This is a genomic window from Pseudomonas sp. Irchel 3H9, from assembly GCF_900187495.1.
GTDB lineage: Bacteria > Pseudomonadota > Gammaproteobacteria > Pseudomonadales > Pseudomonadaceae > Aquipseudomonas > Aquipseudomonas sivasensis.
Map to the genome: position 1 here is coordinate 571368 of NZ_FYDK01000001.1, position 56643 is coordinate 628010.

The following is a 56643-nucleotide window of genomic DNA, read 5'->3' on the forward strand; positions in this document are numbered from 1 at the left end:
ATCTGGAGCAGATCCGCCAAGCCATCGGCCAACAGGCATTGGATGGAGGCACCGTAGAAACCGTCGAAGGCGACGGGGTGTTGGTGGACAGCCCCATGGACCGGGTATTCGCCTACCTGGATGACCCGGCCAATGCCGATGTGTTCGTTGAAGCCGCGCGCTATCAGCGTGCGGGCAAATAACGTTTAAAGAAGGAAGCACCCGGTGGACGATTACCAGCAGACGATACGCACCTTGTCCGATCGCATTGTGCTGGCACAGACACCGATTCGCGTCCTCGACGCCGTCAAATGGGACGACACTATTCGCCAGGGATTCCTCAAGGCCAAGGGCAAGGCAATGCCTGCCGTAGACCGCGACTATTACCTGAACCGGCCGCTGTCGTTTGACTCCAGTGCGGTGAAGCTGGAATTCCAGAATATCGAGCGTGACATCACCCGTCGCCTCGGCCAGTTCAGCCCGGTGGGGCAGATCATGCGTCGCATGTGCCGCGAGTACCGCATGGTGGTGCGGATGCTCGAAGCGCGCGGCACCGAGGACTTCGGCCTGATTTCCCAAGAGCTGTACGGCGCCGCCTCCGATGCGTTCCACGCCGGCGACCCAACCCTGGCCGACCTGGGCCTGATGCTCTCCGACTACCTGAATAACATCGACGGCCGTGGCGACCTCAAGGACGAAGCCAAGACCCTCACCGCCAAGGACGCCGTCGCCCTGCTGCAAACCCGTCTGAATAAGGTGTTCGGCGAGGCGGAAGAAACCATTCGCGTGTTCGAGTCCGACGGCATCGTTGCGGACGCAGCGGCGGGGGCCGACTACATCAAGATCCGCGCCGATGCGATGTTCAACAATCGCGACGTGCGCGCCCTGGAAGTCCATGAAGGCCTGGTGCACGTCGGCACTACCCTCAACGGCCAGAACCAGCCGATCTGCACTTTCCTGTCCAAAGGCCCGCCGTCTTCCACGGTGACCCAGGAAGGCTTGGCGATTCTGATGGAGATCATCACCTTCGCCTCCTACCCGAGTCGCCTGCGCAAACTCACCAACCGCACGCGCGCTATCCACATGGTGGAGGAGGGCGCCGATTTCCTGCAGGTGTTCGAATTCTTCCGCGAGCAAGGCTTTGAAATCGCTGAAAGCTATGGCAACGCCAGTCGCGTATTCCGTGGCTCGGTGCCCAATGGACTGCCGTTTACCAAGGATTTGTCCTACCTCAAGGGCTTCATCATGGTCTACAACTACATCCAGTTGGCCGTGCGCAAAGGCAAGCTGGAACAGGTGCCGTTGCTGTTCTGCGGCAAGACCACTCTGGAAGACATGCGTACCCTGCGCCAACTGGTGGACGAAGGCCTGGTGGTGCCGCCCAAGTACCTGCCTGAACAGTTCCGCGACATGAACGCATTGGCGGCGTGGATGTGCTTCTCCAACTTCCTCAACCACTTGAGCCTGGATCGGATCGAGGCGGATTACTCCAATATCCTCTGAAGAAACCGGGTCTAAATGTGGGAGGGCGCAAAGCACCTCCCACATTGAATCTTCAACAGACGGTCAATTTCATCTTAATCACGAGGCTTCAACGGATGAGAATCCTCGGCATTCTATGCCTGCTACTCACATTGAACGGTTGCAGCTCCCTGCTGTTCTACCCCGAACCCGGCCTGCCGTTCACGCCCGAAAAAGCGCACTTGCAATACCGCGACGTCACCCTCACCACCGCCGACGGCGTGAAGCTGCACGCGTGGTGGCTGCCGGCCAAGGCTGGCGTGCCCGTCAAAGGCACGGTGCTGCACTTGCACGGCAACGGCGGCAATCTGGCCTGGCACCTGGGTGGCAGTTGGTGGTTGCCGGAGCAGGGCTATCAGGTGCTGCTGGTGGACTATCGCGGATACGGGTTGTCCGAAGGCAAACCGTCCTTGCCGGCGATCTATCAGGATGTGGATGCAGCGTTCAGTTGGATCGACAAAGCCCCCGAAACCCAGGGCCAGCCGCTGATTGTTCTCGGCCAGAGCCTGGGCGGTGCGCTGGCCGTGCATTACCTGGCAGAGCATCCGGAGCGTCAGGCCAGGCTTAAGGCGTTGGTACTGGATGGTGTGCCAGCCAGTTATCGTGACGTAGGACAATTCGCCCTCAGCACCTCCTGGCTAACATGGCCGTTTCAAGTGCCCTTGTCCTGGCTGGTCCCCGACGCCGACAGTGCGATCAACGCCATGCCTCGGCTGACCGGCGTGCCGAAACTGCTGTTCCACAGCCTGGATGACCCGATCGTGCCGCTTTCCAATGGCATCCGTCTGTACCAGGCGGCGCCACCGCCCAGGGTGTTGCAATTGACCCGAGGCGGTCATGTGCAGACCTTTGCCGACAAGACCTGGCAAACCGTGATGCTGCGCTACCTGGATGACCCGCAGCACTTCAACGGCCTACGCCGCCTGGGCGAAATTCCGAACTACCCCATTCCTAAAGTTGACTGATCAGAGAGCCCGCAATGAGCGAAGAACGCAACATGATCCCGCTGATTCTCACCGGCATCGGCACCATCATCGGCACCGTCGGCTGCCTGTGGTACTACGGCTACCTGCACTTCGCCAAGCCGGAAGATGCGTTGTTGCTCAGTGACTTCACCATGCTCAAAACCGTGCCTGGCGAGGACTACAAAATTTCACTAACCCCGGCGGCCCAGGTGGCGCAGTGCGTCGATGGCGTGCTGGTGATGTTCGACACCGAGCAGAAAGGCCTCAGTGGCGTGCTGGTAAACAACAAGAAACAGGCAGTACGTTGTATGGGGCAGGAAACGCCACAACTGCAGCAGTAAGCCCTCTTAAAGCCTCCCGATTTACGACTCGCCCCCGTAGGTCGTGCAGCTGCAGCCCCCGTACGGAACTGAAATATCTGGAACCGTATCGCGCCAGCAACCACTGAATGCGGTATGACTTACACAGATCGGGGCCGAAAACGTGGCGATCACTATTGCTGCAATACGCAACATGCTGGACATGGCGAGGGGGCATGAGTCGTTGCAACGGCTGGATGCTCAGGACCATGAACTCCAGCAAATGATGGACAAGCTGTCACACAATACTTATGGCGCGAAGATAGAGCTGCCCGCTGAGGATACGCATCGAACGGTCCAGTTCGATGAGCCCAAAAAAAACCCACCGTAAGGTGGGTTTTCTTATCCAGCGTTAATCAATCAGTTAGCGACGGAAGAGCGTGGCTTCACTGGTTGGTTATCGTTAGAGATGGTCACTTCAACACGACGGTTCATGGCACGGCCCGACACGCTGCCATTATCGGCAACCGGGTATTCCTTGCCGTAGCCGGTGGTCACGATGCGGCGTGGGTCAACGCCCATCTTGATCAGCGCAACCTGAACCGAAGCGGCACGGCGCTCCGAGAGGCTCTGGTTGTAGGCGTCAGCGCCGGTGCTGTCGGTGTAACCCTCAATGATCACTTGGCGATCCGGGTTTTCCTGGAGGAACTGCGCCAGCTTGTTGATGTTTACCAGGCCGCTGGATTTCAGATCGGCCTTGTTGGTAGCAAACAGCACGTCACCAAAGGTCACCAGGGTGCCGCGATCGGTTTGCTTAGCGTTCAGGCTGTCTTGCAGTTGCTTGATCTGAGCGTCACGAGCGTCGAGCAGGGCGCGGGCGCGTTCGTCACCAGCATTTTTCAGCTTGGCCTCGGACTCGCGCAGCGCGATGGTGTCTTTAGCCACTTCAACGCGCTGATTGGTCAGGTAGGCCAGTTGGTCGACTTTCTTCTGGTCTTCCTTGTCGCGATAGGCTTTGTCAGCCTTGTCCAGCCAGTCCTGAGCGTCCTTGGTTTCCAGAGCCGCTACTTTGGTGGCGTTCGGGTTGGCCTGCAGGGCCGAGAAGTTGGTCCGTGCATTTTCCAGGTTCGCGTTTGGCGGGGTGGAGCAAGCCGCCAGTGCAACGCTCATCGCCAGCAGGGCAGGGATCATCAATTGTTTACGCATAGTCATGTCGTCCTTTCAATTCGATATCGGGTGCAATGCAATCAGGGGCAGCGGCTTATTTCTGCTGGATAGCAGCCGGGCGCATGCCTTCCTGACGCAGCTCCTGAACAGCTTTCTGGGAGTCCTTCACAGCCTGGTCGGCTTTGGCGGCCTGGGCTTTGCGCTCTGCAACGCGAGCGTCCCACTCGGCTTGCTCGGACAGGCGACGGGCTTCGTCGTAGTTCTTGTCATGCATGGCGATTTCGGCTTGCTTGAGCTTGTCCTGGGCCGACTTCATTTCTACGGCCGCGTACTCGGTGCCGCCGGCGCTGACAGCGCTGTTCACCGCGGACTGGGTTACTGCGTATTGCTCAGTCGGAGGGTTGCCGGCGCAGCCCGCCAGAACGAAGCTGGTGCCGATTGCCAGCGCGGCCAATTTAAGCCCGCGCAGGTGGTTAAACGAGGATTTGGCAGTGCTGGTCTTCATCGTCTTCAACTCCATTGGATAACTCCTGAAAAACTTCAAAATCCATCGCAGGTGGTCAGCGGTTGTGGGCCTGGCGGTTAAGCGCGGGGCACCTATTCAAACGGCTGTTCCAAGTGATGGCTTACTGGCTGTGACCGGAGGCTTTTTTGAATAGTTCAGAGAAGATGGCGATTTGCCTAAAAAAATAACTGACTGAACGGTCAGTGTAAAAAAATGGAACTTTTGCTGCGCGCAGAAGTACGCCGGGCCTCTTGGAGGCCCGGAATACAAGGGGTAGATAGACGGGGGTTAGTGCTTGGATTCGTCGACGCTGGTCGACAAGTCATGCAGATAGCGCCGCGACAACGTGAGAAAACGTGGCGTAGGGCCGACGTCTTCATAAAGCGGATCGCCCTCTTCATCGGTGGCGATGACGTGTTGCCCTTTGATGTAGGGGAAGCTGGCTTCCAGCTCTTCAAGGGCCGCGCCGATCAGCTCACCGAGCAGTTCTTCGGTACTGCGCTTGGGGTACATCTCGGCGATGGCCGCCAACCGTGCGGCGGCCTCTACATCAAGATGGATGGCGTACTCGGTCTTGGTCAAACGACCCTTAGCGTTCTCTTCCCAATGCTGGGCCAGTTCTCGAATTTTCATGGCAACCTCAATAAAGCCCGCGATGGCAGGCGGTGATGAGTGACCAGTCGCTCGCGTGGATAAAATGCGGCGGCTCACAGTTGAGACTAGCTGCAAGCCGCAAGGTTTAAAGTCTTGTCATAAAACGATGCTGACGGCACTCTGGCAGGCCTGCGCGTCCCGGATTTCTGGCTGGAGATTGGCTGATGAGTGATATCGATGCACGCTTGCGTGAGGATGTTCACCTGCTGGGTGAACTGCTGGGCAACACCATTCGAGAGCAGTATGGCGATGATTTTCTCGACAAGATCGAGCAGATCCGCAAAGGCGCCAAGGCTGACCGCCGGGGTGCCGGTGATGAGCTGAGCACCAGCCTCAACCAGTTGCAGGAGGACGAACTGCTGCCCGTGGCCCGGGCGTTCAACCAGTTCCTGAACCTCGCCAATATCGCCGAGCAGTACCAGTTGATTCACCGGCGTGACGAGTCGCAGCCGGCACCGTTCGAATCCCGTGTGTTGCCTGAATTGCTGGCGCGTTTGCAAAGCGAAGGCCATAGCAATGAATCCCTGGCCCGCCAGTTGGGGCGCCTGGAGATCGAGTTGGTCCTCACCGCCCACCCCACCGAAGTGGCGCGCCGCACCCTGATCCAGAAATACGATGCCATCGCCGCGCAACTGGCGCTGCAAGATCACCGCGACCTCACCACGGCTGAGCGTGAACAGATCCGCCAACGCCTGCAACGGTTGATCGCCGAAGCCTGGCACACCGAAGAAATCCGCCGCACCCGACCCACTCCGGTGGACGAAGCCAAATGGGGCTTTGCGGTGATTGAGCATTCGCTGTGGCACGCCATCCCCAATTATTTGCGCAAGGCTGACCAGGCCCTGCATGCCGCCACTGGCCTGCGTCTGCCTTTGGAAGCCGCGCCGATTCGTTTTGCGTCGTGGATGGGCGGCGATCGCGACGGCAACCCGAATGTGACCGCGCCGGTCACCCGTGAAGTGCTGCTGCTCGCACGGTGGATGGCCGCTGACTTATACCTGCGCGATATCGACCACTTGGCGTCCGAACTGTCGATGCAAAAGGCCAGCCCGGCGTTGCAGGCCAAGGTTGGCGACAGCGTCGAGCCCTACCGCGCCGTGCTCAAGCAACTGCGCGAACGTCTGCGAGCCACACGCCAATGGGCGCACACCGCATTGAGCAGCAGCACGCCGGCACCGGCCGAGGTGTTGCAGAACAACCGCGACCTGCTGGAACCGCTGGAGCTGTGCTACCAGTCGCTGCATGAGTGCGGTATGGGTGTGATCGCCGACGGTCCGTTGCTTGATTGCTTGCGCCGTGCTGTGACCTTTGGCCTGTTCCTGGTGCGGCTGGATGTGCGCCAGGATTCCAGTCGCCATTCGGCGGCCATGACCGAAATCACCGATTACCTGAGCCTCGGTCGTTACGACGAGTGGGACGAAGACGCACGCATCAGCTTTCTGATGAAGGAATTGGCCAACCGGCGACCGCTGCTGCCGGGCTATTTCAAACCGTCGGCGGACACAGCCGAAGTACTCAACACCTGTAAGGAAGTGGCTGCCGCGCCGGCTGCCTCGTTGGGTTCTTATGTCATCTCCATGGCCGGCGCCGCGTCGGATGTGCTCGCCGTGCAATTGCTGCTTAAAGAGTCGGGCGTACAACGGCCGATGCGCGTGGTGCCGCTGTTCGAAACCCTGGCCGACCTGGATAACGCCGGTCCCGTGATCGAACAGCTGTTGCTGCTGCCGGGCTACCGTGCGCGTTTGCAGGGCCCGCAGGAAGTGATGATCGGCTACTCCGACTCAGCCAAGGACGCCGGCACCACCGCTGCTGCGTGGGCGCAATACCGCGCGCAGGAACGGTTGGTGGATATCTGCCGCGAGCAACAGGTGGAACTGCTGTTGTTCCATGGTCGCGGTGGCACCGTCGGCCGTGGCGGCGGCCCGGCACACGCCGCGATCCTGTCGCAGCCTCCGGGCTCGGTGGCAGGGCGTTTCCGCACCACTGAGCAGGGCGAGATGATCCGCTTCAAGTTCGGCCTGCCGGATATCGCCGAGCAGAACCTCAATCTTTACCTGGCCGCCGTTTTGGAAGCGACGCTGCTGCCACCGCCCCCACCCGAGCCAGCCTGGCGCCACTTGATGGACGAATTGGCCGCCGATGGTGTGAGCGCCTACCGTGCGGTGGTGCGGGAAAATCCGCAGTTCGTTGAATATTTTCGCCAGTCCACCCCCGAGCAGGAGCTCGGCCGTTTGCCGTTGGGCAGTCGTCCAGCCAAGCGCCGTGCTGGTGGTATAGAAAGTCTGCGCGCCATCCCGTGGATCTTCGGCTGGACACAGACTCGGCTGATGCTGCCTGCCTGGCTGGGCTGGGAAGCGGCGTTGAGCAAGGCGTTAGAACGCGGCGAAGGTGAACTGCTGGGGCAGATGCGTGAGCAGTGGCCGTTCTTCCGTACCCGTATCGATATGCTGGAAATGGTCCTGGCCAAGGCGGATGCCGATATCGCGCGTCTCTATGACGAGCGCCTGGTGCAGCCGGATCTGTTGCCATTGGGTGTGCACTTACGCGACCTATTGTCGCAGGCTTGTGACGTGGTGCTTGGCCTGACTGGCCAGTCGCAACTGCTGGCCCACAGCCCTGACACCCTGGAGTTCATTCGCCTGCGCAACACCTACCTTGATCCCTTGCACCTGTTGCAGGCTGAGTTGCTGGCACGTTCGCGCCAGCAGGAAGCGGCGCAGGACAGCCCTCTGGAACAGGCGCTGCTGGTGTCCGTGGCCGGTATTGCCGCCGGGTTGCGCAACACCGGCTGAGGTTTTTTGCGTGTTCTCAAGGGCTTGCAGATAAACAGCGACGACCGTCCGGAAAAGGGCGGTCGGCGTTTAGAGCGTCGGGTTGCACTCAGGCACACCCTACCTATGGCGCATGCCGGGCGCGGTTCCTGCGACTTTTGGCGGCTTGTGTGGTTAAGGCCTGCTGTGTATCTTGATCAGCCTTTGGCCGTTTGGGCGGCCGGAATCCTATTTTTACGAGCCATACTTCTACGAGATTTGCCCCCACGCGGTGAATCCGAGCGTCATCTCTATATAAAAAATTGAGGAGCACATCGATGCGCGTCATTCTGCTGGGAGCTCCCGGGGCCGGTAAAGGTACTCAGGCAAAGTTCATCACTGAAAAATTCGGCATTCCACAAATCTCCACCGGCGACATGCTGCGTGCGGCCGTCAAGGCTGGCACCGAGCTGGGCCTGATCGCCAAGAGCGTGATGGACAGCGGCGGCCTGGTCTCCGATGACCTGATCATCAACCTGGTCAAGGAACGCATCAGCCAGGAAGACTGCAAGAACGGTTTCCTGTTCGACGGCTTCCCACGCACCATTCCCCAGGCTGAAGCCCTGGTGAAGGCCGGCGTTGAGCTGGATGCTGTGGTCGAAATCGCCGTTGAAGACGAAGAAATCGTCCAGCGTATTGCCGGTCGTCGCGTTCACGAGGGCTCGGGCCGCGTGTACCACGTCGTCTACAACCCGCCGAAGGTTGAAGGCAAGGACGATGTCACCGGTGAAGACCTGGTGCAGCGTAAAGACGACACTGAAGAAACCGTGCGTCATCGCCTGTCGGTCTACCACTCGCAGACCAAGCCATTGGTAGATTTCTACCAGAAGCTGTCCGCTGCCCAGGGCAAGCCGAAGTACAGCCACATCCCTGGCGTTGGCTCGGTAGAAGCCATCACTGCCAAGGTGCTGCAAGCACTGAGCTGATCCTTCGATCGGCTCGCTCAACAACGGCCCGCTTGCGGGCCGTTGTTGTTTATACTGGCGCACTTTTTTTCGACTTGGACACCCACACCGATGAGCACCCTGCTGGCCCTGGACACCGCGACTGAAGCTTGCTCCGTTGCCTTGCTGCACGATGGCATCGTTACGAGCCACTACGAGGTGATCCCGCGCCTGCACGCGCAGAAGCTGTTGCCGATGATCAAGCAACTGCTGGAAGAGGCGGGCACCACCCTGGCTGCTGTCGATGCCATCGCTTTTGGCCGTGGTCCGGGGGCGTTTACCGGTGTGCGGATCGCCATTGGCGTAGTCCAGGGCCTGGCATTTGCCCTGGAGCGCCCGGTATTACCGGTCTCCAACCTTGCGGTGCTGGCCCAACGCGCATTGCGTGAGCATGGCGCTTCGCAAGTCGCAGCTGCCATTGATGCGCGGATGGATGAGGTCTATTGGGGTTGCTACCGCGAAACCGCTGGCGAGATGCGTCTGGTGGGCGTGGAAGCTGTGCAGTCACCGGAATCGTCAGTATTGCCGGACGATGCTAGCGGCGACTGGTTTGGTGCTGGCACTGGCTGGGGCTACGGCGAGCGTATCGGCGTTCAACGGGTTGGCCAGGACGCCGCCATGTTGCCTCACGCGGAAGATCTGCTGACCCTGGCGCGCTTCGCGTTTGAGCGTGGCGAGGCGATTCCTGCGGATCAGGCTGCTCCGGTTTATCTGCGCGATAAAGTGGCTCAAACCAAAGCCGAACGCGGGATTATTTGACGCCAAAAATGATGGCAATGTGAGGCAAAAGTCGCCAATCGTCAGAATTTGCCACGGGTTTTAAACCTTTTTCAAATTATGTGTTCTAGTTATCACCAGAGCATTTGCGCGCTACGGATTGCGCCACTAAAATGCCATCACCGATACCGAGTTCGCATCGATGCGTATAGACGGCTTTTCCTCACAGTCCTACCCAATCAAACGTAAGCCACGTAAGGCGAACGTCACGGTAGACGAGTCCGTCGAAGACTCACCGGACTTCATCGAAGTCCAGCCCGATGCACAGTCCAACGCCCAAGCACGAATCAGCGGTCTTCCCGCCCGTCAACAAGACATGGTTTTCCCGCGCTCGATGAGCAAAAGCGTTGCCACTGCCCTGGCCAGCTACCTGACCACCGCCGGCTTTGTCGAATGGGATATGGAAGTGTTGGGCCTCGACATCCACATCTGATGCGCCTGCCTTACTACCTCGGTTGCCCGTCCTGGAGCGAAAACGCCTGGCGCGAGTACCTGTATCCCGCCGATGCACGCTCCAGCGACTACCTTGCCCTCTATTCCCAAGTCTTTAATGCGGTTGAAGGCAATACCACGTTCTACGCCCGCCCTTCGGCCGCGACCGTGCAGCGCTGGGCCGACATCATGCCCGACGATTTTCGTTTCACAGCCAAGTTTCCAGGTGATATCAGCCATGGCGGCGACTTGCGTGAGCAATTGCCAGCGGCAGAAAGCTTTGTCAGTTTGATGAGCCCGCTCGGTGAGCGAGTTTCGCCGTTGTGGCTGCAACTGTCGGCGAGTTTCTCGCCGCAGCGCCTGGCGGAACTGGCCGGTTTTATTGATGGACTGGAGCGCCCGCTGGCAGTGGAAGTGCGCCACCCGGAGTTCTTCGCCAAGGGCGATGCCGAGCGCATGCTCAACCGTCTGCTGCGCGACCGTGGCGTCGAACGTATCTGCCTCGACCCGCGCGCATTGTTCAGTTGCACGTCCACATCGGCAGCGGTGCTGCATGCCCAATCAAAAAAGCCCAAGGTGCCCACACGCCCGGCCGCGCTGACCCAGTTTCCCCAAGTGCGATTTATTGGCCATCCCGAGCTTGAGGCTAACGACCCGTTCCTGATCCCATGGGTGGAGAAAATTGCCGGCTGGATCGAAGAGGGCCGCACGCCCTATGTGTTCCTGCACACCTCGGATAACCGGCTCGCCGCGCAACTGGCACTGCGCTTCCACGCCCAGCTGATGGCGCGTCTGCCTGGCTTGCCCGCGTTGCCGACATTGGATCGGCAACCCGAAGTCGAACAACTGGGGTTACTCTAAGGCTCCTTTTTTCGCCAGGATTCAGTCATGGATGCCCAAACCCGACGCGCCGAAACCTTCAAGGCCTTGCATGAGCGCGACCGCGCCTTCGTGATGCCCAATCCTTGGGACGCAGGCTCCGCAGTAATGCTCGCCAGCCTCGGCTTTGAAGCTCTCGCCACGACCAGTGCGGGTTACGCGTTCAGCCTGGGGCGCCCGGATGCGGAAGGGGCGTTGTCCCTGGAAGACACCTTGCTTAATGCCGCCATGATCGCCAAGGCCACCGCACTGCCGGTGGCAGCCGATCTGGAAAACGGCTTCAGTGATACCCCCGAAGGCTGTGCCCAAACCATCCTGCGCGCTGCTGCCAGCGGCATTGTCGGCGGCTCCATCGAAGATGCCACAGGTATCAGCGCCGACCCGATCTACCCCTTTGACCTCTCAGTGGAACGTGTGGAAGCCGCCGTCGCCGCCGCTCGCAGTCTGCCATTCCCTTTCACCCTGACGGCCCGTGCGGAAAACCTCCTGCATGGTCGCCTGGATTTACCTGACACCATTCGCCGTCTGCAGGCCTACGCCGAAGCGGGTGCCGACGTGCTGTATGCGCCGGCCTTGCGCAGCGCCGATGAGGTGTTGGCGGTGGTCAAGGCCATGGCACCAAAGCCTGTGAATGTGTTGATGTCTGGTGGGCTGAAACTCAGCGTGGCGCAATTGAGCGCGATGGGCGTCAAGCGCATCAGCGTCGGATCGGCCATGGCGCTGGCGGCTTATGGTGAGTTCTACCGGGCGGCCCAGGAAGTCTATGAACTGGGCACCTTCAGCTTTACTGAACGCTCGATGCCCTTCAGCACGGCCAATCAGTTCTTCAAGGGCTAAGCGGTGCGTTTTTTCAAAATATTGGGCGTGTTGCTGCTGCTCGGCGGTGCTGTTGCCGTGGGCGTATGGCGAGGCTGGGTGCCGCTGCCCGCTGAGTGGAACCCGTGGGCGCCGCTGGACGTGCGTGCCAGTCCGAACCTGTTGACCCGCTACAAACTGGGCCGCCTGCAGGAGGATCCGGCGTTGTGCGACGAGGTGCTGAAAACGTCCGGTCTGCGTGTCAGTCATCAGGCGGACACGCCCGCAGACGCCGCCTGCCCTTTGCGCAATACCTTGCGCGTGCAGGGCGCAGAAGTGGCATTAAGCAGCAGCTTTCTCGCCAGTTGCCCGTTGGCGGTGGCGTTCGCACTGTTTGAGCGCCACAGCCTGCAACCGGCGGCGCAGGCGGTGTTCGGCCAGGCGGTCACGCGGGTCGATCACCTGGGCAGCTTTGCCTGCCGCAATATCTATGGTCGGGCCGAGGGGCGGCTCAGCCAGCATGCTTCGGCCAATGCCCTGGATATCGCCGGGTTTCGGCTGGCGGATGGGCGCAGTATCAGCGTGCTCAAGGATTGGCCGGGGGAGGGCGCCAGCGCACGGTTTTTACGTCAGGTGCGCGATGGTGCCTGTGATGATTTCAACGTGGTGTTGAGCCCGGATTACAACGCCGCGCACCGCAACCATTTCCATCTGGACATGGGGCGTTGGTGGGTGTGTCGCTGAGGCTCAGGCGGCCAGGCGCAGGTTGTTGGCGATCAGTGGGCGTGCCCAGTGGTAGTCGAAGTCCAAGGCCTTTTGTTGGGCCACCAGCTCTTCGATCGGGTACGGCGTGGCGGGCGGCGGCAGCAAGTCCAGTTCGAACTCCGCGATCGGCAGGTGCAGAGGACGAGGTTGCGGCGCCGGGCTAGGCTCAGGCAGCGGTTGGCCTGCGGTGAGGACGATAGGGCGTACCCAACTGCTTTCGAAGTTCTGTTGGCGCTGCTGGGCGACGATTTCTTCGTCCGGGAACGGAGTTGCAGCCGGAGGCAGCAATTCGGTTTCGAATTCGGCGATCGGCAGGAAAAGTGGCTCAGGCGGAGCGATTTCAGTGTCCTTCACGTCGCACTCACGCTGCGTGAGGATCTGCGACAGCAGGTCGGCGCCTTCGTGGGGTTCTACCGCAGGGTCCACCGGCGCCTGGGCGGCTAGCGCGCCCGGCGTATCCCCGAGCTGCTCGGCCAGCGCTCGGGCGAAGAAGTCTTGCCACACATGACTCACCCCGGCCAGCGCTTGAGTATTGCGCAGGCCGTAGTGGTTATGGGTCGGCAGTACACCGATGGTTAGGGGGAGAATGTCTGACATTTTTCTCGGTCGACGCTCAGCTCTGGCAAAATACCTGACTGTTATTTTTATCGGCCGCTGTTTGCCGATCCTTAATATTTTTGAGCGTAGTGATTCATGAGCGAACAACCAGCGGCCAGCCGCATCCAGGTCGAGGCTTTGGGCGAAGGTTTTAAGGACCGCGCCGAGCAGTGGGCATCTCTGCTTGGCTTGCCTTTACAGCTCGCGGACGCGGACTTTTCCCTGCAAGTTGGCGAGCATGGCCTACAGCTGCAACAGCTAGGTCCTGACGCGCCGGGCCCGGTGCGGGTGGACTTTGTTGAGGGAGGTGCAGCTCATCGTCGACTCTATGGTGGCGGCAGCGGGCAGATGATCGCTAAAGCCGTAGGCATCGCCCAAGGCGTGCGCCCTCGGGTGCTGGATGCCACGGCAGGCCTGGGCAAGGACGCGTTTGTGCTGGCCAGCCTGGGCTGTGAGATGAGCCTGATCGAGCGCCAGCCGTTGATCGGCGCTTTGCTCGAAGACGGCCTGGCGCGTGGCGCAGATGACTTTGAAGTGGCGCCAATCGTGGCGCGCATGAAGCTGCTCAAGGGCAACTCCATCGACGTGATGCTGAACTGGGAAGGCGAGCCGCCCCAAGTGATCTACCTCGACCCAATGTTCCCTCACCGTGAGAAAACCGCCTTGGTGAAGAAGGAAATGCGCCTTTTTCGGCCGCTGGTGGGTGATGATCCGGATGCGCCAGCCTTGTTGGCCGCCGCCCTGGCCCTGGCCAGCCATCGCGTGGTGGTCAAGCGCCCCCGCAAGGCGCCATGCATCGAGGGACCAAAGCCGAGCCATGCGCTGGACGGCAAGTCCAGCCGGTATGACATCTATCCCAAAAAAGCGCTCAAAGCCTGATGTTCAAGGCCTGTACGCCCGCATAAACAACCCTACTACCTCCTGCACATGGGCTTCGGCGGCGTGTTCACTCAGATGCCCGCCGCAGCCATACAGCAGGCAGAAATTTGCCGTGCCCTTGAGCAGGCAGAAGAAGTGCTCGGCCGCCGTGAAAGGTTTGTCGATGCTCAGGGCACCGCTCTGGTCGATCTTGCTGAGCAGGCGCTCCATGCCCTGGAGCATACGCATGGGCCCGGCTTCGAAAAAGATCTGTGAGAGTTTCACGTCCTGATTGCCGGTGGTCATCATCAAACGATGCAGGTTCACCGACTCCTCGCTGTTGATCAGCCGATGAAAACCGCGCGCGATATTCAGCAACACCGTCTCGACTGGCATGCCCTCAGGCAGTTCGAAGTACATCACCGGTAGCTGCTCTTCGCATGTCGCCACCACGGCGGCGGTGAATAAGGTCTCTTTATCGGTGAAGTGGCTGTAGACGGTCAGTTTCGACACGCCTGCCTCAAGTGCTACGGCATCCATGCTGGTGCTGGCATAACCATTCCCCAAAAACAGAGTTTTCGCTGCCTGAAGAATTGCCTGGCGTTTTGCCATGTCCTTGGGACGCCCGGGGCTATTGGTGTTAACGCGATTGTCGGACATTTTCACCTTTAATACTGGACTGGTGAGTTTGGTATTAATAACATACTGGCCAGTATAATTATTCCTAGCTTCATTTGCGAAAGGTCCTTCAGCATGCGCAGCACTTTCCTGCCCTTTGCGTTGCCTGTCAGCCTGGTCTTAATGTTGGCCGCCTGCGGCCATGAAGAACCGGCCCAGATTACCGTCCGCCCTGCCATGGTGGTGCAACCGCAACCGTCGGCACAGTCGATGGACAGCTACCCCGGAGAAGTGCGGGCTCGCTATGAGCCGGACCTGGCCTTTCGCATCGGTGGCAAAGTCAGCAAACGCCTGGTTGAAGAGGGTGAGCGCGTCAAGGCCAACCAACCGTTGGCGGAACTCGACCCCCAGGACGTGCGCCTGCAACTGGAGGCTACCCGCGCCCAAGTCGCCGCTGCCCAAGCTAACCTGAGCCTGGTCCGCGCCGAGCGCGATCGCTATAAGACCCTGATGGACCGTCAGATGGTCAGCCGTTCTCAGTACGACAATTCCGAAAACCTCTACCGATCCGGCGAAGCGCGCCTCAAGCAGATCAAGGCCGAATTCGACGTGGCCAGCAACCAAGCCGGTTACGCCGTGCTCCGTGCCCCGCAGGATGGAGTCGTCGCCAAGCGCGCCGTGGAGGTCGGCCAGGTGGTGTCGGCTGGCCAAACCGTGTTCACCCTGGCCACCGATGGCGAGCGCGAAGTGCTCATTAGCCTGCCCGAACAAGGCTTTGGTCGCTTCAAGATCGGTCAGCCGGTAGCCGTGGAGTTGTGGAGCCAGCCGGACCAGCGTTTTACCGGACGCATCCGTGAACTGTCTCCCGCAGCCGATCCAAAATCGCGCACCTTTGCCGCCCGAGTGGCGTTTACCGGCGGTAAAGTCCCGGCGGAATTGGGCCAAAGCGCTCGCGTATTCATACAGACCGAGGGTGTCGTTCCGCTGTCGGTGCCGCTGTCTGCCCTCAGCGCGGAGAATGGCGCGTCTTACGTCTGGCGTGTGGAAACGGACAATACCCTCAAGCGCGTACCGGTGCGCATTGGCGCCTTCGGCGAAAAAACCGTTCCGGTGCTGGAAGGCTTGAAACCCACCGATTGGGTGGTCGCCGCGGGCGTGCATGTGCTCCACGAGGGCCAGCAAGTGCGCCCGGTGGATCGCTCCAACCGTGTCGTGAATCTGGCGGCCAAGGAGTAGTCCCCGATGGGTTTCAATCTTTCCGAATGGGCGTTGCGTAATCGCCAGATCGTACTGTTCCTGATGATCCTGCTGGCCGTGGTTGGCACCTTGTCCTACACCAAGCTGGGACAAAGTGAAGACCCGCCATTCACCTTCAAAGCCATGGTGATCAAGACCAACTGGCCCGGTGCTACGGCCCAGGAAGTCTCGCGTCAAGTCACCGAGCGCATCGAGAAAAAACTGATGGAAACCGGCGAGTACGAGCGCATTGTCTCGTTCTCGCGCCCTGGCGAGTCCACGGTTACCTTCATTGCCCGCGACTCCATGCACTCGGCGCAGATTCCTGAGCTGTGGTACCAGGTGCGCAAGAAGATCAGCGACATCCGCCAGACCTTGCCGCCGGATATCCAGGGCCCGTTTTTCAATGACGAATTCGGCACCACCTTCGGCAATATCTATGCGCTGACCGGCAACGGTTTCGACTATGCCGTGCTCAAGGATTACGCCGACCGCATCCAGATTCAGCTGCAACGGGTAGCGGATGTGGGCAAGGTGGAGCTGCTCGGCCTACAGGATGAGAAAATCTGGATCGAGCTTTCCAACCTCAAGCTCGCCACCCTCGGCCTGCCATTGGCAGCGGTGCAGCAGGCGTTGCAGGAACAGAACGCGGTGTCCACGGCCGGCTTCTTTGAAACCCCGAGCGAGCGCGTGCAACTGCGTGTGTCGGGCAACTTCAAGACAGTGGAGGAGATCCGCGACTTTCCGATTCGAGTGGGCGACCGGACCTTTCGTATCGGCGATGTAGCTGACATTCACCGTGGCTTCAACGATCCGCCGGCACCGCGCATGCGTTACATGGGCGCCGATGCAATCGGTCTGGCCGTGGCCATGCGCGACGGCGGCGATATCCTGATATTGGGCAAGGCGCTAGAAGGCGAATTCGCACGTTTGCAGAAGAACCTTCCGGCAGGCATGGAGTTGCGCAAGGTGTCGGACCAACCGGCAGCGGTGAAAACCAGTGTCGGAGAATTCGTGCAGGTATTGGCCGAGGCATTGGCGATCGTATTGCTGGTGAGCTTCTTCTCTCTCGGCGTACGCACCGGCATGGTGGTGGCCCTGGCGATTCCGTTGGTGCTGGCGATGACCTTCGCCACCATGTATTACCTCGGCATTGGCCTGCACAAGATTTCCCTCGGCGCACTGGTACTCGCCCTCGGTTTGCTGGTGGATGACGCGATCATCGCCGTGGAAATGATGGCAATCAAAATGGAGCAGGGCTACGACCGGCTCAAGGCCGCCAGTTTCGCCTGGACCAGCACCGCCTTCCCGATGCTCACCGGCACGCTGATTACGGCGGCAGGTTTCCTGCCGATTGCCACTGCGCAATCGAGCACCGGCGAATACACCCGTTCGATTTTCCAGGTGGTGACCATCGCGTTGCTGGCCTCGTGGGTCGCCGCGGTGGTGTTCGTGCCATACCTGGGGGAAAAGCTCCTGCCGGACCTGGCGAAAATTCACGCAGCCAAACATGGCGCTGAGGGCCCGGATCCCTACGGAACGCCGTTCTACCAGCGCGTAAGGCGTTTGGTGGAGTGGTGCGTCACTCGACGTAAAACCGTGATCGTACTGACACTGCTGCTGTTTATCGGCTCAGTGGCGCTATTTCGCTTTGTGCCACAGCAGTTCTTTCCGGCCTCGGGGCGCCAGGAACTGATGGTCGACCTGAAACTGGCCGAAGGCGCGTCCCTGAGCAACACTGCCGATCAGGTCAAACGCCTGGAAGCCTTGCTCAAGGACCATGCCGGCATCGAGAACTACGTGGCTTACGTCGGCACCGGTTCGCCGCGTTTCTACTTGCCGTTGGACCAGCAACTGCCCGCCGCGAGCTTTGCGCAATTTGTGGTGCTGGCCAAAACCATCGAAGAGCGCGAAAGCCTGCGCACCTGGCTGATCGCAACCCTCAACGAACAATTTCCCGACCTGCGTTCGCGCGTCACCCGCCTGGAAAACGGCCCGCCCGTGGGTTATCCGGTGCAGTTTCGCGTGACCGGCGAACACATCGAGGAAGTTCGCGCCCTTGCACGGAAAGTTGCCGCCAAGGTTCGCGAAAATACCCACGTGGTCAACGTTCACTTGGACTGGGAAGAGCCGAGCAAAATTGTCTACCTGAACATCGACCAGGACCGCGCCCGCGCCCTTGGTGTGAGCACTGCCAACCTGTCGAAATTCCTGCAGAGTTCACTCACCGGCTCAAGCGTCAGCCAATACCGGGAGGACAACGAATTGATCGAGATCCTCCTGCGCGGCACGGTCCACGAACGCACCGAACTGTCGCTGCTGCCTAGCCTGGCGGTGCCGACCGACAACGGCAAAAGCGTGGCCCTGTCGCAGATCGCCACCCTCGAATACGGATTCGAGGAAGGCATCATCTGGCACCGTAATCGCCTGCCGACGGTCACCGTGCGCGCCGACATCTACGGCAAGGAACAACCGGCGACGCTGGTGCAGCAGATCCTGCCGACCCTCGAAGGCGTGCGGGCCGAACTGCCGGATGGCTACCTGCTGGACGTCGGCGGTACCGTCGAGGACTCCGCCCGCGGGCAGAACTCGGTGAAGGCCGGCGTGCCGCTGTTTATTGTGGTGGTGCTGACCTTGCTGATGCTGCAACTGCGCAGCTTCTCACGCACGGCAATGGTGTTTCTCACGGCGCCGCTGGGCTTGATCGGCGTCACGCTGTTCCTGCTGGTGTTCCGTCAGCCCTTTGGCTTCGTAGCCATGTTAGGGACCATCGCCTTGTCGGGCATGATCATGCGCAACTCGGTGATCTTGGTGGACCAGATCGAGCAAGACATCAAGGCTGGCCTGGCGCCGTGGCAGGCGATTATCGAAGCCACCGTCCGACGCTTCCGCCCGATTGTGCTGACGGCACTCGCGGCGGTATTGGCGATGATCCCGCTGTCTCGCAGTGTGTTCTTCGGACCGATGGCGGTGGCGATCATGGGCGGGCTGATTGTGGCGACGGCGTTGACGCTATTGTTCCTGCCGGCACTGTATGCTGCGTGGTTCAAAGTGAGGAAGGACGTCGCGTAACCATGTTGGCCACTGTTTCAGCCCTGATATTGCTACTGCTTGCCCCTGGCCCCACCAACACCCTACTGTTTCGCGCAGGTGTGTTGTTCGGGTTTCGGGCATCCTGCAAGCTCGTGCTAATCGAGTGCCTGGCGTACTTGCTGCAAGTGTCGGCATGGGGTGTGGCGCTTCTCTATCTCGCGGCGTTTTCACCGTGGGCGTTGAAGGCGACGCAACTGGCGGCGGCGTGCTACCTGCTGTATGTGTCGTGCAAATTGTGGCAGCGCAAGAACAGCGAGATCAGCCCTGGCAAAGATCGCTTCACCGGGTGGTACTTCTTTTTGTTGACGGTCATGAATCCCAAGGGCTTGCTGATCGTTTCCTTTATCGCTCCGTCCAATACGTTCACCGCCGCGCAAGGTTATGCCGAGTTCATGGGGTTATTGGCGTTGGTGGTTGTGCCGGTAGGGGCTGCTTGGGTGTTGTTGGGGAGTCGCTTCGAAGGGATGCAGAAGAGTTGGCTCACGCCCTTGAAGATCAATCGAATCACGTCGATTGCCATTGGCTGCTTCGCAACCTTGATGATGGGCCGACTGGCCGATTCAGTTTTTCACTAGAATCGCTCCCCGTTGCAGGGAGCGATCCTTGCGCTGCTTATAGTGCTCCAAACACCTTCTTCGCCAAACTCGTCGCTGCAGCGGCCGGGTTCTTGCGAATCGTCTCTTCCTGCTGCGCAATCATCTTGAACAAACCATCCAGCGCCTGTTCGGTCACGTAGTTTTCGACGTTGGCGCTCTTGGCATCCACCGCACCAAAGGCTGCCGCTTTGCCCGCCAGGGCGTTGTACTGCTGGGCCACGCCGACCTTATCCGTAGCGGCCTTGACGATCGGCAGGAACTTGGCGCGGATTGCATCGCGCGAGCTTTTGTTCAGGTATTGGGTGGCCGAATCCTGGCCGCCGCTGAGAATGCCTTTAGCGTCGGTCACGCTCATGTTTTTCACGGCGTTGACCAGGATCGGCTGGGCCTGGGTCACAGCGGTTTCAGCCGCTTTGTTCATGCTGGTTTCCAGTTGCGTAACCTGGTCGCCCATGCCGAACATTTTCAACTTCTCGGCGACTTTGCCCAGTTTGCCCGGCAGGCCGATCTTCACTTCAGGGTTGTCGCTGAAACCGCCGGGTTTGCCCAGTTGTTTCACTGCGATCTGTGCGCCTTGGGTCAGGGCATCCTTAAGGCCGCCGCTGGCGTCGCCTTGGGACAGGCTACTCAGGTCCAGGGCCATGGCGTTGGCGCCGAGCAGCAGGCCGGCACACAGAGCAGTGAGGCGAAGGGAGTTACGGAGCATTTGCGCTTCCTTATGATCTGGAAAATATCAGTGTGCGACCGCATCAACCCGCAGGCGCAGCGGCTGCGGATCCTGGCCGTTGAGCTGCACGGCGTGACGTTCGGTAGTGATAAACAGTAGCTTGCCATCCTGTTCGATGCGAGCACTCACCGAATAACTGTGACCCGGCTTGATCTGTGCCGGGTCGTAATTCAGGTGAAACGGCAGCGGTACCTGGCCTTTGATCGGGCCTTTCTGTTCCGCAAGGATCACGGCCGGGGCGTCCATAAGGGACACGTCCTGCAGGCTGACACTCAAGGTTGCTGTTGGCGGCAGGGCGATGCGTTGCAGGTAAAACACTTCGCCATCGAGGCTGGCCTTGGGGGCAGGGGTCATGGATTGGCAAGCTCCCAGCAGGGCGGTCAGGCCCAGGAGGATGATCTTTTTCATGGTGCGGCTCCTTGTCAGCGACGCCAGCATCCCGCTGGCGCCTTATTCAATCTAGCGGGTTTCTTCAGGCTCATCCGGTTGTTCGGCTGCGCCATCAACACGATGCAGGGCCACCTGGCGAATCGACAGGCGAATCTCAGCCGGCAACACCCGTTTGGCCGCGCCTTCTGCCAGTTCGCCGAGCAGATCGTGATAACTCAGTTTGCCGGCCTCATCGCGACGCAGCACATCTTGTTCCAGCAGCGTCTGGATGAAGTGTCGGAAAAGGCTCTTGTCGAAGAACTCCGGGGCATTGAGGCCATGCAGGATCGACAGGCGCTGGGCCATGATCGTGCACAGGTCCTCCAGCTCTTCGGCGCTGATGGTGTTCTGGCCGCTGTTGAGCAGCAGCGAGATTGCCATGTAGAAGCGTTGCAGGGTCTGGGCGATGCTCTTGGACAGCAGCGTCAGCAGTACGAATTGCCGCGAGCTTGGCGCCGGGCGCAAGTACACGTTGTTTTCGAAGCGCAGCAGACCTTGTTCGACAAAGGCTTCCAGCCACTGGTCGACGACAGTGTCCAACTCCTCCAGCGACCAGCGGATAAACAGCTCCGATTGCAGGTATGGGTACAGCGCGTGGGTGTAGCGCAGAATTTGTTCGCGGCTCATCCGCGAACTGCTCTGGAAAAAACTCGCCAGCAGCGCCGGCAGGGCAAAGATGTGCAGCACGTTGTTGCGGTAGTAGGTCATCAGGACGGCGTGCTGCTCGTCCAGGTAGACAATCTTGCCGAGGGCGTCGCTCTGTTCTGACAGCAGGTCCATGTCCTTGACGTGCTTGATCAGCGCCAGGCCATCCCCCTCGGGCAGAGTGGTGTGGGGTGAGTAAGGCACGCGGCGCAGCAGCGCGAGGTACAGGTCCAATTGGCGGGCCATGGCCTGTTCGTCCAACGCCAGGCGTGTGGTGGACAGCAGCGCCAGGGCCACTAGGTTCACCGGGTTCACCGCCGCCGCTTCGTTCAAGTGGCGGGCCACCCGCTCGCTGAGGCGGTTGGTGGTTTCGTTGAGCCACGCCGGCTTGTAGTTCGGGGACAGTTCCTGTGTGCGCCAGTCGGGTTGTTCGCTGTCGAGGAATTCCGCCAGCTTGATCGGCTCGCCGAAGTTGACCGCGACCTGGCCAAAACGCTGCTTGAGCGCGCCGACCACTTTGAAAATGTCGAAGATCGACTCCTTCTTCTTGCTCGCGCCGCGTAGTTCTCCGAGGTAGGTCCGGCCTTCCAGCACGCGTTCATAGCCGATATACACCGGCACAAACACAATCGGCATACGCGAGGAGCGCAGGAAACTGCGCAGCGTGATCGCCAGCATCCCGGTCTTCGGTTGCAGCATGCGCCCGGTACGCGAGCGTCCGCCTTCGACGAAGTACTCAACCGGGAAACCCTTGGTGAACAGGGTGTGCAGGTATTCGTTGAACACCGAGGTGTACAGCGGGTTGCCTTTGAAGGTGCGGCGCATGAAAAACGCCCCGCCACGGCGCAGCAAACTGCCGATCACCGGCATGTTCAGGTTGATGCCCGCGGCGATATGCGGCGGGGTCAGGCCATTCTTGAACAGCAGGTAGGACAGCAGCAGGTAGTCGATATGGCTGCGGTGGCAAGGCACGTAAATCACCTCGTAGCCTTGGGCAACCTTTTGCACGCCCTCGATGTTATTGACCTTGATGCCGTCGTAGATTTTGTTCCAGAACCAACTCAGCACCACTTCGAGGAAGCGGATCGCGGTGTAGGTGTAGTCCGAGGCGATTTCGTTGCCATAGCGCAGGGCCTGGGCCTTGGCTTTTTCGGGGCTGATTTTTTCCCGTTCGGCTTCATCCAGGATCGCCTGACGCACCAGCGGCATATTCACCAGGCCTTTGACCAGGTTGCGGCGGTGAGACAGGTCGGGGCCGATTACGGCTGTCTTCAGGTTACGAAAGTGCACACGCAGGATGCGCTGGGCCATGCGCACAGTGCGTTCGTGCCCTTTATTGTGCTCGATCAATTCACGCAGGTTGATGGGCGCGGAGAATTGCACACGGGTCTTGCGACCAAGAATCAGGATGCTCAACAGACGGCGTAGACGGCCGGTGACGGCCCAACTGTCGGCAAACAGCAGTTTCCACGGGCTGGACTCGCTCGCCGGGGTTTGGCCCCAGAACACACTGACCGGAATGATTTGTGCATTCTCTTCGGCGTGTTCGCTCAGGGTGTTGACCAGGCGAGTCAGGGTGGGCGGCGCGCCGCGCTTGTCCTGACGGCCGAGCCAGTCCGGTTCAGGCGTGAGGTAGAAGAACGCCGCCGGCTCCATCAACGGGCCAACCGATACTGGCAGCACCGGGCGCGGCAGGCCGGCCTTGGTGCACTCGGCATCGACCACCGCCAATTCGGTGATGGAGGGCGATTGCAGGACGTAGAACACCGGCCGGCTGCGGTCCAGGTTGAGGGTAAGGGACGACTGGTTGATCGTTTCCGAGCGAACCCAGAGGTACAACAGTCGGCGCAAGGTGCCAAACACCAGACGGCGGAACGGGGAGCGGGTCATAGGCGAGCTGCTTCAAGTGGAAAAAACCGAGCAGGCGCTCGGGCGCGTAGTGTGCCGTATTCGCCGAAAATCGGCAAAAAAGCAGCGATGTAAACTTGAGTTGATCGTTTTTGAGCCTGTCTTATACTCGGCAGTTCAACGCGACTGACTCAACAATAAAAAAACGTACGTGGGAGTAAGACAGATGGCAACGCGCGAAACCGGCAATGTGAAGTGGTTCAACGATGCAAAGGGCTATGGCTTTATTCAGCGTGAAGATGGCAAGGATGTGTTCGTGCACTACCGCGCTATTCGCGGTGATGGCCACCGCTCCCTGGCCGAGGGCCAGCAGGTGGAATACGCCGTGGTGACCGGCGAGAAGGGCTTGCAGGCGGAGGATGTGGTCGGTTTGTAATACGGGTTTTTGTTACACCGCAGAACCCATGTGGGAGGGGGCTTGCCCCCGATTGCAGAGTGTCAGTCACTGAACACATTGGCTGATACACCGCTATCGGGGGCAAGCCCCCTCCCACATGTTGATTGCGGTTTACCGCTCAGGCTCAGGCAGTTTTCCAGGTGATCTGCTCTTCACCGTCTGCGCTGATGCGAATCCAGGTGTCGGCGCTTTCCTCACCTTCTTCCTCGACCCACGTCCCCGGCGCGCAGCGCACTTCAACGTTCAGTGCAGCAAACGCGGCGCGGGCGCAGGCGATGTCGTCGTCCCACGGGGTCTGGTCACTTTCCAGATACAGGCTGTTCCATTTGCCTACAGCCTTGGGCAGCCAGGTGACCGGCACGTCACCGGCCTTGCACTTGTAGGTCTGGCCACGCTGGACCCAGTCGGTGCACGGGCCCAGGGCGGCGCCCAGCCAGGCGGCGATGGCCTTGTAGTCGACGTCGGCGTCCTTCAGGTAAATCTCGATATCGGGTTGGCGCATGGATATTCCTCGTTGCGGGATTCGAAAATCCATTCGCGGATACTTAAAGTCGGTTATTGAAGCACGAAATAGTCGTAACGCATCGACACGGTGACCAGCAACGGCTCGGCAGCCTCGATCACTTCGGCACGGCGCTCGGCGCTGGCGCGCCAGCCGTGGGGTGTCATGGCCAGCAGGTTGGCGCGGTCCTTGGGGTCGGCCAGGCTCAGGGTGAACTCCAGGGTTTCACTGTGCGCCAGGCTCATGCCGTCTGGCACCAGAGCCAGGTGTTTGTCGTCGGTGTACTCGCGCACTTCATCGTACAGACGCTCGCGCAGCTCCATCAGGTGGCCACTCGTAGGACCGACTTTCATCAGGCCGCCGCCGGGGCTGAGCAGGCGTTTGGCTTCCTGCCAGTCCAACGGGCTGAACACGCTGGCGAGGAACTGGCAGCTGGCGTCGGCCAACGGCACGCGTGCCATGCTGGCGATCAACCAGGTCAGCTTCGGGTTGCGCTTGCACGCACGCTTGACCGCTTCCTTGGAAATATCCAGGGCATAGCCGTCGGCGTGGGGCAAGGCATCGGCGATCTGCGCGGTGTAGTAACCCTCACCACAGCCGATGTCGACCCAGCGCTGCGGTGCGCGTTCAGCCGCCAGTTCGGCGAGGCGCTTGGCCACCGGGGCGTAATGCCCGGCGTTGAGGAAGTCACGGCGTGCTTCGACCATGGCCAGGTTGTCGCCCGGATCGCGGCTGTTCTTGTGCTGCACCGGCAACAGGTTCAGGTAACCCTGGCGAGCCCGGTCGAACCGGTGCCCGGCCGGGCAGGCTACGCCGTTTTCGACCGCGTTGAGCGGGGCGCTGCAAATGGGACAAGCGAGCATCAGGCGAGCAACTTGATCAGGGTCTGGTAATAAATTTCGGTCAGTACATCGAGGTCGCTGGCGAGGATGCGCTCGTTGACCTGATGGATCGTCGCGTTGACCGGGCCCAGCTCGACCACTTGGGTGCCGAGGGTGGCGATGAAGCGGCCATCCGACGTACCGCCGCTGGTGGACGCCAGGGTCTCGCGACCGGTGATCGCCTTGATGCTGGCAGACACGGCGTCGAGCAAAGCGCCTGGTTCGGTGAGGAACGGCAGGCCCGACAGCGCCCATTCCACATGCCAGTCCAGGCCATGTTTGTCGAGGATGGCTGCAACGCGTTGCTGCAGGCCTTCGACGGTGGATTCGGTGGAGAAACGGAAGTTGAACACCGCCGTCAGGTCACCGGGGATCACGTTGGTGGCGCCAGTGCCGGAATTGAGGTTGGAGATCTGGAAGCTGGTCGGCGGGAAAAAGGTGTTGCCGTTGTCCCAATGCTCGGCGGCCAATTCCGCCAAGGCCGGTGCGGCCAGGTGGATCGGGTTCTTCGCCAGGTGCGGGTAGGCCACATGGCCCTGCACGCCGCGTACGGTCAGCGTAGCGCCGAGGGAGCCGCGACGGCCGTTCTTGACCACATCACCTACCAGGGTGGTGCTCGACGGTTCGCCGACGATGCACCAGTCCAGGCGCTCTTTGCGCGCGGCCAGGCGTTCGATCACGGCTTTTGTGCCGTGGTGCGCCGGGCCTTCTTCATCGCTGGTGATCAGGAAGGCAACCGAGCCCTTATGGTCCGGGTAGTCGGCTACAAAACGTTCCGAAGCCACCAGCATCGCGGCGAGGCTGCCTTTCATGTCGGCTGCGCCACGCCCGCAGAGCATGCCGTTTTCGTCGATCAGCGCGTCAAACGGGTCGTTCTGCCAGGCCTGTATCGGGCCGGTCGGCACTACGTCAGTGTGACCGGCGAAGCACAGCACCGGACCTTCGTGCTTACCGTGGGTAGCCCAAAAGTTGTCCACGTCTTCGATGCGCATCGGCTCCAGCGCAAAACCAGCGTCGCCCAGGCGCTGCATCATCAGCTTCTGGCAATCGGCGTCGATCGGTGTGACCGAGGGGCGACGGATCAGGTCGATGGCAAGTTGAAGGGTCGGCGAAAGGTCGGCATGGGCCGTCATGGGAAAACTCCGGAAAGCATGTTTGGAAGAGCAGGGCGGGCGGACAAAACGGCCGTTATCTTATAGCAAAACGGCGACCAGAGGCCGCCGTTTAGTGCATTGCGCAAGTTTTTACGCGGCCGGCGCTGGCTCAGACGCGGCTGCCGGTTTTGGCAGCGACGACAGGAACGCCATAATCAACGCCGCCACATACGGCAGCGATTGCACCAGCAGCATCACCACCCAGAAACGTATGTCATTGCTTGGCAGGCCTTGCACCAGGTAGATCCCCAGCGCAGCCCCCCACAGCAGCAGCATGATGAACATTTCTTCGCGGGCTTCGGAAATCGCGACCCAGAAGCCGTGGTTATCCGCGTTTTTCGGCGTACGAAAGAACGGAATACTGGTGGTGAAGAAGCCATACAGCACCGCTTTGGCGATGGTGTGGGACAGCGCCAGGCCAGCCAGGGCGGCGCAGAACGCATCCTTGAGGTTCACGCCCACGGCACGGCGGTACAGGAAGATGATCTTGCCCACCTTGAACACGAACAACGCCAACGGCGGGATCGCGAAAATCAGCAGCGGCGGATCGACCCGCGTCGGCACGATGATCATCGCCGCCGACCACAACAACGCGCCGACGGTGAAGAAGATGTTCATACCGTCCGCCACCCACGGCAACCAGCCCGCGAGGAAGTGGTAGCGCTGGCCACGGGTCAGCTCCGTGTCCTTGCCGCGCAGCAGGCTGGCGGTGTGACGCTTGATGATCTGGATCGCGCCATAGGCCCAGCGGAAACGCTGTTTCTTGAAGTCGATAAAGGTATCGGGCATCAGGCCCTTGCCGTAGCTGTCGTGGTAATACGCCGCCGACAGGCCTTTCTCGAACACCCGCAAGCCCAGTTCAGCGTCTTCGCAGATGCACCAGTCGGCCCAGCCGAGTTCTTCGAGCACCGAGCGACGGGTCATGGTCATGGTGCCGTGCTGGATGATCGCGTCGCGGTCGTTACGGGTAACCATGCCGATGTGGAAGAAGCCTTTGTATTCTGCGTAGCAGAGCTTCTTGAAGGTACTTTCGTTCTGGTCGCGGTAGTCCTGCGGCGACTGCACCACGGCGATTTTCGGGTCGGCGAAGTGCGGCACCATGTGCTTGAGCCAGTTCGGCGACACGCAGTAGTCCGAGTCGATCACCGCGATCACTTCAGCATCCTTGGCGGTGTGCGGGATTAAGTAGTTCAGCGCGCCACCCTTGAAACCGGCCAGGGGCGCGACGTGGAAGAACTTGAAGCGCGGGCCGAGGGTTTCGCAGTAGTCGCGCACCGGTTCCCAAACAGCCGGGTCTTTGGTGTTGTTGTCGATAATCAGGACTTCGTAGTCCGGGTAATCCAGCGCGGCCAGGGCGTCGAGGGTCTGTTTGACCATCTCCGGCGGCTCGTTGTAGCACGGCACGTGGATCGACACTTTCGGGCGGTAGTCCGAATCCCCTTCAACCGGCAGGAATTCACGGCGACGCTTGTGAGTCCAGACTGCTTCCGCCAGTTCGTGGGCCTCGGTCAGCAACACAATAAATACGCCGAGGGCGCCGAGCGCCAGGAGGATACCCACGGTGACACTGAACCAAGTGCTGTATTGCTGGCTGTAGTCGTAGCCGATCCACACCAGTACCGAGCCGCAAAGGAATGCGATAAAGGTCAGGAACGTCCGGCCACGCTGGCGCAGGGCCGAGCCGTCGATCATCAGCAGGGTCAGGGACAGCAGGGCAAGCACCACCGAGCCGATGGCCAGTACGCGCCATTGCGGGATGGCGACAATAGGACCTTCAAAGTTGAATTTTTGCTGGCGCGCGGCGTTGTAAACGCCCCAGTAGGCGCCGGCCGAGCCTTCATCGCTGACTTTCCACGGCTGGTCGAAGGCCTCAATCACAAAGTAGTTGTAGCCCTGGCGATTGAGCTTGTTCACCAGGGTGCGCAAGTACACCGCCTGGTCTGCCGGGGACGTTTCGTTGCCACCGCGCATGCGGCCGTTGCTCGGCCAGCCAACTTCCGATAGCAGCAGTGGCTTTTTCGGGAACAATTTCTTCAGGTCCCTGGCGCGATCGAGTACGTATTGGCCGGCCTTGTCCATCGGAATGTATTCCCAGAACGGCAAAATGTGCGCGGCGATCAGGTCGACGTGCTTGGCCAGTTGCGGGTTCTTTTCCCAGATGTGCCATTGCTCGGAGGTGGTCACCGGTACCTTCACCGCGGCGCGCACCCGGTCCAGCAGCACGATCAGTGCCTCGGGGGTGATTTCTTCGCGGAACAAGGCTTCGTTGCCGACCACCACGCGCACGACACTGCGCGAGCTGTTGGCGATCTCAATGGCGCGCTGGATCTCGCGTTCGTTGCGCTCCAGGTCTGGGCTGATCCAGATCCCCAGGGTGACGCGCAAGCCGAACTCTTCCGCCAGCTTGGGGATATCCCCCAGTGTGCCGTCGACCGAGTAGGTGCGGATGTTGTCCGTCAGCTTGCTCATGATCGCAAGGTCCTGACGCATCTGTTCGTCAGTGGGGTACTGGTCTTTCTGCGGGAACTGGCCTTGCTGGAACGGCGAGTAGGAAAAACCGGAGATTTGCTCAGGCCAGTTGGGAGCAGTGACCGGGCGGTTGACCAGCGCCCAGAAGCCGGTGAATAGCGCTGCAATTGCCAGCACGATCACCAGGTTGAGTCCAAATTTACGCGATGCCATGGTTATGTCGGGTTCCAAAGGGTGTGGAACGAAAAGAGGTGTCGGCCTGCACCGAACGGCGCGCATCCTACACCGGCCTTTCCCCGAGCGTACAGCAGACAGAGAAAAGCCGGACGTTAGTCAGCGAAAGGCCATCTAAGTTCTTTACTTGTAGCTTGTTGCTTCGTACTTGTCGCTCGGTAGTCCATAATGCGCGCCGGTTTTTGGGGTAATGGTCATGAGTACAGAAGATCCGCGGTTTGCAGGCGTCGCCCGCTTGTATGGCATTGAAGGCCTGGAACGCTTGAAGGCGGCCCATGTGGCGATCGTCGGCGTCGGCGGTGTGGGCTCTTGGGCGGCGGAAGCCATGGCCCGTTGTGGGGTCGGCGAGATTTCGCTGTTTGACCTGGACGATGTCTGCGTCAGCAACAGCAACCGGCAGTTGCACGCCCTGGACAGCACTGTGGGCAAGCCCAAGGTCGAGGTGATGGCCGAGCGCCTGCGCGGTATCAACCCGGATTGCACTGTGCACGCGGTGGCGGATTTCGTGACCCGCGACACCATGGCCGAATACATAACGCCGAACATCGATTGCGTGATCGACTGTATCGACGCCGTCAACGCCAAGGCCGCGCTGATTGCGTGGTGCAAACGCCGCAAGATCCAAATCATCACCACCGGCGGCGCCGGTGGGCAGATTGATCCGACGCTGATCCAAGTGTGCGACCTGAACCGCACCTTCAACGATCCCTTGGCCTCAAAGGTGCGCTCCACCTTGCGTCGTGACTACGGCTTCTCTCGCACCGTGACCCGTCATTACAGCGTGCCGTGCGTGTTTTCCACCGAGCAACTGCGTTATCCCAAGCCGGACGGCAGCATTTGTCTGCAAAAAAGTTTTGTGGGGGATGGGGTGAAGCTGGACTGCGCGGGCGGGTTTGGCGCGGTGATGATGGTGACGGCGACCTTTGGCATGGTGGCGGCGACCAAGGCGGTGGACAAGATTGTGGCTGGGGTGCGTAGGCCTTCCGAGCGTGTCAAACCCGCCTGAATCTCAGAACTTTACACAGTTCAAAGGTGGGAGGGGCCGGTTGCAGAGTGTCAGCCACTGAATAAGCTGACTGATCCACCGCTATCGGGGGCAAGCCCCCTCCCACATTTAGTCCTGTGTATGGCTTAGCGTTCGCATACGCTGCAGGACTGCATTCAAGCCATTGCTGCGCGACGGCGACAGTTGGCGGGAAAGCCCGAGTTGATTGAACCAGTCAGGCAAGTCGACTGCCTGCAACTCGTCCGCCGACAACCCATTGACCCGCGCCAGCAGCAATGCCACCAAACCACGGATCATCCGCGCATCGCTGCTCGCGGCAAATTGCCAATGACCTTGGTCTAAGTGCCCCACCAACCACACCAGGCTTTCGCAGCCCTGTACCAGGTTGGCGTCGACCTTTTCATCATCCGCTAAAGGCGGCAGACGCTCACCCCACTGCATCAGCAAGCGAGCACGTTGCTCCCAACTTCCTACGGCTTGGAAGGCTTCCAGCGCAGCCACCGCATCCACCGGCAAGCTCATCGCAACATATCCAGCGCCTGGTCCAGCGCTTCAAAAAAGCGCTCGAGGTCGTCGGAGTCGTTATACAGCGCCAGGGAAACGCGGATCGCCCCCGACAGCTGCATCGCCTTGAGCAGCGGCATCGCGCAATGATGGCCTGCGCGTACAGCAATGCCCTGCTCGGTCAGCAGGTGCGCAAGGTCGGCGTTATGCACGCCCTTGACCACAAAGCTGACCAGCGCCACCTGCGGCGAACCCAGCACACGCACGCCATTGCGCGCCTTCAGGCCGCGCAACAGGTAGTCATGCAGGGCCGCCTCGTGGGCGGTTACCGCTTGCTGATCCAGCGAGCTCAGATAATCCAGGCTTGCCCCCAAGCCAATCACGCTGGCTATCGGCGGAGTACCTGCCTCGAACCCCAGCGGTGCTGGACGGAAGCTGGCGCTGTGGTAATCCGCCTGTTGCACCATCTCACCGCCAAACTGCCAGTGGCGCAGGTGATGCAGAGCCTCGTTGCGGCCAAAGAGCACGCCGACACCGTCCGGGCCGTAGAGCTTGTGGCTGGAGAATACGTAGAAGTCGCATCCCAGCGCTTGCACGTCGTGACGACCGTGGACGATGCCCTGGGCGCCGTCGACCACGGTCAGGGCACCGTGTGGCTTGGCCAAATCCAGTAAGGTTTGCAGCGGTTGCCAGGCACCAAGCACGTTGGACAGCTGGCTCACCGCCAGCAGGCGGGTGCGCGGACCGATCAACTCGGCGGCGGCTTGCAGGTCGATCACGCCGTCATCACCGAGTGGCAATACCACCAGTGTGAGCGCGCGACGTTTGGCCAGTTGCTGCCAGGGCAGCAGGTTGGCGTGGTGTTCCAGGGCGCTGATGACAAGCTCATCGCCCGCATTGAATAAGTGCTCGAGGCCGTAGGCCAGGAGGTTCAGCGCAGAGGTCGCGCCGTGGGTAAACACGATGTGCCCGGTGTCACCTGCATTCAACCACTGCGCCACCTTGCTGCGACTGTCCTCGAAGGCCTGTGTCGCATGGGCCCCCGGCAAATGCTGGGCCCGGTGCACATTGGCTGCGCCATTGGCGTAGTAATGGCTGATGGCATCCAACAGAGCTTGGGGTTTTTGTGTAGTGGCGGCGTTGTCCAGATAGGTCTGGCCTTGCCGTTGCAGGGCGGCGATGGCCGGAAAGTCGGCGCGCCAGGGGGAGGGCACTAGCATGGTGTTCAAAACTCGTATAAGCGAGCCCCAGGGTCGGGGCCCGCTAGTGGCATCGAGTGGCTGCTTAGTTGTGAGCGTGCAGCGCTTCGTTCAGTTCGATGGCCGATTTGTGGGTTTTGCACTCCACTGCACCGGTCTCGGAGTTACGGCGGAACAGCAGGTCCGGTTGGCCGGCCAGCTCGCGCGCCTTGACCACTTTGACCAGTTGGTTCTGCTCATCCAGCAGCGCAACCTTGGTCCCGGCGGTGACGTACAGACCCGATTCCACGGTGTTGCGGTCGCCCAGCGGGATACCGATACCGGCATTGGCGCCGATCAGGCAGCCTTCGCCGACCTTGATCACGATGTTGCCGCCGCCCGACAGGGTGCCCATGGTGGAGCAGCCGCCGCCCAGGTCCGAGCCCTTGCCAACGAATACGCCAGCCGATACACGACCTTCGATCATGCCCGGGCCTTCAGTGCCAGCGTTGAAGTTGACGAAACCTTCGTGCATCACCGTTGTGCCTTCGCCTACGTAGGCGCCCAGGCGGATACGTGCCGCGTCAGCAATACGCACGCCGGCCGGGACGACGTAGTCGGTCATTTTCGGGAACTTGTCTACCGAGAACACTTCCAGCAACTCGCCACGCAGGCGTGCTTCCAGCTGGCGTTCGGCCAGTTCGCTGATGTCGATCGCGCCCTGGCTGGTCCAGGCCACGTTCGGCAGTTGCGGGAACACGCCAGCCAGGCTCAGGCCGTGAGGCTTGACCAGGCGGTGGGACAGCAGGTGCAGCTTGAGGTAGGCCTCAGGCGTGGAGGTCAGCGCGGCGTCTTCGGCCAGCAGGGTGGCGACCAGAGGCGTGTGGCTTTCTGCCAGGCGGCTCAGCAGGGCGGCTTGTGTGGCGTCGACGCCTTTGAGCGCGTCGGCCAGTTGCAGGGCCTGGGTCACGGTGAAGGTGATCGCCTGGTTACCCTCGGAGTAACCGAGGATCGGCGCGATGGCCGCGACGATTTCAGCCGATGGGTTGAGCAGCGGTTGTGCGTAAAAAACTTCCAGCCAAGCACCTTGGCGGTTCTGAGTGCCGACGCCGAAGCCCAGGCTGAACAGGGAATGGGACATGCTATTACCTCTACAAAAATGGAAGGGCTGGCCTACTTGAGGGCCGCCGAATAACTTTCTGGCTTGAAGCCAATCAGGGTTCTGTCACCGAGATCAAGCACCGGGCGCTTGATCATCGAAGGTTGCGCGAGCATCAATTCAATGGCTTTCGACTGATCGAGATCGGCTTTGCGTTCGTCTTCGAGTTTGCGAAAGGTGGTGCCCGCACGGTTCAAAACCACCTGCCAACCGTGCTCGTTGCACCATTGGGTCAAGTGTTCGCGGTCGATACCGACCGTTTTGTAGTCGTGGAACTCATAGCTCACAGCATGCTCATCGAGCCAGGTGCGCGCTTTTTTCATGGTGTCGCAGGCTTTGATGCCGAAAAGGTGCAACGTTTTGCTTGAAGCGGTCAAGGAATTGCCCCCTTTTAGGATGCTCAAAACGAAAGGTCCGGGATTATGCCACGACCAGCGGGTTTGGGTGCCGCTCGTCAGCAGGACCCACGGCTTTGTGCGACTTATGTGCAAAAGCCAGTGCGTGGCATAGCCGCGTAACATAGCTGGGTAATATGGCACTTCAACTGCCAGTTGTTGCCTGATGTGTGTCGTTGCAAGTCGATCGTCCGGGAAACCCGCGTTATGCAAACCGCCTACACCGTTCTTATCCTGCTGATGCTGGTCAGCGTTTCGCGTCTGGTCGGACGTGTCATTCCTCTGCCGTTGCCGCTGGTGCAGATTGCCGCCGGAGCCTTGTTGGCCTGGCCAACGCTGGGTCTGCATGTGGCGCTGGACCCTGAACTGTTCCTGTTCCTGTTCTTGCCACCTTTGTTGTTTTCCGACGGTTGGCGCATGCCCAAACGCGAATTGTGGCGTCTGCGGGGCCCGATTCTGACGCTGGCCGTGGGCCTTGTGCTGTTCACGGTAGTCGGCGCCGGATACTTCATTCACTGGATTTTGCCTACGATCCCGTTACCGGTGGCCTTCGCCCTGGCGGCCGTATTGTCGCCGACGGATGCGGTGGCAGTGTCGGCCATTTCCCAGAATCGTTTGCCCACGCCATTGATGCATATGCTCCAGGGCGAAGCCTTGATGAATGATGCGTCGGGCCTTGTGACCTTCAAGTTTGCCTTGGCAGCGGCACTGACCGGCGTGTTCTCCCTGGCCGATGCGAGCTTGACCTTCGTGTTGGTGGCCGTCGGTGGCCTGGCGATCGGTGTGGCGTTGAGTTGGCTGGTCGGCCGCCTGCGTGCATGGATGATTGCGCGGGGCTGGGACGATCCGGCGACTCATGTGGTGTTTATGTTGCTGTTGCCGTTTGCCGCTTATGTATTGGCTGAACGGTTGGGCGCCTCAGGGATTTTGTCGGCAGTGGCGGCGGGCATGATGCAAAGCTGGCTGGACCTGCTGCCACGCCAGACCAGCACAAGGCTGCTTAACCGCAGCGTCTGGTCGTTGCTGGAGTTTGCCTTCAATGGCTTGATCTTCCTGCTGCTGGGATTGCAACTGCCGGACATCATCAAAGCCGTGGTGAGCCATGAAGCTACGCTATGGCCGACCCTGTTTTACCGCTGCCTGGATGTGATTGCGATTTTCCTGGTGCTGGTGGTGCTGCGTTTTATCTGGGTGCAGAGCATCTGGAGGCTGTCGGGGTTATTGCGGCGCCTGCGAGGGAAAAGTGATCTGACGTTGGTGCCAACCGCCCGATCCTGTTGGCTCTTGACGGTCGGCGGTGTGCGCGGTGCGGTGACCCTGGCGGGTGTGATGTCGGTGCCTTTGCTGTTGGCGCCAGGCAAAGATTTTCCTGAGCGTGATTTGCTGATCTTTATCGCGGCCGGGGTGATCCTGCTATCACTGGTCGCCGCCTGCATTGCCTTGCCACTGTTGCTGCGCGGTATCGAAAAGAGCCCCGATGAGAAGCGTCATAAGGAAGTGCGGGAGGCGTGGAAAAAGACTGCCGTGGCAGCGATTCATGCACTGGAGGCGGAAGAGCCCGTAGAGTCGGAAACCTCCGACGCCGCACAGGCGGCCCTGGCGGCGGAGCTCAAGGCGCGGCTGATGTCGGAATATCGTCATCAGTTGGAGGTGTTCAACGACTCCGCCGAGGCCCAGGCGCTGGCGAGGCACATGGACCTGCTTGAGCGAAAACTGCGGCTCAAGGCCCTGCGCGCGCAACGTTTGGAGTTGTACAGCTTGAGCCGTCATCACCAGATTGGTGATGACGTCTTGAGGGAGGTGTTGGGAGAGCTGGATATGAGTGAGGCGAATCTGGGCCAGGTGAAATGACCCGATTGCTTACCGACGACGCTGAATGAAATCCCGAATCCGTTCAGCCGCTTCCACGCACTCGGCCAGCGGTGCGACCAGCGCCAGGCGTACGCGGCCAGCCCCAGGGTTGACGCCATCCACTTCCCGCGACAGGTACGAACCTGGGACTACGGTGACGTGTTCTTCAACGAACAGGTCGCGGCAGAACGCGGCATCGTCGCCATTCACATTTGGCCACAGGTAGAAGCCACCGTCGGGACTTTGTACATCCAGCACCGGCTTGAGGATGGTCAGCACGGCTTCGAATTTCTCGCGATACAGGTCACGGTTGGCCAGTACGTGCGCTTCGTCCTGCCAGGCGGCAATGCTCGCCAGTTGGGTTTGCACCGGCATCGCGCAGCCGTGGTAGGTGCGGTACAGCAGGAAGGCCTTGAGGATCTCGGCATCACCGGCCACGAAACCAGAGCGCAGGCCCGGCAAGTTGGAGCGTTTGGACAAGCTGTGGAATACCACGCAGCGCTTGAAATCCTGGCGACCCAGTTCAACACAGGCGCTCAACAAGCCCGGCGGCGGGGTTTGTTCGTCAAAGTACAGCTCGCTGTAGCACTCGTCGGCGGCGATGACGAAGTCATGTTCGTCGGCCAGGGCGATCAGTTTTTTCAGGGTCTCAACCGGGATCAGTGCGCCGGTCGGGTTGCCGGGGGAGCACAGGAACAGGATCTGGCAGCGTTTCCAGATGTCTGGTGTCACGGCGTCGAAGTCCGGGTTGAAGCCGTTCTCATCCAGGCATGGCAGGTAGTGCGGCTTGGCACCGGCAAGGAACGCGGCGCCTTCGTAGATCTGGTAGAAGGGGTTCGGGCTGACCACCAGTGCATCGTCGCCACGGTTGACTACGGTCTGAGTGAAGGCGAACAGTGCTTCGCGGGTGCCGTTGACCGGCAGGATATTGCGCGCTGGGTCAAGCCATCCCTTGGGCACGTTGAAGCGACGTTCACACCAGGCGCCAATGGCCTCGCGCAGTGCCGGGATGCCCAGGGTGGTGGGGTACACCGCCATCTGATCAAGGTTGCTGCTCAGTGCCTCGGCCACGAACGTGGGCGATTTGTGCTTGGGTTCACCAATGGACAGGGCAATCGGGCGCTCGTCCGGGTTGGGTGTGACGCTGCCCAGCAGGGCGCGCAATTTCTCGAACGGGTAGGGCTGCAACTGGTTCAGGGCGTTGTTCATGAGACTCTCGTTCAATTCATTGGTAATGCGGTCTGTCGGGCGCTGCAGGTCCAACTGTGGGAGGGGGCTTGCTCCCGTTTAAGGTGTGTCAGTCAGCTAATAGGTTTCTGATCCGCTGCTTTTGGGGGTAAGCCCTCTCCCATATAAGCCCCGTTCAAAACGTCAGGCGCGTCAGCTCGACACCGGGCTCTTGGGTCACGCTCAACTGCTGGACGATAGCCTCCTGCAAACGGCGGCACAGTTCCGGGTCGGACAGCGGCTGGTTGTCGGCGTCGGTAATAAAGAACACGTCTTCCACACGCTCGCCCAGGGTCGCAATCTTGGCATTTTGTAATGACAGGTCGAACTCCAGGAAAATCCCGCCGATCCGCGCCAGCAGGCCTGGGCGATCCGGTGCGCTGAGTTCCAGCACCGTCACTGGGCGCTGCGCATCGTTGGAGATGGTCACCTGGGGCGCAAAGGCAAAGTGCTTCAGTTGGCGCGGCACCCGGCGCTGGATGATCGTTGGATAGTCGTCCGGGTTACGCAGGGCTTCGGTGAGGCCTTCGCGGATCTTTTTCACCCGCGTCGGGTTGTCGCCGATGGACTCGCCTTCGGTATCGAGCACGATGTAGGTGTCGAGGGTGAACTGGCTGCTGGAAGTGATCACCCGGGCATCGTGGATGTTCAGATTGAGCTGGTCCATGGCCGCTACCGTCACGGCAAAGAAGTCGTGCTGGTCGGGCGCGTAGATGAAGATCTGCGTGCCGCCTTCGAATTCGCGCTGGGTGGTTTCCTTGATCAGCACCAGCGGGCCGCCATCGGCGGGCTGCTGCAGGATCGCGTCAGTGTGCCAGGCCACATCGCCGGCGGTGTGGCGCAAGAAGTAATCGTCACCCAGTTGCGACCACAGTTGCTCGACGTCATCCGGATCGTTGCCGCCGCGCACCAGAATATCCAGGGCCGCGCTTTGGGTGCGGCGGATCTGCTCTTCGCGGTCCACCGGGTTCTCCAGACCACGGCGCAGGGCGCGCTTGGTCTCTGTGTACAGTTGGCGCAACAGACTGGCGCGCCACGAGTTCCACAGTGTCGGGTTGGTGGCGTTGATGTCGGAAACGGTCAACACGTAGAGGTAGTCGAGGCGGGTTTCATCGCCGATAGCTTGCGCGAAATCGTGGATCACCTGCGGGTCGGACAAGTCCTTGCGCTGTGCGGTGGTCGACATCACGAGGTGGTTCTGCACCAGCCAGACGATCAGGCGGCTATCCCATTGCGGCAACTGGTGGCGCTGACAGAAGGCTGCGGCGTCGACCGCGCCGACTTCCGAGTGGTCGCCATGCCGGCCCTTGCCGATGTCGTGGTACAGGCCGGCCAGGTAGATCAGCTCCGGCTTGGGCAGCTTGGCCATAAGCTTACTGGCCAGCGGGAATTTCTCTGACACCTGGGTGTACTGCAACTTACGCAGGTGCTTGATCAGATTAAGGGTGTGCGCATCCACTGTATAAATGTGGAACAGGTCGTGCTGCATCTGCCCGACGATAAAGCCGAACTCCGGCAGGTAGCGCCCCAGGATGCCGTAGCGGTTCATGCGGCGCAGGTTGCGGTGGATACCGATCTTGCACTTGAACAGCTCGATAAACAGGCTGGTGTTGCGGATGTCGTTGCGAAAATCATCGTCGATCAAGTGACGGTTTTCCCGCAGCAGGCGGATAGTATCCGCGCGCACGCCTTTGATTTCCGGCTGCTGGGCCATCAATACGAAGATTTCCAGCATGGCGAATGGGGTGCGGCGGAACACGTTGTCGTTGCGCGCCTCAATATAGCCGTCGTGCAGTTGGAAACGCGCATTGATCGGCTGCGGCGGCGCCTCATCCTCGGGGGCCAGGATCACTTCTTCGAAGTGCTGGATGATCAGGTCGCTGAGCTGGGCGATGCTCATCACCACCCGATAGTACTGCTGCATGAAGCTTTCGATGCTGGTCTTCGCGTCCTCGCCCTCAAAGCCCAGCAGCGTGGCGATGGAGCGCTGGTGATCGAACAGCAGGCGATCTTCGGAGCGCCCGGCGAGCATGTGCAGGGCGTAGCGCACTTTCCAAATGAATTCCTGGGACGAGGCCAGCAGGGCGTTTTCGCTCTCTACCAAAAAACCTTCGCCGGCCAGGGCGCGCAGGTTAAGCGTGCCGTACTGGCGACGGGCGACCCACAAAATCGTCTGGATGTCGCGCAACCCGCCGGGCGAGCCTTTGACGTTGGGCTCCAGGTTGTATTCGGTGTCGTTGTACTTGTGGTGCCGGGCTTTCTGCTCGGCGCGTTTGGCCAGGAAGAAGTCCTTGCTCGGCCACATATGCGCGGTGCTGGTGACTTCCAGCATCCGCTGGCGCAAGCGCTCTGGGCCGGCGATGGTGCGGCTTTCCATCAGGTTGGTAATGACGGTGAGGTCGGCGCGGGCCTCTTGGGCGCACTCGTCCACCGAGCGCACGCTCTGGCCGACTTCCAGGCCAATGTCCCACAGCAGTGTCAGAAAACGCTCGATGGAATCGCGAAAGATCTCATGATCGGCGCTGTCCAGCAGGATCAGCAGGTCAATATCGGAGTAGGGGTGGAGTTCGCCACGGCCATAGCCGCCAACGGCCACCAGGGCGATGTCGGCGTCTTCGCTCCAGTTGAACTGTTCCCAGGCCTTTTGAAGGATGTTGTCGACGAACCAGGCACGGTCCTCGATCAGCCGGCGGATGTCGCGGCCGCTACGAAAGCGCTCGTCGAGTACTTCACGGGCCTGGCGGATCGCCTTCTTGAAGGCGGCGATGGGGCTTGCCTTCAGGGCCAATTCGGCCTGGAACTGGCCACGGTCGAAGAGTTCGGGATCCACCTGGGGCATCGATCGGCTTTCCTTTCTATCTATCAGTCAGTCACAACACGCTTTGGGAAAACCTGGGCAACCTTCAGGCTGAAACGCGTGGGATCGTATCGTCGGCGCGCAGTGTGAAGATCTCGTAGCCGGTTTCGGTGACCAGTAGGGTGTGTTCCCACTGCGCCGAAAGCTTGCGGTCCTTGGTAATGGCGGTCCAGCCGTCGCCCAGCACCTTGGTGTCGGCTTTGCCCTGGTTGATCATCGGCTCGATGGTAAAGGTCATGCCTGCCTTGAGCTCCATGCCGGTGCCGGCGCGGCCGTAGTGCAGGATCTGTGGCTCTTCATGGAACACGGTGCCGATGCCGTGGCCGCAGAAATCACGTACCACCGAGAAGCCGTTCTTTTCAGCGTGCTTCTGGATCACTTCACCGATATCGCCCAGGCGGCAGCCGGGTTTGACGATTTCGATCGCCTTGTACATGCATTCCTGGGTGACTTGGGACAGGCGTTCGGCCCAGACCGGCACGGTGCCGACGTGGAACATGCGGCTGGTATCGCCGAAGTAGCGATCCTTGATCACGGTGACGTCGATGTTCAGGGTGTCGCCGTCCTTCAGGGGTTTGTCGCACGGAATACCGTGGCAGACCACATGGTTGATCGACGTGCAGATTGACTTGGGGAAGCCCTTGTAATTCAACGGCGCAGGAATGGCACCCTGCACATTGACGATATAGTCATGGCAGATCTGGTTGAGGGTGTCCGTGGTGACGCCCGGCTTGACGTGCTCGGCAATCATTTCCAGCACGTCGGCAGCCAGTTTGCCGGCAATGCGCATGCCGGCAATGTCTTCGGCGGTTTTCAAACTAACGGTCATACAGGCTCTCTCTAGCGCGAAGCGCTGAAATCAATACGGTTTACGGGCGCGCGACAAAAGGTTACAGAATTCGCAAAAGCCCCAAAAAACGCGATTCTAACAGACGCGGGCGGCAAATCATGAGCCCCTGACGATCGCTTCTCTCTATAAGGTGGGGCTATATCCGCTCTATTCAAAGGGTTGCGCATAAGCCGCGCACGCCAAATGTGATTGCGGGTTTCGTTTTCGCCCTTCGTGTGGTATAAAATGCGCCGCTTTCCGGGGATGCCCCGAAGAGCTTAAATCCACACACGTGTCGACACGATGACCTGGGTGCCGGAGGCCTTGATGCCGCTGGTTGGTCATTGGGATACGTGGAGGCCAAACCCGACTTATTAAGGAACTATCATGTCCCAAGTCAATATGCGCGATATGCTGAAGGCCGGTGTGCACTTCGGTCACCAGACCCGTTACTGGAACCCGAAAATGGGTAAATACATTTTCGGCGCGCGTAACAAGATCCACATCATCAACCTTGAAAAAACCCTGCCAATGTTCAACGAAGCTCTGACTTTCGTAGAACGTCTGGCCCAGGGCAAAAACAAGATTCTGTTCGTCGGCACCAAGCGTTCCGCTGGCAAGATCGTTGCTGAAGAAGCAGCACGTTGCGGTTCGCCGTACGTCGATCACCGCTGGTTGGGCGGCATGCTGACCAACTTCAAAACCATCCGTGCTTCCATCAAGCGTCTGCGTGACCTTGAAGTGCAAGCCGAAGACGGTACTTTCGCCAAGCTGACCAAGAAAGAAGCGCTGATGCGCTCCCGTGACCTGGAAAAGCTCGATCGTTCCCTGGGTGGTATCAAGGACATGGGCGGTCTGCCTGACGCACTGTTCGTTATCGACGTTGATCACGAGCGCATCGCGATCACCGAAGCCAACAAGCTGGGCATCCCTGTTATCGGCGTAGTCGATACCAACAGCAGCCCGGAAGGCGTTGACTACATCATCCCAGGCAACGATGACGCAATCCGCGCTATCCAGCTGTACATGGGTTCGATGGCTGACGCTGTAATCCGTGGTCGCAACCACGTTGCTGGTGGTACCGAGCAGTTCGTTGAAGAAGCTCCGGTAGCCGCAGCTGAGTAATTGACGCCCTGGCGTTGACTCAGTAAGCAAAAAGGGGGCTTGGCCCCCTTTTTGCCCCCTCGAAAACCATTTGTGCGCAGCGCAGCTACATCATCTGTAACGTGCAGCGGCCTACAAGGGTGGTTCGGGAAGAATTGATCCCCCGTTCGATCGGGTGGAATGGTTGAAAACCTATCCAAGAGGAATTTGAAAATGGCAGCAATTACTGCAGCGTTGGTTAAAGAACTGCGTGAGCGTACCGGCGAAGGCATGATGGATTGCAAGAAAGCCCTGGAAAAGGCTGACGGCGACATCGAAAAAGCAATTGATGACATGCGTGCTTCCGGCGCAATCAAGGCTGCCAAGAAAGCAGGCAACGTGGCTGCTGAAGGCGCTATCGCTCTGAAAGAAGACGGCAAATCTGCTGTTCTGCTGGAAGTGAACTCGCAGACCGACTTCCTGGCTCTGCAAGACGACTTCAAGGCATTTGTTGCTGCCAGCGTTGATAAAGCGTTCGACGACAAACTGACTGACGTCGCTCCGCTGATCGAAGCACAAGAAGCTGCACGCCTGGTACTGGTCGGCAAAGTTGGCGAAAACGTCAACATCCGTCGCCTGGTACGCGTTGAAGGTGACGTTGTTGGTGGTTACCTGCACGGTAACAAGATCGGTGTTGCAGTCGTCCTGAAGGGTGGCAACGTTGAGCTGGCTAAAGACATCGCTATGCACGTAGCGGCCAGCAACCCAGAGTTCCTGCTGCCTTCGGAAGTTTCTGCCGAAGCGATCGAGCGCGAAAAGGCTGTGTTCCTGCAGCTGAACGAAGAAAAAATCAAAGGCAAGCCAGAAAACATTGTTGAAAATATGGTCAAAGGCCGTATCAGCAAGTTCCTGGCCGAAGCAAGCCTGGTTGAGCAGGCGTTCGTTAAGAACCCTGAAATCAAGGTTGGCGAACTGGCTAAGAAAGCCGGTGCTGAAATCGTTTCCTTCACTTACTTCAAAGTAGGCGACGGTATCGAGAAGCCGGTCGACAACTTCGCTGAAGAAGTTGCTGCCCAGCTGGCTGCCGCCAAGCAATAAGACAGTTTTCAACTGTCGCCCGAAAGAGGCTGCCCGCTCACGCGCGCAGCCTCTTTTCAAATGGGCAGGCCGAATTAATTTGGCTTACCCTCGGAACTGGCTTACAAAGCCGTGTTCCGATGGCGCTGTGAGAGCGTCCAGCTAGAGTGAACGCAAGCCGTAAACGGCTCGCCAAGAATTTTTAAAAAATACGCCGCAGGAGAGATTCGCAATGGCTCAGCAGGGCAGTGGTTATCAGGCTCGCTATAAACGCATTCTACTCAAGCTCAGCGGCGAGGCCCTGATGGGCTCGGAAGAGTTCGGGATCGATCCCAAGGTGCTCGACCGCATGGCGCTGGAAGTCGGCCAACTGGTTGGTATCGGCGTGCAAGTCGGCTTGGTGATCGGCGGCGGTAACCTGTTTCGTGGCGCGGCGCTGAGTGCGGCCGGTATGGATCGGGTCACTGGCGACCACATGGGCATGCTGGCCACTGTGATGAACGCCCTGGCGATGCGTGATGCCCTGGAGCGTGCCAATATCTCGGCTATCGTGATGTCGGCTATTTCCATGGTGGGTGTGACCGATCACTATGATCGTCGCAAAGCCATGCGCCATTTGAACTCAAAAGAAGTGGTGATCTTCGCCGCTGGTACCGGTAACCCATTCTTTACCACTGATTCGGCGGCGTGCCTGCGTGCCATCGAAATCGACGCTGACGTGGTTTTGAAGGCAACCAAGGTAGACGGTGTGTACACCGCAGACCCATTCAAAGACCCGCATGCCGAGAAGTTCGATCATCTGACCTACGATGAAGTGCTGGATCGCAAGCTGGGTGTCATGGACCTGACGGCTATTTGCCTGTGCCGCGACCACAAGATGCCGCTGCGCGTATTTAATATGAACAAGCCCGGCGCCCTGCTGAATATCGTACACGGCGGCGCGGAAGGGACTCTGATCGAGGAAGGCCAACAATGATCAATGAAATCAAGAAAGACGCCCAAGCGCGTATGCAGAAATCCCTGGAATCTTTGAGCCATGCATTCGGCCAGATTCGTACTGGCAAGGCGCACCCGAGTATTCTGGGTAGCGTGATGGTGCCTTACTACGGCGCTGACACTCCGCTGAGCGGCGTGGCAAACGTTACCGTTAAAGATTCGCGCACCCTGCAAGTCGTGGCTTTCGAGCGCAACATGCTCGCTGCGGTCGACAAGGCGATTCAGAGTGCCGGCTTGAACCTCAATCCGACCAACCTTGGCGAACTGCTGCTGATCTCCATGCCTGCCTTGACCGAAGAAACCCGCAAGGGCTTCACCAAGCAGGCACGTAGCGCGGCTGAAGATGCACGCGTTGCTGTGCGCAACATCCGTCGTGATGCCCTGGGTGACCTGAAGAAACTGGTTAAGGACAAGGAGATCAGCGAAGACGAAGAGCGTCGTGCCGTCGCTGATATCGACAAGCTGACCAAAGATGCCGAGGCCCAGATCACCAAGGCCACGGAAGAAAAAGAAAAGGACCTGATGGCCGTATAAGGGTCAGGACGCCTTCATGGAAAAGACCAAGCAGACTGTACCCTCTTTGGTGCCGCGCCATGTCGCGATCATCATGGATGGGAATAATCGCTGGGCGAAGAAACGCTTTATGCCGGGTGTCGCCGGGCATAAAGCGGGTGTCGATGCGGTGCGGGCTGTGATTGAGGTGTGTGCCGAGGCCAAGGTCGAGGTGTTGACCTTGTTCGCCTTCTCCAGTGAGAACTGGCAGCGGCCCGCCGAAGAAGTCAGCGCCTTGATGGATCTGTTCTTCAAGGCGTTGCGTCGTGAGGCGAAGCGCCTTAATGACAACAATATCAGTCTGCGCATCATCGGTGATCGCTCGCGATTCCACCCGGAGCTGCAGGCGGCCATGCGCGAGGCGGAGGCCATCACGGCTGGCGCCAACCGTTTTGTGCTACAGATCGCAGCCAATTACGGCGGCCAGTGGGATATCGCCCAGGCTGCACAGCGGCTGGCTCGCGAAGTGCAAGCCGGTCATCTTCGACCGGACGACATCACGCCTGAACTGTTGCAAACCTGTCTGGTGACCGGTGATCTGCCATTGCCTGACTTGTGCATCCGTACCGGCGGTGAACATCGCATCAGCAATTTCCTGCTGTGGCAGTTGGCCTACACCGAGCTGTACTTCTCCGACCTGTTCTGGCCGGACTTCAAACACGATGCCATGCGTACTGCGCTGGCCGATTTCGCTTCCCGCCAGCGTCGCTTCGGTAAAACGAGTGAGCAGGTCGAAGCTGGAGCCCGGGTTTAAATGCTTAAACAACGAATCATCACAGCACTCATCCTGTTGCCGATCGCCTTATGTGGGTTTTTCCTGCTCGATGGGTCCGGCTTTGCCCTATTTATCGGACTGGTCGTAACCTTGGGCGCCTGGGAATGGGCACGCTTGGCAGGTTTCAACGCGCAATTGCCACGCTTGGTGTATGCCACTGTCGTAGCGGTGTTACTGTTTCTGATGCACACCCTGTCGAGCATCATCGTGCCTTGGGTGCTGGGTGCTGCGGTGCTGTGGTGGGCGCTTGCGACCTATCTGGTGTTGACGTTTCCGCGCAGCAGTGGCCACTGGTCCAGTGTTGCCAGCAAGTTGGTGATTGGCTTATTGATTCTGTTGCCAGCCTGGCAAGGGTTAGTGGAGATCAAGAACTCGCCGATGGGCAATTGGCTGATCATGGCGGTGATGGTGCTGGTGTGGGGCGCAGATATCGGCGCCTACTTCTCGGGACGGGCATTCGGTAAGCGCAAGCTGGCACCGGCAGTCAGTCCGGGCAAGAGTTGGGAAGGGGTTTACGGCGGCCTGGCATTGACCCTGCTGATCACTTTGGTGGTCGGTGTGGTGCGGGATTGGTCAGTAACGGACATCTTCCTGGCTCTTCTGGGTACGGCTATCGTCGTGTTCATCTCGGTCGTGGGCGACCTCACTGAAAGCATGTTTAAGCGCCAGGCCGGGGTCAAGGACAGCAGTAATCTGCTGCCAGGGCACGGTGGGGTGCTGGACCGTATTGATAGCCTTACCGCTGCTATTCCGATCTTTGCCGTGCTGTTGTGGATGACTGCTTCGTGAGCCGTCTGCAGCAAGTAACCGTGTTGGGCGCAACCGGCTCGGTAGGGTTGAGCACCCTCGATGTGATCGCTCGTCACCCTGATCGCTATCAAGTGTTTGCCCTGACGGGATTCACCCGTCTGAGCGAGCTGCTGGCGCTGTGTGTGCGTCATGCGCCTCGCTTTGCTGTGGTGCCTGAAGCAGCGGCAGCGCAGGGCCTGCAGGATGACCTGCGGGCTGCCGGACTTGCCACGCAGGTGCTGGTAGGCGAGTCGGGATTGTGTCAGGTCTCGGCCGATGCCGAGGTGGACACTGTAGTCGCCGCTATTGTCGGTGCCGCCGGCTTACGCCCAACCTTGGCTGCCGTCGACGCGGGCAAAAAAATCCTGCTGGCCAATAAAGAAGCGCTGGTGATGTCTGGCGCGCTCTTTATGCAGGCGGTGCGTAAAAGCGGTGCGGTGCTGTTGCCGTTAGACAGTGAGCACAACGCAATCTTTCAGTGCATGCCCGGAGACTATGCTCGTGGCTTGAGTCAGGTAGGCGTTCGTCGGATTCTGCTGACCGCTTCCGGTGGGCCTTTCCGGCAAACTCCGTTGGTAGAGCTGGAGCATGTGTCTCCGGATCAAGCATGCGCCCATCCGAACTGGTCCATGGGCCGCAAAATCTCCGTGGATTCGGCAAGCATGATGAACAAGGGCCTGGAATTGATCGAGGCCTGCTGGTTGTTCGATGCGCGGCCGGATCAGGTCGAGGTGGTTATTCACCCGCAAAGCGTGATTCATTCCTTGGTCGACTACGTGGATGGTTCAGTCTTGGCCCAATTGGGCAATCCCGATATGCGTACGCCGATCGCTAATGCCCTGGCGTGGCCGGAGCGGATTGATTCCGGCGTGGCGCCACTCGACCTGTTTGCAGTTGCTCGCCTGGATTTTGAAGCGCCGGACGAACAGCGCTTTCCTTGTCTGCGCTTGGCGCGGCAGGCGGCGGAGGCGGGTAACAGTGCGCCAGCGATGCTCAATGCGGCCAATGAGGTGGCCGTGGCGGCGTTTCTCGAACGGCGCATCCGCTTTCCGCAGATCGCGAGTATTATCGAGGACGTTTTGAGTCTTGAGCCTGTGGTGGCTGTAAATGACCTCGGGGCGGTATTTGAGGCAGATACCAAGGCGCGGACCTTGGCCGAGCAATGGTTGAGCCGCAACACGCGTTAGTCTGTGGGCGCGCTTGAGCCTTCGGGTACTGGATTGGATTGCGGAGAAATTAGATGAGTGCGCTTTACATGATTGTCGGCACCCTGGTTGCTCTGGGTGTGCTGGTCACCTTCCACGAATTCGGCCACTTCTGGGTGGCGCGTCGTTGTGGCGTCAAGGTACTGCGTTTTTCCGTCGGTTTCGGCATGCCGCTGGTTCGCTGGCACGACCGTCGTGGCACCGAGTTTGTGATTGCGGCCATCCCGTTGGGTGGCTACGTCAAGATGCTCGATGAGCGCGAAGGCGAAGTGCCGGCTGATCAGTTGGACCAATCCTTTAATCGCAAGACCGTTCGTCAGCGTATCGCTATCGTTGCCGCTGGTCCGATCGCCAACTTCCTGCTGGCGATGCTGTTCTTCTGGGTGTTGGCCATGCTGGGCAGCCAGCAGGTGCGTCCAGTTATCGGCGCGGTTGAGGCGGACAGTATCGCTGCCAAGGCTGGCCTGGTCGCTGGCCAGGAAATTGTGTCTATTGATGGCGAACCGACAACGGGTTGGGGGGCGGTCAATTTGCAGTTGGTGCGTCGCTTGGGTGAAAGCGGCACTGTTAATGTTGTGGTGCGTGAGCAGGACTCCAGCGCCGAAATCCCGCGGTCGTTGGCCTTGGATCATTGGCTCAAAGGCGCTGATGAGCCTGATCCGATCAAGTCCTTGGGTATTCGTCCGTGGCGTCCGGCACTGCCGCCGGTCCTTGCCGAGCTGGATCCGAAGGGGCCAGCCCAGGCTGCAGGTCTGAAAACCGGCGATCGTCTGTTGGCCCTCGATGGCCAGGCGCTGGGTGAATGGCAGCAAGTGGTCGATCTGGTTCGTGTACGCCCTGATACCAAAATTGTGCTGAAAATTGAGCGCGACGGTGCTCAAATCGACGTTCCCGTTACTCTGGCGGTGCGTGGCGAAGCCAAGGCAGCCGGGGGGTACTTGGGTGCTGGCGTCAAGAGTCCGGAGTGGCCGCCATCAATGGTGCGTGAGGTCAGCTTCGGGCCGTTGGCGGCGATTGGCGAGGGTGCAAAACGCACCTGGACCATGAGCGTACTGACCCTGGAATCCCTCAAGAAAATGTTGTTCGGCGAGCTCTCGGTAAAAAACTTGAGTGGACCGATAACCATTGCTAAAGTGGCGGGCGCTTCTGCCCAGTCGGGTGTCGCGGATTTCCTGAATTTCCTGGCTTATCTGAGTATTAGCCTGGGTGTTCTGAATTTGCTGCCCATTCCTGTACTGGATGGGGGGCATCTGTTGTTTTATCTGGTCGAGTGGGTGCGTGGTCGCCCCTTGTCGGATCGAGTGCAGGGTTGGGGGATACAGATCGGTATCAGTTTGGTTGTCGGGGTGATGTTATTAGCCTTGGTCAACGATCTGGGTCGACTGTAACGCTTCGCTGAATTGCGAATCTGCCGCATTTTGCGGCAGTTTGTTTATTGCCAGTTGGAATAAGAAAGGACTTCATGAAACGTCTGCTGCTAACTGCGGTTCTCACCGTATTGATGATCGCCGAAGTTCACGCCGAGTCCTTCACCATCTCCGATATTCGCGTCAACGGCCTCCAGCGGGTTTCCGCGGGTAGCGTCTTTGGTGCATTACCGTTGAACGTCGGTGAACAGGCTGATGATCGTCGCCTGGTGGAATCCACTCGTGCGCTGTTCAAAACCGGTTTCTTTCAAGACATCCAACTGGGGCGCGAAGGTAACGTCTTGGTCATCACCGTCGTCGAGCGACCTTCTGTCGCCAGTATCGAGATCGAAGGTAACAAGGCGATCTCTACTGAAGACCTGATGAAGGGCCTCAAGCAGTCCGGCCTGGCCGAGGGCGAGATCTTCCAGCGCGCCACTCTTGAAGGTGTGCGTAACGAACTGCAGCGTCAGTACGTTGCCCAGGGCCGCTACTCGGCGACTGTGGAGACGGAAGTGGTCCCGCAGCCTCGTAACCGTGTCGGCCTCAAGGTCAACATCAACGAAGGCACCGTGGCGGCCATTCAGCACATCAACGTGGTGGGTAACACCAAGTTTGCTGATGACGACCTGATCGACCTCTTCGAGCTCAAGACCACCAACTGGCTGTCGTTCTTCAAGAACGACGACAAGTACGCCCGTGAAAAACTCTCCGGTGACCTGGAGCGTCTGCGTTCGTACTACCTGGACCGTGGCTATATCAATATGGATATCGCGTCGACCCAGGTGTCCATCACCCCGGACAAGAAGCACGTCTATATCACCGTTAACGTCAACGAAGGCGAGAAGTACAAGGTTCGTGACGTCAAGCTGAGCGGCGACTTGAAAGTACCTGAAGACCAGGTCAAGTCCCTGCTGCTGGTGCAGAAAGACCAGGTGTTCTCGCGTAAGCTGATGACCACCACGTCCGAACTGATCACCCGTCGTCTGGGTAACGAAGGCTATACCTTCGCCAACGTCAACGGCGTACCGACCCCGCACGATGATGATCACACAGTGGACATTACCTTTGTGGTCGACCCAGGTAAGCGTGCCTACGTGAACCGTATCAATTTCCGTGGCAACACCAAGTCTGCGGATGAAGTGCTGCGCCGTGAAATGCGTCAGATGGAAGGTGGCTGGGCGTCGACGTACTTGATCGACCAATCCAAGACCCGTCTTGAGCGCCTGGGTTTCTTCAAGGAAGTCAACGTTGAAACCCCGGCTGTACCGGGCGTGGATGACCAGGTTGACGTTAACTACGCAGTAGAAGAGCAAGCATCGGGTTCTATCACTGCCAGCGTCGGCTTTGCACAAAGCGCAGGTCTGATCCTCGGTGGTTCCATCACCCAGAACAACTTCCTCGGTACCGGTAACCGTGTGTCTATCGGCCTGACTCGAAGCGAATACCAGAGCCGATATAACTTTGGTTATACCGACCCCTACTGGACTGCTGACGGTGTGAGCTTGGGCTACAACGCCTTCTACCGCACCACCGACTACAAAGACCTCGATGTTGACGTTGCAAGCTATGCAATCGACAGCCTTGGCGCGGGTGTCAACGTCGGTTATCCGATCAGCGAAACCTCGCGTTTGACCTTCGGCCTGACCGCGCAGCAGGATGAGATCAAGACCGGTGTCTACACCGTGGACGAAATCTTCGACTTCACTCGTCGTGAAGGTGACAAGTTCCTGAACTTCAAGGCGTCTGCTGGCTGGTCCGAGTCGACCCTGAACAAAGGTGTACTGGCAACCCGTGGCCATTCCCAGAGCCTGACTCTGGAAACCACTACGCCGGGCAGCGACCTGTCGTTCTTCAAGCTCGACTACCGTGGTCAGTTGTTCCAGCCGCTGAGCGACAACTACACCATGCGCCTGCACACTGAGCTGGGGTATGGCGACGGTTATGGTTCGACCAATGGTTTGCCGTTCTATGAGAACTACTATGCGGGTGGCTTCAACTCCGTACGTGGCTTCAAAGACAGCACCTTGGGTCCTCGTGGTACTCCGAGCCGAGGTGCTGGCGTAACCGGTAACCAAGGCACTGTGGCTGACTCCGACAACGACCCACTGCCGTTCGGTGGTAACGTGTTGATCCAGGGCGGCGCGGAGATTTTGTTCCCGCTGCCATTCGTAAAGGATCAGCGTTCGCTGCGTACGTCCGTGTTCTGGGACGTGGGTAACGTGTTCGACTCCAAGTGCGAGCAGATTAGAAACCCGAGCGGTGTTAAATCCAACACTCAGTGCAACGACGTGAGCCTGACCAACCTGGCGAGCTCCGTGGGTGTGGGTGTTACCTGGGTGACTGCGCTTGGTCCGTTGAGCTTTGCTCTGGCCATGCCGATCAAGAAACCGGATAACGCTGAAACCCAGATTTTCCAATTCTCCCTCGGCCAGACGTTCTAAGCGTCTGACCCAAGATAACGACAACGGATTCTGTAGGAGTACATCGTGCGTAAGTTGACTCAATTGGTTCTGCTGGCCACCGTGCTGGTGACCACCCCGGCCTTCGCCGAAATGAAAATCGCCGTTCTGAACTATCAGATGGCATTGCTGGAATCCGATGCGGCCAAAAAATACGCCGTGGATGCCGAGAAGAAATTCGGTCCGCAACTGACCAAGCTTAAGACGCTGGAAAGCAGCGCCAAGGGCATCCAGGATCGTCTGGTAGCGGGTGGGGACAAAATGCAGCAAGGCGAGCGCGAGCGTCTGGAGCTTGAGTTCAAGCAAAAGGCCCGTGACTATCAGTTCCAATCCAAGGAGCTGAACGAAGCCAAGGCTGTTGCCGACCGTGAAATGCTCAAGCAGCTCAAGCCGAAACTCGACAGCGCTGTGGAAGAAGTCATCAAGAAAGGTGCCTTTGACTTGGTGTTCGAGCGTGGCGCAGTAATTGACGTCAAACCTCAATACGACATCACCCGCCAGGTGATCGAGCGCATGAACCAGCTGAAGTAAGCCATGACCGCGACTATCAAACTCGGCGAGTTGGCCGAGTTCCTGGGGGCCACCTTGCGTGGCTCCCAGGAGAAGGAAATCACTGGGCTAGCCACCTTGCAGGAGGCTGGCCCATCTCAGTTGAGCTTCCTCGCAAACCCTCAATACCGTAAATACCTCGTCGATAGCCAAGCCGCAGCCGTATTGCTCAAGGCAGCTGACGCCGAAGGGTTTGCCGGGGATGCGCTGGTGGTAGCTGACCCGTATCTGGCCTATGCGCAGGTTTCGCACCTATTTGATCCAAAACCCAAGGCAGCCAGCGGCATTCACCCGTCGGCGGTGATCGCCGATGATGCCCGCGTTGATCCTGCGGCGAGCATTGGCGCTTTTGCGGTGATCGAGAGTTGTGCGCGCATTGCGGCCGGTGTAACTGTTGGTGCGCATTGCTTTATTGGTGCGCGTTGTGAAATCGGTGCCGATGGTTGGCTGGCACCTCGCGTGACCCTTTACCACGATGTGCGTATCGGTGAACGGGTGGTTATCCAGTCAGGTGCGGTGATCGGAGGGGAAGGCTTCGGCTTTGCCAACTCCAAAGGTATCTGGAACAAGATTGCCCAGGTCGGCGGCGTTTTGATCGGCGACGACGTGGAAATTGGTGTTAATACAGCTGTCGATCGCGGGGCCTTGGCCGATACCGTGATCGGCAACGGTGTGAAGCTCGACAACCAGATCCAGATTGCTCACAACGTACAGATTGGTGATCACACCGCCATGGCCGCGTGCGTGGGGATTTCCGGCAGCACCAAAATCGGCAAGCATTGCATGCTCGCCGGTGGCGTCGGTCTGGTGGGGCATATTGATATTTGCGACAACGTTTTTATCACCGGAATGACCATGGTCACTCACTCGATTACCGAGCCTGGGGCCTATTCATCCGGTACCGCCATGCAGCCTGCGGCTGAATGGCGCAAGAGTGCAGCACGTTTGAGGCAGCTCGACGACATGGCTCGACGTCTCAAACAGCTGGAAAAGCGTGTTGGGGACGTGACCCCTGGCGGTAATGCTTCATCTGAAGGCTGATACCATTTCCATATCAAGTGTGCACAGCCGCTAGACTGCCTCCTTGATTTGCTAGCGGGGCGTGCGTTTAGTCGCCCGCCCCCAATCTTTATTACAGGCTTCCCCCCGAAATGATGGACATCAACGAGATTCGCGAATACCTGCCTCACCGTTACCCGTTCCTGCTGGTGGACCGCGTAGTGGACCTCAATGTTGAGGAAAAGCGCATTCGTGCCTACAAGAATGTCAGCATCAACGAACCGTTCTTCAACGGTCACTTTCCCGCGCATCCCATCATGCCGGGCGTGTTGATCATCGAAGCGATGGCCCAGGCTGCCGGTATCCTTGGTTTCAAAATGCTTGACCTTAAGCCTGCCGACGGCACGCTTTACTATTTCGTGGGCTCCGACAAGCTGCGCTTTCGCAACCCGGTTACTCCGGGTGACCAGTTGATCCTGGAAGCCAAATTCATCAGCTGCAAGCGCCAGATCTGGAAGTTCGAATGCCAGGCCTCGGTAGACGGCAAGCCAGTGTGCTCTGCCGAGATCATCTGCGCGGAACGCAAACTATGAGTTTGATTGACCCTCGCGCAATCATCGATCCGTCGGCCGTACTGGCCGCCGACGTTGAGGTCGGCCCCTGGTCGATCATCGGCGCAGGTGTGGAAATCGGCGAGGGGACTGTCATCGGGCCGCACGTGATCCTCAAAGGTCCGACCCGCATTGGCAAACACAACCGCATCTACCAGTTTTCCTCGGTAGGCGAAGACACCCCGGACATGAAGTACAAGGGTGAAGAAACACGCTTGGTAATCGGTGATCACAACATCATCCGTGAAGGCGTGACCATTCACCGTGGCACCGTGCAGGATCGTGCCGAGACCACACTGGGTGATCACAATCTGGTTATGGCCTATGCCCATATCGGGCATGACAGCGTGATCGGCAACCACTGCATCCTGGTCAACAACACGGCGTTGGCTGGCCACGTGCACGTCGACGATTGGGCAATCCTGTCAGGCTTCACGCTCGTCCATCAGTACTGCCACATTGGGGCCCACAGCTTCTCCGGCATGGGCACCGCCATCGGCAAGGACGTCCCGGCGTTCGTCACGGTGTTCGGCAACCCCGCTGAAGCTCGCAGCATGAACTTCGAAGGCATGCGCCGTCGTGGTTTCAGCGAAGAGGCCATTCACGCCCTGCGTCGTGCCTATAAGGTGGTTTATCGCCAGGGGCTGACAGTAGATCAGGCGTTGACCCAACTGACCGAGCCGGCAGCGTTGTTCCCGGAAGTCGCGGTGTTCCGTGATTCGATCCAGGCGTCGACTCGCGGCATCACTCGCTGATCATGGCTAATCTGCGAATTGCGTTGGTGGCCGGAGAAGCTTCCGGCGATATCCTGGGCGCAGGTCTTATGCGGGCCCTCAAGGCCCAGCATCCGGCGGTTGAATTCATCGGTGTTGGTGGCCCATTGATGCAGGCTGAAGGCCTCACTTCCTATTTCCCCATGGAGCGCCTGTCGGTTATGGGGTTGGTGGAAGTGCTGGGTCGCCTGCGTGAGCTGTTGGCGCGCCGCAAGCTGCTGATTCAGACCCTGATCGAAGAAAAACCCGACGTCTTTATCGGAATCGATGCACCGGACTTCACCCTCAATATCGAACTCAAGCTGCGTCAGGCCGGGATCAAAACCGTGCACTACGTTAGCCCCTCCGTGTGGGCGTGGCGACAAAAGCGTGTGCTGAAGATCCGTGAAGGCTGTGACCTGATGCTCACCCTGTTGCCGTTCGAGGCCAGGTTCTACGAAGAAAAGGGCGTGCCGGTACGGTTCGTTGGGCATACGCTCGCCGACGACATCCCTTTGCAGGCCGATCGCGTGGCGGCCCGTGGGCAGTTGGGCTTGCCCGATGGCCCGCTCGTCGCGTTGATGCCGGGCAGCAGGGGGGGAGAAGTCGGTCGGCTGGCCAGCGTGTTCTTCGATGCCGCCGAGCGCCTGCAAGCCTTGAAGCCAGGTGTGCGTTTCGTACTGCCCTGTGCAAGCCCGCAGCGTCGCGCACAGATCGAAACGCTGCTGGAAGGTCGTAACCTGCCGTTGACATTGCTTGATGGTCAATCGCACCTGGCATTGGCGGCCTGCGATGCGGTGCTGATTGCTTCAGGCACGGCAACCCTGGAAGCCTTGTTGTACAAGCGTCCGATGGTTGTGGCGTATCGCCTGGCACCGCTGACGTTCTGGATTCTCAAACGCATGGTCAAAAGCCCCTATATCTCTTTGCCCAATTTGCTGGCCCAGCGCCTGTTGGTGCCGGAGTTGCTGCAGGACGATGCGACACCGGAGGCCTTGGCGCAGACACTGCTGCCCCTGATCGATGGCGGCGAAGAGCAGACCCGAGGGTTTGATGAGATTCATCGCACCCTGCGCCGTGATGCGTCGAACCAGGCTGCAGACGCCGTGTTGAGTCTGATCGGCCACAAACAGGAAACGTTATGAGTACGCAGATGGGCCTGGATTTCAGCCTGGTTGCACAAGCCCATGAACTGGTGGCCGGTGTTGATGAAGTAGGGCGCGGTCCCCTCTGCGGTGCGGTGGTCACCGCAGCTGTGATTCTTGATCCGAACCGTCCGATCCTTGGCCTCAACGATTCGAAGAAGCTCACCGAAGCTCGTCGCGAAAAGCTCTACGACGAGATTTGTGAAAAAGCCCTGAGCTGGCATATCGCCCGGGCCGAAGTCGAAGAAATCGACGAGCTGAACATTCTCCACGCCACCATGCTTGCCATGCAGCGTGCTGTTGAAGGCCTGCACATCACACCCAAACTGGCGATGATCGACGGTAACCGTTGCCCTAAATTGGCGATGCCGGCCGAGGCAGTGGTCAAAGGTGACAGCAAGGTTCCGGCCATCGCAGCGGCATCGATCCTGGCCAAGGTCAGTCGTGACCGGGAAATGGCCGCGTTCGAGTTGATCTATCCCGGCTACGGCATCGGTGGTCACAAAGGCTATCCGACGCCCGTTCATCTGGAAGCCCTGGCCCGCCTCGGCCCCACGCCTATCCACCGCCGCTCGTTTGCCCCGGTGCGCCTGGCTTACGAAGCGCGGGAGAGTCTCAGCGAGGTGTAGTCGCGAGGCTGATGTTTTTGCCAAGGCCCGGTACAATCCGGGCCTTGTTGTTTCCACGTATAAGACAGGATCACTATGCCGGCTTCATTCGTTCACCTACGCCTGCACACTGAGTACTCCCTGGTCGACGGCCTGGTACGGATCAAGCCTCTGGTCAAAACCCTGGTGGGCATGAACATGCCCGCGGTGGCGGTTACCGATCAGAACAACATGTGTTCCCTGGTCAAGTTCTACAAGAACGCCATGGGTGCCGGCATCAAGCCCATCTGCGGCGCCGACCTGTGGCTGTCCAACAAAGATCCGGATAACGCGCTGAGCCGCATCAGCCTTTTGGCGATGAACGGCGTGGGTTATCGCAACCTCACTGAACTGATCTCCCGTGGCTTCATCGATGGTCAACGCAACGGTTCGATCATTATCGAGCGTGAATGGGTTGCCGAGGCCAGCGAAGGCCTGATCATGCTGTCGGCCGCTAAAGAGGGGGAGATTGGTCTTGCACTGCTGGGGGGCAATCCCCAGGAAGCCGAAGTGCTGGCGAAGGAGTGGATGCAGGTCTTTCCCGACCGTTTCTACCTTGAAGTGCAGCGCACCAACCGCCCCAATGATGAAGAGCATCTGCACGCCGCCGTTGCCCTGGCCGAAAAGCTTGGCGCGCCACTGGTCGCCACCAACGACGTGCGCTTTATCAAGAAAGAAGATTTCGAAGCCCACGAAACCCGTGTGTGCATCGGTGAAGGCCGGGCCCTGGATGACCCGCGTCGCTCGAAAAATTACAGCGAAGAGCAATACCTCAAAAGCGCCGAAGAGATGGCCGAGTTGTTCAGCGACTTGCCTGAGGCCCTGGAAAACTCTGTCGAGATCGCCAAACGCTGCAACATTGAAGTGAAGCTGGGTACGCACTTCCTACCCAACTTCCCGATTCCCGATGGCATGACCATCGATGAATATTTCCGCAAGGTGTCGTTCGATGGCCTGGAAGAACGGCTTTCCGTGCTGTTGCCCAAGGACACCACTGAAGACTACGAAGCCAAGCGCCAGGTGTATGTCGATCGGCTGAATTTCGAGCTGGATATCATCATCCAGATGGGGTTCCCCGGTTACTTCCTGATCGTAATGGACTTCATCCAGTGGGCGAAAAGCAACGGCGTGCCCGTAGGCCCTGGCCGTGGGTCGGGTGCCGGCTCGCTGGTGGCGTATGTGCAGAAGATTACCGACCTCGACCCTCTTGAATATGACTTGCTGTTCGAACGGTTCCTGAACCCGGAACGGGTTTCCATGCCCGACTTCGACGTCGACTTCTGCATGGACGGTCGCGACCGCGTGATCGAATACGTGGCCGAGAAATACGGCCGCAACGCGGTAAGCCAGATCATCACTTTCGGTTCCATGGCGGCCAAGGCGGTAATCCGCGACGTGGCCCGGGTGCAAGGCAAGTCCTACGGCCTGGCCGACCGGCTGTCGAAGATGATCCCGTTCGAAGTCGGCATGACCCTGGAAAAGGCCTACGAGCAGGAAGAAATCCTGCGTGACTTCATCAAGATCGATGAGGAAGCCGCCGAGATCTGGGACATGGCGCGCAAGCTCGAAGGTATCGTGCGTAACGTCGGTAAACACGCCGGTGGCGTAGTGATCGCGCCGACCAAACTCACTGACTTTTCGCCGATCTATTGCGATGAAGAAGGCGGCGGCCTGGTTACCCAGTTCGACAAGGACGACGTTGAGGCGGCCGGCCTGGTGAAGTTCGACTTCCTCGGCCTGCGGACCCTGACGA

54 protein-coding genes (2 of these 54 running past the window's edge) are annotated in these 56643 nt (G+C 59.4%); 35 read left to right on the forward strand and 19 right to left on the reverse strand.

Going from position 1 to position 56643, the window contains the following annotated elements:
- The 5 genes from CKW32_RS02745 to CKW32_RS02765 all read left to right on the forward strand — a co-directional run.
- A protein-coding gene (locus CKW32_RS02745; protein WP_095183988.1) for a hypothetical protein crosses the window boundary here: on the forward strand, positions 1-182 show its 3' end. The gene continues 367 nt to the left of window position 1, outside the view; the window shows 182 of its 549 coding nt (coding positions 368-549); its start codon lies off the left edge, out of view; the stop codon is at positions 180-182.
- 22 nt (positions 183-204) lie between these two features.
- Positions 205-1482 carry a flavohemoglobin expression-modulating QEGLA motif protein gene (locus tag CKW32_RS02750; protein ID WP_032891715.1) on the forward strand — a complete coding sequence of 426 codons (1278 nt, stop codon included), beginning with the start codon at positions 205-207 and terminating at the stop codon, positions 1480-1482.
- Positions 1483-1577: 95 nt separating this feature from the next.
- A complete protein-coding gene (locus tag CKW32_RS02755; protein WP_095183989.1) occupies positions 1578-2465 on the forward strand; it encodes an alpha/beta hydrolase in 888 nt (295 codons plus the stop codon).
- A gap of 14 nt (positions 2466-2479) precedes the next feature.
- Positions 2480-2806 (forward strand): hypothetical protein, encoded by a 327-nt coding sequence (locus tag CKW32_RS02760; protein WP_003172217.1) that lies wholly within the window; start codon positions 2480-2482, stop codon positions 2804-2806.
- Positions 2807-2948: 142 nt separating this feature from the next.
- The gene (locus tag CKW32_RS02765; RefSeq protein ID WP_032891713.1) at positions 2949-3155 is read left to right on the forward strand and encodes a hypothetical protein; all 207 of its coding nucleotides are present in this window, start codon (positions 2949-2951) and stop codon (positions 3153-3155) included.
- A gap of 29 nt (positions 3156-3184) precedes the next feature.
- Here the strand turns inward: CKW32_RS02765 and CKW32_RS02770 are convergent, their stop codons facing one another.
- From CKW32_RS02770 to CKW32_RS02780, 3 genes are all read right to left on the reverse strand, one after another.
- On the reverse strand, positions 3185-3970 hold the full coding sequence (locus CKW32_RS02770; protein ID WP_032891712.1) for an OmpA family protein: 786 nt from the start codon (positions 3968-3970) through the stop codon (positions 3185-3187).
- Between the two features lie 55 nt (positions 3971-4025).
- Positions 4026-4451, reverse strand: coding sequence for a DUF4398 domain-containing protein (locus tag CKW32_RS02775; RefSeq protein ID WP_032891711.1), 426 nt, complete (start codon positions 4449-4451; stop codon positions 4026-4028).
- A 273-nt stretch (positions 4452-4724) separates the two neighbouring features.
- Positions 4725-5069: a hypothetical protein gene (locus tag CKW32_RS02780; RefSeq protein ID WP_032891710.1), complete on the reverse strand. Its 345-nt coding sequence runs from the start codon at positions 5067-5069 to the stop codon at positions 4725-4727.
- A gap of 185 nt (positions 5070-5254) precedes the next feature.
- Between CKW32_RS02780 and ppc the strand changes: the two genes are divergently transcribed.
- The 7 genes from ppc (at position 5255) to CKW32_RS02815 (ending at position 12471) form a co-directional block, all read left to right on the forward strand.
- Positions 5255-7882 (forward strand): phosphoenolpyruvate carboxylase, encoded by a 2628-nt coding sequence (gene ppc, locus CKW32_RS02785; RefSeq protein ID WP_095183990.1) that lies wholly within the window; start codon positions 5255-5257, stop codon positions 7880-7882.
- A 296-nt stretch (positions 7883-8178) separates the two neighbouring features.
- Complete coding sequence (gene adk, locus CKW32_RS02790) at positions 8179-8826, forward strand: adenylate kinase (protein ID WP_003172225.1); 648 nt, start codon at positions 8179-8181, stop codon at positions 8824-8826.
- Positions 8827-8916: 90 nt separating this feature from the next.
- The gene (gene tsaB / locus CKW32_RS02795) at positions 8917-9603 is read left to right on the forward strand and encodes a tRNA (adenosine(37)-N6)-threonylcarbamoyltransferase complex dimerization subunit type 1 TsaB (protein ID WP_032891708.1); all 687 of its coding nucleotides are present in this window, start codon (positions 8917-8919) and stop codon (positions 9601-9603) included.
- Positions 9604-9763: 160 nt separating this feature from the next.
- Positions 9764-10054: a hypothetical protein gene (locus tag CKW32_RS02800; RefSeq protein WP_095183991.1), complete on the forward strand. Its 291-nt coding sequence runs from the start codon at positions 9764-9766 to the stop codon at positions 10052-10054.
- On the forward strand, positions 10054-10914 hold the full coding sequence (locus CKW32_RS02805) for a DUF72 domain-containing protein (RefSeq protein ID WP_095183992.1): 861 nt from the start codon (positions 10054-10056) through the stop codon (positions 10912-10914). The genes CKW32_RS02800 and CKW32_RS02805 overlap by 1 nt, the downstream gene beginning before the upstream one ends.
- Positions 10915-10941: 27 nt before the next feature.
- A complete protein-coding gene (locus tag CKW32_RS02810; protein WP_095183993.1) occupies positions 10942-11769 on the forward strand; it encodes an oxaloacetate decarboxylase in 828 nt (275 codons plus the stop codon).
- A gap of 3 nt (positions 11770-11772) precedes the next feature.
- Positions 11773-12471: an extensin family protein gene (locus tag CKW32_RS02815; protein WP_032891703.1), complete on the forward strand. Its 699-nt coding sequence runs from the start codon at positions 11773-11775 to the stop codon at positions 12469-12471.
- Positions 12472-12474: 3 nt separating this feature from the next.
- Here CKW32_RS02815 and CKW32_RS02820 read toward each other — a convergent pair whose 3' ends face one another.
- Positions 12475-13089 (reverse strand): energy transducer TonB, encoded by a 615-nt coding sequence (locus tag CKW32_RS02820; RefSeq protein WP_095183994.1) that lies wholly within the window; start codon positions 13087-13089, stop codon positions 12475-12477.
- Positions 13090-13185: 96 nt separating this feature from the next.
- On the opposite strand from CKW32_RS02820, the gene CKW32_RS02825 reads away from it, so the two are divergent.
- Complete coding sequence (locus tag CKW32_RS02825) at positions 13186-13968, forward strand: class I SAM-dependent methyltransferase (RefSeq protein WP_095183995.1); 783 nt, start codon at positions 13186-13188, stop codon at positions 13966-13968.
- A 3-nt stretch (positions 13969-13971) separates the two neighbouring features.
- On the opposite strand, the gene CKW32_RS02830 is transcribed toward CKW32_RS02825, so the two are convergent.
- Positions 13972-14607 (reverse strand): TetR/AcrR family transcriptional regulator, encoded by a 636-nt coding sequence (locus tag CKW32_RS02830; protein WP_032891696.1) that lies wholly within the window; start codon positions 14605-14607, stop codon positions 13972-13974.
- Positions 14608-14700: 93 nt separating this feature from the next.
- Here CKW32_RS02830 and CKW32_RS02835 point away from each other — a divergent pair, with 93 nt between their 5' ends.
- Genes CKW32_RS02835 through CKW32_RS02845 form a run of 3 tightly spaced genes read left to right on the forward strand, consistent with a single transcriptional unit; the run spans position 14701 to position 19469 of the window.
- Complete coding sequence (locus CKW32_RS02835) at positions 14701-15801, forward strand: efflux RND transporter periplasmic adaptor subunit (RefSeq protein WP_095183996.1); 1101 nt, start codon at positions 14701-14703, stop codon at positions 15799-15801.
- 6 nt (positions 15802-15807) lie between these two features.
- On the forward strand, positions 15808-18873 hold the full coding sequence (locus CKW32_RS02840) for an efflux RND transporter permease subunit (RefSeq protein WP_095183997.1): 3066 nt from the start codon (positions 15808-15810) through the stop codon (positions 18871-18873).
- Between the two features lie 2 nt (positions 18874-18875).
- Positions 18876-19469: a LysE family translocator gene (locus tag CKW32_RS02845; protein WP_095183998.1), complete on the forward strand. Its 594-nt coding sequence runs from the start codon at positions 18876-18878 to the stop codon at positions 19467-19469.
- Positions 19470-19506: 37 nt separating this feature from the next.
- On the opposite strand, the gene CKW32_RS02850 is transcribed toward CKW32_RS02845, so the two are convergent.
- Genes CKW32_RS02850 through plsB form a run of 3 tightly spaced genes read right to left on the reverse strand, consistent with a single transcriptional unit; the run spans position 19507 to position 23181 of the window.
- Positions 19507-20196, reverse strand: a complete 690-nt coding sequence (locus CKW32_RS02850) for a DUF4197 domain-containing protein (RefSeq protein ID WP_032891686.1) — start codon at positions 20194-20196, stop codon at positions 19507-19509.
- A 27-nt stretch (positions 20197-20223) separates the two neighbouring features.
- The gene (locus CKW32_RS02855; protein ID WP_095183999.1) at positions 20224-20625 is read right to left on the reverse strand and encodes a YbaY family lipoprotein; all 402 of its coding nucleotides are present in this window, start codon (positions 20623-20625) and stop codon (positions 20224-20226) included.
- A 51-nt stretch (positions 20626-20676) separates the two neighbouring features.
- Positions 20677-23181, reverse strand: a complete 2505-nt coding sequence (gene plsB / locus CKW32_RS02860) for a glycerol-3-phosphate 1-O-acyltransferase PlsB (RefSeq protein ID WP_095184000.1) — start codon at positions 23179-23181, stop codon at positions 20677-20679.
- A gap of 184 nt (positions 23182-23365) precedes the next feature.
- Here plsB and CKW32_RS02865 point away from each other — a divergent pair, with 184 nt between their 5' ends.
- Positions 23366-23575 (forward strand): cold-shock protein, encoded by a 210-nt coding sequence (locus CKW32_RS02865; protein WP_032891681.1) that lies wholly within the window; start codon positions 23366-23368, stop codon positions 23573-23575.
- A 145-nt stretch (positions 23576-23720) separates the two neighbouring features.
- On the opposite strand, the gene CKW32_RS02870 is transcribed toward CKW32_RS02865, so the two are convergent.
- The 4 genes from CKW32_RS02870 to CKW32_RS02885 form a co-directional block, all read right to left on the reverse strand.
- Entirely contained in the window at positions 23721-24098 is a 378-nt protein-coding gene (locus CKW32_RS02870) for a hypothetical protein (RefSeq protein WP_032891679.1), read from the reverse strand.
- A 53-nt stretch (positions 24099-24151) separates the two neighbouring features.
- Positions 24152-24961, reverse strand: coding sequence for a putative RNA methyltransferase (locus tag CKW32_RS02875; RefSeq protein ID WP_032891677.1), 810 nt, complete (start codon positions 24959-24961; stop codon positions 24152-24154).
- The gene (gene dapE, locus CKW32_RS02880) at positions 24961-26112 is read right to left on the reverse strand and encodes a succinyl-diaminopimelate desuccinylase (protein WP_095184001.1); all 1152 of its coding nucleotides are present in this window, start codon (positions 26110-26112) and stop codon (positions 24961-24963) included. The genes CKW32_RS02875 and dapE overlap by 1 nt, the downstream gene beginning before the upstream one ends.
- A 111-nt stretch (positions 26113-26223) precedes the next feature.
- Positions 26224-28815, reverse strand: coding sequence for a glycosyltransferase (locus tag CKW32_RS02885; protein WP_032891673.1), 2592 nt, complete (start codon positions 28813-28815; stop codon positions 26224-26226).
- A 217-nt stretch (positions 28816-29032) separates the two neighbouring features.
- Here CKW32_RS02885 and tcdA point away from each other — a divergent pair, with 217 nt between their 5' ends.
- Complete coding sequence (gene tcdA, locus CKW32_RS02890; protein ID WP_065877359.1) at positions 29033-29842, forward strand: tRNA cyclic N6-threonylcarbamoyladenosine(37) synthase TcdA; 810 nt, start codon at positions 29033-29035, stop codon at positions 29840-29842.
- Between the two features lie 108 nt (positions 29843-29950).
- Here the strand turns inward: tcdA and CKW32_RS02895 are convergent, their stop codons facing one another.
- The 4 genes from CKW32_RS02895 to CKW32_RS02910 form a co-directional block, all read right to left on the reverse strand.
- Positions 29951-30364, reverse strand: coding sequence for a SufE family protein (locus CKW32_RS02895; RefSeq protein WP_095184002.1), 414 nt, complete (start codon positions 30362-30364; stop codon positions 29951-29953).
- Positions 30361-31566, reverse strand: a complete 1206-nt coding sequence (locus CKW32_RS02900; protein WP_095184003.1) for an aminotransferase class V-fold PLP-dependent enzyme — start codon at positions 31564-31566, stop codon at positions 30361-30363. The genes CKW32_RS02895 and CKW32_RS02900 overlap by 4 nt, the downstream gene beginning before the upstream one ends.
- 64 nt (positions 31567-31630) lie before the next feature.
- The gene (gene dapD / locus CKW32_RS02905; RefSeq protein WP_032891666.1) at positions 31631-32665 is read right to left on the reverse strand and encodes a 2,3,4,5-tetrahydropyridine-2,6-dicarboxylate N-succinyltransferase; all 1035 of its coding nucleotides are present in this window, start codon (positions 32663-32665) and stop codon (positions 31631-31633) included.
- A gap of 32 nt (positions 32666-32697) precedes the next feature.
- Positions 32698-33060 (reverse strand): ArsC family reductase, encoded by a 363-nt coding sequence (locus CKW32_RS02910; protein ID WP_032891665.1) that lies wholly within the window; start codon positions 33058-33060, stop codon positions 32698-32700.
- Positions 33061-33285: 225 nt separating this feature from the next.
- Here CKW32_RS02910 and CKW32_RS02915 point away from each other — a divergent pair, with 225 nt between their 5' ends.
- Positions 33286-34929: a Na+/H+ antiporter gene (locus CKW32_RS02915; protein ID WP_095184004.1), complete on the forward strand. Its 1644-nt coding sequence runs from the start codon at positions 33286-33288 to the stop codon at positions 34927-34929.
- A gap of 9 nt (positions 34930-34938) precedes the next feature.
- Here CKW32_RS02915 and dapC read toward each other — a convergent pair whose 3' ends face one another.
- The 3 genes from dapC to map form a co-directional block, all read right to left on the reverse strand.
- Positions 34939-36138 carry a succinyldiaminopimelate transaminase gene (gene dapC / locus CKW32_RS02920; protein WP_095184005.1) on the reverse strand — a complete coding sequence of 400 codons (1200 nt, stop codon included), beginning with the start codon at positions 36136-36138 and terminating at the stop codon, positions 34939-34941.
- 154 nt (positions 36139-36292) lie between these two features.
- Positions 36293-38995, reverse strand: coding sequence for a [protein-PII] uridylyltransferase (locus CKW32_RS02925; RefSeq protein ID WP_032891658.1), 2703 nt, complete (start codon positions 38993-38995; stop codon positions 36293-36295).
- 64 nt (positions 38996-39059) lie between these two features.
- Complete coding sequence (gene map, locus CKW32_RS02930; protein ID WP_032891656.1) at positions 39060-39842, reverse strand: type I methionyl aminopeptidase; 783 nt, start codon at positions 39840-39842, stop codon at positions 39060-39062.
- A gap of 387 nt (positions 39843-40229) precedes the next feature.
- On the opposite strand from map, the gene rpsB reads away from it, so the two are divergent.
- From rpsB to dnaE, 16 genes are all read left to right on the forward strand, one after another.
- Positions 40230-40967 carry a 30S ribosomal protein S2 gene (rpsB, locus tag CKW32_RS02935; RefSeq protein ID WP_003189158.1) on the forward strand — a complete coding sequence of 246 codons (738 nt, stop codon included), beginning with the start codon at positions 40230-40232 and terminating at the stop codon, positions 40965-40967.
- Between the two features lie 192 nt (positions 40968-41159).
- Positions 41160-42023, forward strand: coding sequence for a translation elongation factor Ts (gene tsf / locus CKW32_RS02940; protein WP_032891654.1), 864 nt, complete (start codon positions 41160-41162; stop codon positions 42021-42023).
- 211 nt (positions 42024-42234) lie between these two features.
- Positions 42235-42978, forward strand: a complete 744-nt coding sequence (pyrH, locus tag CKW32_RS02945; RefSeq protein WP_003189161.1) for a UMP kinase — start codon at positions 42235-42237, stop codon at positions 42976-42978.
- The gene (gene frr / locus CKW32_RS02950; protein ID WP_016974404.1) at positions 42975-43532 is read left to right on the forward strand and encodes a ribosome recycling factor; all 558 of its coding nucleotides are present in this window, start codon (positions 42975-42977) and stop codon (positions 43530-43532) included. The genes pyrH and frr overlap by 4 nt, the downstream gene beginning before the upstream one ends.
- Positions 43533-43548: 16 nt before the next feature.
- Positions 43549-44304, forward strand: coding sequence for a polyprenyl diphosphate synthase (gene uppS, locus CKW32_RS02955; RefSeq protein ID WP_032891653.1), 756 nt, complete (start codon positions 43549-43551; stop codon positions 44302-44304).
- Positions 44305-45114: a phosphatidate cytidylyltransferase gene (locus tag CKW32_RS02960; protein ID WP_095184006.1), complete on the forward strand. Its 810-nt coding sequence runs from the start codon at positions 44305-44307 to the stop codon at positions 45112-45114.
- Positions 45111-46301: a 1-deoxy-D-xylulose-5-phosphate reductoisomerase gene (gene ispC, locus CKW32_RS02965; RefSeq protein ID WP_095184007.1), complete on the forward strand. Its 1191-nt coding sequence runs from the start codon at positions 45111-45113 to the stop codon at positions 46299-46301. The genes CKW32_RS02960 and ispC overlap by 4 nt, the downstream gene beginning before the upstream one ends.
- A gap of 53 nt (positions 46302-46354) precedes the next feature.
- Positions 46355-47707 (forward strand): sigma E protease regulator RseP, encoded by a 1353-nt coding sequence (gene rseP / locus CKW32_RS02970; RefSeq protein WP_095184008.1) that lies wholly within the window; start codon positions 46355-46357, stop codon positions 47705-47707.
- A 74-nt stretch (positions 47708-47781) separates the two neighbouring features.
- Positions 47782-50169, forward strand: a complete 2388-nt coding sequence (bamA, locus tag CKW32_RS02975) for an outer membrane protein assembly factor BamA (protein ID WP_095184009.1) — start codon at positions 47782-47784, stop codon at positions 50167-50169.
- Between the two features lie 45 nt (positions 50170-50214).
- Complete coding sequence (locus CKW32_RS02980) at positions 50215-50718, forward strand: OmpH family outer membrane protein (protein WP_003172279.1); 504 nt, start codon at positions 50215-50217, stop codon at positions 50716-50718.
- Between the two features lie 3 nt (positions 50719-50721).
- On the forward strand, positions 50722-51777 hold the full coding sequence (gene lpxD, locus CKW32_RS02985; RefSeq protein WP_095184010.1) for a UDP-3-O-(3-hydroxymyristoyl)glucosamine N-acyltransferase: 1056 nt from the start codon (positions 50722-50724) through the stop codon (positions 51775-51777).
- A 110-nt stretch (positions 51778-51887) separates the two neighbouring features.
- Positions 51888-52328, forward strand: a complete 441-nt coding sequence (gene fabZ / locus CKW32_RS02990; protein WP_003172281.1) for a 3-hydroxyacyl-ACP dehydratase FabZ — start codon at positions 51888-51890, stop codon at positions 52326-52328.
- On the forward strand, positions 52325-53101 hold the full coding sequence (gene lpxA, locus CKW32_RS02995) for an acyl-ACP--UDP-N-acetylglucosamine O-acyltransferase (protein WP_032891646.1): 777 nt from the start codon (positions 52325-52327) through the stop codon (positions 53099-53101). The genes fabZ and lpxA overlap by 4 nt, the downstream gene beginning before the upstream one ends.
- 2 nt (positions 53102-53103) lie before the next feature.
- Complete coding sequence (gene lpxB / locus CKW32_RS03000) at positions 53104-54243, forward strand: lipid-A-disaccharide synthase (protein ID WP_032891645.1); 1140 nt, start codon at positions 53104-53106, stop codon at positions 54241-54243.
- On the forward strand, positions 54240-54872 hold the full coding sequence (rnhB, locus tag CKW32_RS03005) for a ribonuclease HII (protein WP_032891644.1): 633 nt from the start codon (positions 54240-54242) through the stop codon (positions 54870-54872). Before lpxB ends, rnhB begins: the two co-directional genes overlap by 4 nt.
- 75 nt (positions 54873-54947) lie before the next feature.
- On the forward strand, positions 54948-56643 hold the start of the coding sequence (dnaE, locus tag CKW32_RS03010) for a DNA polymerase III subunit alpha (protein WP_032891643.1). The gene runs 1826 nt beyond the window's last position; 1696 of the gene's 3522 nt are visible here — the first part of the coding sequence; the start codon lies at positions 54948-54950; its stop codon lies off the right edge, out of view.

Excerpts from the sequence above, each read along its gene's own strand:
- CKW32_RS02755 (WP_095183989.1), top strand. The coding sequence starts at position 1,578 with ATGAGAATCCTCGGCATTCTATGCCTGCTACTCACATTGAACGGTTGC.
- CKW32_RS02760 (WP_003172217.1), top strand. The coding sequence starts at position 2,480 with ATGAGCGAAGAACGCAACATGATCCCGCTGATTCTCACCGGCATCGGC.
- CKW32_RS02770 (WP_032891712.1), bottom strand. The coding sequence starts at position 3,970 with ATGCGTAAACAATTGATGATCCCTGCCCTGCTGGCGATGAGCGTTGCA.
- CKW32_RS02775 (WP_032891711.1), bottom strand. The coding sequence starts at position 4,451 with ATGGAGTTGAAGACGATGAAGACCAGCACTGCCAAATCCTCGTTTAAC.
- CKW32_RS02780 (WP_032891710.1), bottom strand. The coding sequence starts at position 5,069 with ATGAAAATTCGAGAACTGGCCCAGCATTGGGAAGAGAACGCTAAGGGT.
- ppc (WP_095183990.1), top strand. The coding sequence starts at position 5,255 with ATGAGTGATATCGATGCACGCTTGCGTGAGGATGTTCACCTGCTGGGT.
- adk (WP_003172225.1), top strand. The coding sequence starts at position 8,179 with ATGCGCGTCATTCTGCTGGGAGCTCCCGGGGCCGGTAAAGGTACTCAG.
- tsaB (WP_032891708.1), top strand. The coding sequence starts at position 8,917 with ATGAGCACCCTGCTGGCCCTGGACACCGCGACTGAAGCTTGCTCCGTT.
- CKW32_RS02800 (WP_095183991.1), top strand. The coding sequence starts at position 9,764 with ATGCGTATAGACGGCTTTTCCTCACAGTCCTACCCAATCAAACGTAAG.
- CKW32_RS02805 (WP_095183992.1), top strand. The coding sequence starts at position 10,054 with ATGCGCCTGCCTTACTACCTCGGTTGCCCGTCCTGGAGCGAAAACGCC.
- CKW32_RS02810 (WP_095183993.1), top strand. The coding sequence starts at position 10,942 with ATGGATGCCCAAACCCGACGCGCCGAAACCTTCAAGGCCTTGCATGAG.
- CKW32_RS02820 (WP_095183994.1), bottom strand. The coding sequence starts at position 13,089 with ATGTCAGACATTCTCCCCCTAACCATCGGTGTACTGCCGACCCATAAC.
- CKW32_RS02825 (WP_095183995.1), top strand. The coding sequence starts at position 13,186 with ATGAGCGAACAACCAGCGGCCAGCCGCATCCAGGTCGAGGCTTTGGGC.
- CKW32_RS02830 (WP_032891696.1), bottom strand. The coding sequence starts at position 14,607 with ATGTCCGACAATCGCGTTAACACCAATAGCCCCGGGCGTCCCAAGGAC.
- CKW32_RS02835 (WP_095183996.1), top strand. The coding sequence starts at position 14,701 with ATGCGCAGCACTTTCCTGCCCTTTGCGTTGCCTGTCAGCCTGGTCTTA.
- CKW32_RS02840 (WP_095183997.1), top strand. The coding sequence starts at position 15,808 with ATGGGTTTCAATCTTTCCGAATGGGCGTTGCGTAATCGCCAGATCGTA.
- CKW32_RS02845 (WP_095183998.1), top strand. The coding sequence starts at position 18,876 with ATGTTGGCCACTGTTTCAGCCCTGATATTGCTACTGCTTGCCCCTGGC.
- CKW32_RS02850 (WP_032891686.1), bottom strand. The coding sequence starts at position 20,196 with ATGCTCCGTAACTCCCTTCGCCTCACTGCTCTGTGTGCCGGCCTGCTG.
- CKW32_RS02855 (WP_095183999.1), bottom strand. The coding sequence starts at position 20,625 with ATGAAAAAGATCATCCTCCTGGGCCTGACCGCCCTGCTGGGAGCTTGC.
- plsB (WP_095184000.1), bottom strand. The coding sequence starts at position 23,181 with ATGACCCGCTCCCCGTTCCGCCGTCTGGTGTTTGGCACCTTGCGCCGA.
- CKW32_RS02865 (WP_032891681.1), top strand. The coding sequence starts at position 23,366 with ATGGCAACGCGCGAAACCGGCAATGTGAAGTGGTTCAACGATGCAAAG.
- CKW32_RS02870 (WP_032891679.1), bottom strand. The coding sequence starts at position 24,098 with ATGCGCCAACCCGATATCGAGATTTACCTGAAGGACGCCGACGTCGAC.
- CKW32_RS02875 (WP_032891677.1), bottom strand. The coding sequence starts at position 24,961 with ATGCTCGCTTGTCCCATTTGCAGCGCCCCGCTCAACGCGGTCGAAAAC.
- dapE (WP_095184001.1), bottom strand. The coding sequence starts at position 26,112 with ATGACGGCCCATGCCGACCTTTCGCCGACCCTTCAACTTGCCATCGAC.
- CKW32_RS02885 (WP_032891673.1), bottom strand. The coding sequence starts at position 28,815 with ATGGCATCGCGTAAATTTGGACTCAACCTGGTGATCGTGCTGGCAATT.
- tcdA (WP_065877359.1), top strand. The coding sequence starts at position 29,033 with ATGAGTACAGAAGATCCGCGGTTTGCAGGCGTCGCCCGCTTGTATGGC.
- CKW32_RS02895 (WP_095184002.1), bottom strand. The coding sequence starts at position 30,364 with ATGAGCTTGCCGGTGGATGCGGTGGCTGCGCTGGAAGCCTTCCAAGCC.
- CKW32_RS02900 (WP_095184003.1), bottom strand. The coding sequence starts at position 31,566 with ATGCTAGTGCCCTCCCCCTGGCGCGCCGACTTTCCGGCCATCGCCGCC.
- dapD (WP_032891666.1), bottom strand. The coding sequence starts at position 32,665 with ATGTCCCATTCCCTGTTCAGCCTGGGCTTCGGCGTCGGCACTCAGAAC.
- CKW32_RS02915 (WP_095184004.1), top strand. The coding sequence starts at position 33,286 with ATGCAAACCGCCTACACCGTTCTTATCCTGCTGATGCTGGTCAGCGTT.
- dapC (WP_095184005.1), bottom strand. The coding sequence starts at position 36,138 with ATGAACAACGCCCTGAACCAGTTGCAGCCCTACCCGTTCGAGAAATTG.
- CKW32_RS02925 (WP_032891658.1), bottom strand. The coding sequence starts at position 38,995 with ATGCCCCAGGTGGATCCCGAACTCTTCGACCGTGGCCAGTTCCAGGCC.
- map (WP_032891656.1), bottom strand. The coding sequence starts at position 39,842 with ATGACCGTTAGTTTGAAAACCGCCGAAGACATTGCCGGCATGCGCATT.
- rpsB (WP_003189158.1), top strand. The coding sequence starts at position 40,230 with ATGTCCCAAGTCAATATGCGCGATATGCTGAAGGCCGGTGTGCACTTC.
- tsf (WP_032891654.1), top strand. The coding sequence starts at position 41,160 with ATGGCAGCAATTACTGCAGCGTTGGTTAAAGAACTGCGTGAGCGTACC.
- pyrH (WP_003189161.1), top strand. The coding sequence starts at position 42,235 with ATGGCTCAGCAGGGCAGTGGTTATCAGGCTCGCTATAAACGCATTCTA.
- frr (WP_016974404.1), top strand. The coding sequence starts at position 42,975 with ATGATCAATGAAATCAAGAAAGACGCCCAAGCGCGTATGCAGAAATCC.
- uppS (WP_032891653.1), top strand. The coding sequence starts at position 43,549 with ATGGAAAAGACCAAGCAGACTGTACCCTCTTTGGTGCCGCGCCATGTC.
- CKW32_RS02960 (WP_095184006.1), top strand. The coding sequence starts at position 44,305 with ATGCTTAAACAACGAATCATCACAGCACTCATCCTGTTGCCGATCGCC.
- rseP (WP_095184008.1), top strand. The coding sequence starts at position 46,355 with ATGAGTGCGCTTTACATGATTGTCGGCACCCTGGTTGCTCTGGGTGTG.
- bamA (WP_095184009.1), top strand. The coding sequence starts at position 47,782 with ATGAAACGTCTGCTGCTAACTGCGGTTCTCACCGTATTGATGATCGCC.
- lpxD (WP_095184010.1), top strand. The coding sequence starts at position 50,722 with ATGACCGCGACTATCAAACTCGGCGAGTTGGCCGAGTTCCTGGGGGCC.
- fabZ (WP_003172281.1), top strand. The coding sequence starts at position 51,888 with ATGATGGACATCAACGAGATTCGCGAATACCTGCCTCACCGTTACCCG.
- lpxA (WP_032891646.1), top strand. The coding sequence starts at position 52,325 with ATGAGTTTGATTGACCCTCGCGCAATCATCGATCCGTCGGCCGTACTG.
- lpxB (WP_032891645.1), top strand. The coding sequence starts at position 53,104 with ATGGCTAATCTGCGAATTGCGTTGGTGGCCGGAGAAGCTTCCGGCGAT.
- rnhB (WP_032891644.1), top strand. The coding sequence starts at position 54,240 with ATGAGTACGCAGATGGGCCTGGATTTCAGCCTGGTTGCACAAGCCCAT.